A 41,680-nucleotide genomic window follows, 5' to 3' on the forward strand; every position below is an offset into this window, starting at 1 on the left:
GGTCTACGTGCTCGCGCACGAAGCCCGCCATGCGCTCGAGGCCGCGACCGGCACGCTCGGGCTCGACTACGGCTCGACGCAGCGCTACGTGCGCAGCGCGCTGCTCGCCGAGGCGCGCGCGCAGGTCAACGCATTCGCGGTGCGCGACGAGATCCGCGCGAACCTCGGCATCGACATCGGCCGCCACGTCGCGCTGCCCGACGCGATCGCCAACGAATACGGCCGCGCGCGGGCCGGGGACGCCGCCTCGCTCGCGCGTCTCGCCGACGCGTTCGAGCACAGTCCGACGTCGCTCGACGGCGGCGTGACCTACGGCGAGCTGTATCGGCGTCACGCGCAGGCCGCGCGGCACACCGGCGTCACGATGCCGGCGCCGCGCGAGACGGCCGCGACGCTCGCCGAAGAAACGGCATGGTCGCGCGCACGGCCGGTGAAGGCATCGCCGTTCGACGGCAAGCCGGTGGCCGGCGTCGACGCGTTGACGCTGGACCGCTCGGGCCCGCTGTCCTACGACCGCGACGGCCGCATCGTGATCGTGCATGGCGTCACCGACGCACAAGGCCGTCTCGTCGATCCGGAGGGCCGGCCGTACACGCCGGTCGAGGTCACGCTCGCGCACCGCTCGGTGCTCGGCCTGCCCGGCTCGTCGGTGATTCTGTCGGCACGCAACGGCCGCGACGCCGCCGCCTGGCTCGCGAACGTGTGGCAGCGCCCCGTCTACGCGCCGCCGACGATCGCGGTCGGGCTCGGCGCCGAGGCGCGGCTCGGCCATACCAACGCGTGGCTGCGCTACGATCCGGCACCGCACCAGCGCCCGGACCTGGGCGCGCTCGACGTGGACGGCAACGGCGTCCACGTGAGCGGCGATCCGGCCGCGCGTGTGCCGGTCGAGCGCTTCACCGGCGCGGCGACCGGCGCCGGCATCGAGAAGACCGTGTTCGAACTGGGCCGCCGCAATGCGATCGGCCTCTACGAGGGCACGGACAATCGCGCGATTCTCGGTCACATCGAATCGATCCGCCTCGAACAGGAAGGCCTCGCGGCGCTGCGCGCGCACGGACTGCGCACGCTCACGGTCGGCGGCCCGTTCGCGGCATTCGATCGCGTGGCCGTGATGTACGCGCCGTTCGCGTCGCTGAGCAGCCACGACGTGATGGCCGGCATGCTGCCGTCGCGCGTCACCCGCGACGCATTCGCGCAGCTCGACCGCGCGCGCGACATCACCGCGCAGCACCGTCTGTACTACGACTTCGAAGGCGTGTTCGACGCGCACGGCGACTTCTACCTGAGCGATCCGTCGACGGTCATGACCGATGCGCCGAAGCTGAACGTGGAAGGCATCGTCCGCGAGATCGGCACGCTGCGCGTGATGCTCGAGGACGGCATCGCGCGCGGCGCGATCGAGCTCGCGCATCCCGGCATCACCGAGCACTTGCCGCCCGACGCGTTCGTGCAGAAGCCATCGGTCATCACGCGCGTCCGGATGCGGTTCGGCGGCGCGCCGCTGCCCAAGGCCGCCCATGCGCTGGTCGACCGCTCGAGCCTGTTGCGCCAGCAGGTCGCGCTGGCCGGCGAGGCCGGCTGGAAAATCGTGGTGGGCCGGCCCGGGCGCGGCAGCCGGATCGATACCGCGAAGCAGCGGATCGTGCTCGACGGGCAGTTCCACGGCGCCGGCACGCTCGTCTACACGCTCGCGCACGAAGCGCAGCACGCGGTCGAGACGATCACCCGCCGCCTCGCGCTCGACCGTTCGTCGCCGCAGGCGCTTGCCGACAGCGCGCTGATGGCCGAAGCGCGCGCACAGGCGAACGCGTTCGCGGTGCGCCGCGAAATCCTTGACGATGGCGGCATCGACATCGCGAGGGACGCCCGCCTGCCCGATGCGATCGCGCGCGAAGCCGATCACGTGATGCCCGGCGACGAAGCCGGGCTGCGCCGGCTCGCGGCCGCCTTCGGCGACGTCGCGCCGTCCGTGCCGGGCCACGCGACCTATCGCGCGTACTACGCGAGCCAGGCCGATGCGGTGCACGCGCTCGGCGTGCCGCGCGAGATGCCGGCGCCCGCGCCGCAGCCGGCGTCGAACGCGCCGGTGCCCGCGGCGACGGCGGACGCCGCGCGCCGCCAGCATGCGCTCGATCACCTCGCCTCGCACGGCAAACGCGACCTGATCCGCATCGACGGTTCGCAACTCGCGTCGCTCGAGCAAATGAAGGAGGCGTTCGGCACGAATGCGCACGTGCTGATCGCCGAGCATGAACCGCGGCCGGACGCATCGATCGACGCGCGCCACGCGCAGCCGACGTTCGTCGCGAGCATGCGCACCGACGAGCACGGGACGTTCGTCGACAAGGCGTCCGCCGATCCGGCCGTGCCGATCCGCGACGCGGTCTATCGCGCGCTGAAGGACAACGGCAGCGCGGAACGGGCGAACGTCGATTTCTATGTATCGCCCGTGTCGCTCGCGCAATTGCGCGAATACGGCGGCGCCGCGCGGATCACCGCGCGCAGCGATGGCCGCACCTGGGAAGCCGAACAGGCGGCCGCGACGCCCGACGCGGACGTCGTCACGACGCTGCAGTCGCTTGCCGACGCGCCGCGCTTTCGCCGGCCGAAACAAGCGGCGAAAGCGGCCGGCGACGGCGCGACGCTTTACGCGATCGACAAGGAAACCGGCAAGGTGCTCGGCTACGCGACGCGCAACGCCGCGCACGACTGGACCTATCACGAGTCGACCTCGCTCGGCGACGCGACGATCGCGCCGCGCGATCTCGGCGCCGCGTTCCGCCGACGCGCGCGCAACCTGTCCGGCGGCCGGCGCGGCGTGCGATTCGTCGTGACGGACGTCACGCACGACACGGTCGAGCGCTACGGCGGCTTCGCGCCGGCGGAAATGCGCAAGGCGCTCGGCGACGAGAAGCCGCCGATGCAGAAACTCGGCACGCGCGTGCAGCGCGGCCTCGCGAAAGCCGACCCCGGCGTGCGCCGCAAGATCGCCGAGATCGAGGGCGCCGACAGTCCGTTCCTGCCGCCGAAGCTCGTCCCGGACAGCGAGCAGCTCGCGATCGACTTCAGCGGCGCGAACACGCTGCACCTGATGCGCGCGCTGGAGCTGAAGGCACTGCGCGGCGATCACTACGTGTACGTGTACGAGACCGATCATCCGGTTGCCGAATCGCTGCATACGCGCCGCGGCATCATCGCGATCCACGACGGCAACGCGCGCTGGTACGACGACGCCGAGCAATTGCGCGACCACCCGGACGCGGGCCGCCCGCTCGACGAGATGCCGCTCGGGCGCGGCCCGTTCGGCGCGAACCAGCACTTTCTGCTGTCGACGCTCGCGCCCGAGGCGTTCGATCCGCGCGCGACCGCCACGCAGAAAGCCGCGCTCGCGCAACGACTCACGCAGCTGCTCGACGAGAAGTCGTATTTCGATGCGCTGCCGCAGAAGTTCGACCTCGCGACACGCTGGATCCGCACGCAGATCGCCGGCCAGATCGATCGCGTGAAAGCCGCGCAGGCCGACCTCGCCGCGGCCCAGCAAGCCGCGCAGCCGGCGGCCGGCGGCTCCACGGGCCCTGCCGGCCGGGTGCGCAACGCGCTGCGCGGCAAGCGCGGCCGGCGCAACCGCCGCGCCGCGAATGCGGCAAACGCGTCGAACGCGCCGAAGCCGCAGAAGCCACCGAAAACGCCGGCGGCCAAGCCGCTGACGCTGCGGCCATACCAGCCGAGCCTGGGTTCGAGCACGGTCGCGGAATGGGTGATGCGTTACGGCGCCGCGAAGGTGGCCGACTGGTTCCCGACGATCGACCGCGTGAAGGCGGTCGCCGCACGCAGGAACCAGCCCGATGCCGGCGGCCTCGCACTGACCGACGAACCGCAGACGATCCTGGCCGACGCACCGATGCTGAAAGCGCTCGGCATCCCCGTCGGTCTTGCGCGCGAGGTGTCGAGCATGCCGTCGCGCGGGCCGGTCGCCGATCCCGGCGGCGATCACAACCGCTTCGTGAAGTGGATGCAGGCGTATGCCACGCGCCACAGCGCGGCACGCATGATCGACAAGCGCGCGATCCAGGCGTTCGTGCGCGCGCCGGCCGAGATCCAGGACCGCGTCGCGCCGATGGCGCGTGCGTTCAACCTGCGCGACGATCCTGCGCTCGCGGTGCGCTACGTCGAGCAATATGGCGGCGCGATGCCGGTGGTGTCGATTCCGGTCGATCCGCACACGCTCGCGGCCGCGCGCGGCGGCAAGCACGATCCGGCGTTCATCCGGCGCGCCCGCAAGTTCGGGTCCCCGATCGGCGCGCGCTACAACGAGGCCGACGCGACGATCACGCGCGAGGCGTCGGACGGCACCACGCGCACGCTCGAGCTCGACGACATCGCGCATCTGCACAAATGGCTCACCGCGGCGTCGCGCCACGGCTTCCAGCTTCGTCTCGAAGCGGCGTCGGGCCGCCCGCTCGTCTCCGCGGACGACCGCCGTACGATCGCCGGCACCAACGACAGCTATGCCGAATACACGCGGCTGATGACGTCGTTCGAGACGTGGTCGCACGATCACGCGGGCGAACCGGCGCCGAACGTGATGCTGAGCTTTCACGGATGGGACGCCGTGCTCGAGCCGGTGCCGGGCGCCGGCCACGTCGAGCTGCTCGATGCGCTGCTCGACCGCAAGGCGATCGACTGGCTGCACGTCGGGCTGTCGTACGGCACGCACGGGGCCGACTTCATCGCGAACCAGGACCTGACGCGGGCGCTGGCGGAACGGATCGTCGACTATTACCAGACCGACCGTCACGGCAAGTTCGCGCGACTGCACGGCGCCGATGCGCTCACGCGCGTCTTCGAACCGGTAAGTCCCGAGGCGTTCGCGAACCAGCAGCAGGTGCTGTTCGCGGAGATCGCGCGCATCGGCAAATCGAAAGGGCTGTCCGACGACGCACTCGCGACGCTGCGCAGCGAACTGTACGAACGCAACACGACCGCACTCGTCAACCAGGCGCGCAAGGCGACGATCGAGCATGCGATGACGCAGTGGGCGTCAGCCGATCATCCGCCCGCCACGCGCACCGAAAAACTCGCCCGCCGCTTCGGCGAGCGCTGGCTCGCGGAAGCCGGCGGCCGCGCGCCGGCCCGCGGCACCGTCGTGTCGACTGCCGATCCCGCCGGGCCGCTGCCCGACAGTCGCGCGTACTGGCAGTCGGTGGTCGAGCGCGAAGCGCTGAAGAACGATCCGTCGAAGCCGATCAGCGTCGGCCGGCAGATCGCGGCGAACCCGAAACAGGCCAAGATGATCGAGGAACTGCAGGCGCTCGCGCAGATCAACGCGCTGCGCGTGCATCGGCCGTCGTTCCGCAAGGCGGAGCTGTGGAAGTCGATCGGCTTCAGCTCGCTCGTCACCGGTGCCGGCGCGCTCGTGATCGCCGATACGCTCGGCGCGACGCACGTGCTGCGGCAGGACATGCTCGGCAGCGCGACATCGTCGTTCCTGCTGGGCTCGCGCCTGGGCCGCGTGTTCCAGGTCATGCACCAGGGTGCGGTGCGCAGCCTGCAGGCCGGCGATCCGAAGGCCGCGCAGGCGGTGCTCACGCGGCTCGAAGTGACGCTGTCGCGGCAATTGCGCTCGGGTGCGCACGATTACGGCCAGAACCGGCGCGCGCAGCTCGAGCAGATCTCGAACGAAGCGCGGACGCTGGCCGCGCAGTATGTCGAGCTGAACCGCGTCGGGCTGATGAGTTTCGACGACGCGACCACCCACATCAAGGCGCTCGCCGCGGACGTGCTCGCGCAGATGCAGGGCACCGTCGGCGGCACGTCGCTGCAGCAGCTCCATACCGGCAACCCGCGTCACCTGTTCGGGATCGCGGGCCGCGCGGGCGCCGCGATCACGTCGACCGCGACGCTCGCGGTCGGCATCAGCGGCGTCGTGCATGCGCACGGGGCGTTCGATCTCGCCTACGGCTCGGCCGCCATCGCGAGCGGGGCGTTCGGCGCCACGTATGCGGGCCTCGTCTACACGATCGGCGCGCATCGCGTGAATGCCGACAAGCGCAGCCGCATCGTGCGCTTCACCGATTCGGCGAGCGACTTCATGGCCGTCGCGTACGGCGGCCTCGGCACCGGCGTGCAGTGGAGCGGCGGCCATTACGACCTCGCGATCGCGACCGGCGTGTCCACCGCGCTGCTGCTCGGCGGGCGTCTGAACACGCATTTCCCGAACGCGACGCCGCTGATCAAGAAGATCCCCACGGCCGTCGTGCTGATTCCGGTCGGCGCGTTCGCGTACAAGCTGATCGAAAGTCTGTGGACGACGTTCTTCGGCTCGGGCTCAGGTTCGTCGAATCAGTCGAATTCGTCGCAGTCGAATCTCGCGCCCGGCGCTTCGCCGAGCGCTTCGGCAAGCGCGTCGGCCAGTCCTTCGGCAAGCGCCTCGGCGACTGCCTCGCCCAGTGCGTCGAGTGCGTCGCCTGCCGCGCCGGCTTCGCCGTCGGCCAGCGCCACGCCGTCGACCGCGCAACCGTCCGGGTCGCCGCAACCCTACATCGTCGTCGCCGGCGATTCGCTGTGGGTCATCGCCGACCAGCATCGCCAGTCGCTGCTCGACGCCGCGCACGTGTCGCGCGCCGATCAGCAGGCGATGACGCGCGGCGAACAGGATACGCGCGCGTTCAACGAGATCCTGCAGCTCAATCCGTCGGTTTCACGCGATCCGAACCGTCTGTCGGTCGGCACGCCGCTGATCGTGGGCTGACAGCGGCGCGCGGGCCGCGTGGCGCCGCGCGCACCGGTTGCGCGCGGCATGCCGCATCACGCCGCCCGCTGATGTTCCAGCCACGCCTGGAACATCAGCACCGTCCACAGCTGGTGCTGCCAGTTCATCCGGCCCGTCTGGTGCTGGCGCCACAGCCGCTCGACCGCCGCCGCATCGAAGAAGCCCTCTTCGCGCAGGCGCGACGGCCGCAGCAGCGCGTCGGCCCAGTCGCGCAGCGCGCCGCGCAGCCAGTGGTCGACGGGCGCGCAGAAGCCCTGCTTCGGCCGGTCGATCAGCGCGGACGGCACGTACCGGTCGAGCAGCCGGCGCAGCAGCGCCTTCGACTGCCCTTCCGGCAAGCGCACCGACGCCGGCACGCGCCACGCGAATTCGACGACGTGATGATCGAGGAACGGCATGCGCGTCTCGAGGCTCACGGCCATCGCCGCGCGATCGACCTTCGCGAGAATGTCGGTCGGCAGGTACGTGAGCGTGTCGATCGCCATCGCCTGCTCGGCGAAGCTCAGGTGCGCGGGCCACGCGGACACCGTGTCGAGCGGCGTCGGCGGCTCCTGCCCCGACAGCGCGAGGCGCTCCGGATGATGCACCGACGACATCAGCAGCCGGTACAGCCCGATGCGGCTCTCGGCCGTCATCACATGACCGAGCTTGTGCAGGCGATCGCCGATGCGCGACGCGGATTCGCGCGCTTCCACACCGCCGCCGAACGCCCCCTGCGCGACGGCCGCGAGCTGGTCCGCGTGATCGGGCCGCAACGCATGCAGCGCGGCGGCGATCCGCGCGCGCACCGCCGCCGGCACGCGATGCAGCTTGCGCCACAGGCGCGGCGTCAGGAAGTAGCGCGTATAGCCGCCGAACAATTCGTCGCCGCCGTCGCCGGACAGGCTCACCTTCACGTGCCGGCGCGTCAGTTCGGAGACGAGAAAGGTCGGGATCTGCGACGCATCGGAGAACGGCTCGTCATAGATCGACGGCAGCTTCGGCACGACGCCGAGCGCATGGTCGGCCGTCACGTAAAGCTCGGTATGGCGCGTGCCGAGATGGCGCGCGACGGCCTTCGCGTAACCGGCTTCGTCGTAGCCGGCCTCGTGAAAGCCGATCGTAAACGTGTCGACCGGCGTCGCCGATTGCGCCTGCATCAGCGCGACGATCGCCGACGAATCGATGCCGCCCGACAGGAACGCGCCGAGCGGCACGTCGGCCTCCATCTGCCGCGCGACGGCCTGGCGCAGGATCGTGTCGAGCTGGCCGACGGCTTCGTCGGCGCTGCCCTCGAACGGCTGCGCGCGGCCCGCCTCGATCGCCTGTTCGAGCGTCCAGTACGCGCGCAGGCGCGGCGTGTCGCGCGCATGTTCGAACTGGATGTACGTGCCGGGCGGCAGCTTGCGGATGCCGCGATAGATCGTGTAGGGCGCGGGCACGCTCGACTGGCGCAGGTACAGGCACAGCGCGTCGCGATCGACCGTGCCGTCGAAGCCCGGGTAGCCGCGCAACGCCTTCAGCTCGGACGCGAACACGAGCGCGTCGCCGATCCGCCCGTAGTAGAGCGGCTTCTCGCCGATCCGGTCGCGCGCGAGCGTCAGCACTCGCGACGCGCGATTCCACAGCGCGAACGCGAACATGCCGGTCGCGCGGCGCAACGTGGCCTCGACGCCCCACGCGACGATCGCCGCGATCAGCACCTCGCTGTCGGAGTGACCGCGCCACGCCGGTGCACGCCCTGCGCGCTCGAGCTCCGCGCGCAGTTCGCGATGGTTGTAGATTTCGCCGTTGAAGACGAGGACGTAGCGACCGCACGCGGAAGCCATCGGCTGCCGGCCGTGCACCGACAGGTCGACGATCGCGAGCCGCCGGTGGCCGAGCGCGATGCCGGCATCCGGGTCGACCCAGATGCCCTGCCCGTCCGGCCCGCGATGCGCGAGGCTCGCCGTCATTCGCGCGAGCGTGCCGCGCGCTGTCTCCTCATCGAAGGCGACGCTATTCAGAAAGCCGTCGATTCCGCACATTGATTTGTCTGCCCCTGTTGACCTGGTCCGTCACGGGTGGCGCAACCTCGCGGCCCGCCGTCGGGCGTGACGGTCGAGCCATATTACGAAGAAATAAATCAGCAATAATTCACCAGTGAATGTCGGCGACATCCGGAAAAAAATGGACGTCAAGCGCCGTATGCCGATGCTCGAGCGATGGGGTCATATCGAATCCGGCCGGATCGCCGGCAAGCATTGCCGACAAAAAAGGGCTTGATGTAATGCGACGCCCCCCCACGCCGCCGTCAAGCGGTGCCGGTCGCCCATTTCAGCAACTGCGCGACCGCGCGGAAATGCTGCGGCTGGATCGTGCCGTTCTCGGGCGTCGTCTCGTACAGCGCCTGCGCGAGCCCGACGTTGGCGAGCGTCGGGCGCAGCGCGTCGCGGGCCAGCCGCACGATCCGCTCGGCCGCGTCGCCCTCGCCGCGCGCGAGCACCCACGGCAGCGAGCCCATCCCGCCGTAGTAGAGCGCGACCGCGACGCGCGGCGAATAGACGACCACCGACGCATAGCCGATCCGGTCCGGCAGCGACGCGAACTGCGCTTCGCGCGCGAGCTGGCGGCGCTTCGCCTGGATGTGCGGATCGCCTTCGTCCTCCTTGTGCTCGCGCCGCACTTCGTCGATCGACATCTTCATCTTCTGATTGAACTCGTGCCGCTGGTGCACGATGTCGATCAGCGCCATCACGATGTAGATCAGCGCGGCCCAGCCGAACAGCAGCATCAGCAGCTTCACGATCAGCGCGAGGATCGAGGCCGGTCGCGTGAAACCCGACTGCACCGACGGATCGAGCGACTCGACGATCACCCAGCCGAGCGTCGCGACGAGCAGCGCGGTCTTCAGCAGCATCTTCGCGAGATTGACGAGGTTGCGCAGCGACCACAGGTTCTTCATCCCCTCGGCCGGGTTGAGCCGCGACAACTGCGGCACGAGGCGGCTCCACGCCATCACGCCGCCCACCTGCACGAAGCCCGCGAGCAGCCCCGCCAGCAGGCCGGCCGCGACGATCTGCGCGGACAGCGTCGCCCAGTCGCGCGCGGCGCCGTCGATCAGCGCCGCGAGCCGCGCGGCAGGATCGGCCGCGCCGACCGCGTCGAACACGAGCCGGAACAGCGCCTGCACGCGCGCGAACAGCGAGCCGATGCCCACCGCGAGCGCCACGCACACGCCGACGAAGAACGCGGATGACACCGTTTCCGCGCTCTTCGGCACGTCGCCTTTCTCGCGCGCCTCGCGCAGGCGCTTCGCGGTCGGCTTCTGGTCCTTTTCGGCCATCCCGGCTCCGGCGCGCTCAGCCGCCGCCGTGCGCGGCGAACAGCGCGCGCAGCAACGCCATCAGCCCGCTGTCGGGGCTCAGCAGCGAATGCAGCGACGCGTACACCACCGGCAGGAACAGGATCATCATCAGCACCGCGAGCGCGCTCTTCAGCGGCTGCGAGAACACGAAGATGTTGAGCTGCGGCACCGCGCGCCCGACCAGGCCGATGCCCAGCTCGACGAGCACCAGCACGATCGTGACCGGCGCCGCGAGCTTCACCATCCATTCGAAGATCGTATCGGTCTGCCGCACGATGAAGGTCTGCAGCATCGACGAGAAGTCGGGGCCGAGCGAGCCGATCGGCCACCATGCGTACGACTGCGCGAACAGTTGCACGAGCACCTGCAACCCGCCCGCCGTGACGAACAGCGCGATCGCGACGAAATTCAGGAATCCGGAAGTCGGGCCGCCCTCGTGGCCACCCATCGGATCGAAGAACGCGGCGCTGCCGCTGCCGGTCTGGAAGTCGATCAGGTAGCCGACGCCCTGGATCGCGAACAGCACCGCGCTGAACGCGCCCGCGAGCAGCATGCCGACCATCGCCTCCTTCGCGACCAGCAGGCACCACATCAGGAACGGCAGCGCGGCGACCTGCGCGGCATCGATCGTCGGCGCGACGAACGCGGCAATCACGACCGCGATCCCGTTGCGCACGAGGCCCGTGATGATCTGCTCGTTGAATACCGGCACGACGAACATGATCGGCAGCAGGCGCGGCATCACGTAGAGCAGCGGCCGCAGCATGCCGGCGACGTCGTTGAAACCCGCGGCCTGGTCTAGCATCGGCGCTCCGCGGCGGCGGGCGGGGCGGGATCGTCGGGCGCGACGGATGCGGCGGTTTCAGCGTCGGTTTCAGCGGCGATGTCGGCGTCCGTTTCCGCTTCGGTCATCGCCGCATCGAACGCGGCTGCGGCCTCCGGCGGCGTGGACGCATGACCGGCCGCGGCGTCGCCCGCACCGGCCACCCAGGTGCCGCCCGTCGCGAAGCGCCGTACCGCATAGCCGTCCGCGACTTCGTCGGCGTCGCGCTCGACCCGCGCGGCGCGCGCATGCAGCGCCTTCTCGCCGGCCTTCTCCAGCTTGTCCTCGGCGGCCTTCGCCTTGCGCGCGGCGCGCTGCAGGTCGGCGAGCATCGCCTCGTGGCCGCGATGCACGTGCGCGGCCTCGCTCACCGACGCGTTCGCGGTGCCGATATGCCGGTCGAACGTGCGCGTATCGGCCGCCGCGTTCTGCAACGCGCGGGCCTCGCGCACGTCGTCGGCGAGCCGCGTCTGGATCGCGGCCTTCGCGGCGACCTGCTGCGCGAGCTGCGCCTGCGCGGCCGCGAGCGCGCGGCGGCTCTGCGCGGCGATGCCCTGCTGGCGCGCGGCCGCGACTCGGGCGATCTGGCTGCGCATCTCGCGTACGCGCTTCAGGCGGGCGAGGGTCGCGAGCACGAGGCGATCGTCGGCTTCAGACATGATCGTTCGCCAGCTTCGTCAGCTTTGCGAGCAGCGCGTCGAAGCGCACGTCCTCGTCCGACGCCTGCGCGCAGAACGCGCCGATCGCGTCGCGCGCGCGCAGCGCGAGATCGCCGAGCCGGTCGCTGCCTTCGCGATACTCGCCGATCTGCACCAGCAGCTCGATCTCCTGGTACTTCGCGATCAGCTCGCGCACGCGCGCGGCCGCATGCTGGTGCGCGCGGCTCGCGACGAGCGGCATCACGCGCGACAGGCTCGCGAGCACGTCGATCGCCGGATAGCGGTTCGCGAGCGCGATCTTGCGCGACAGCACGATGTGGCCGTCGAGGATCGAACGCACCTCCTCGGCGATCGGGTCCGATTCCTCGTCGCCTTCGACGAGCACCGTGTAGAGCGCGGTGATCGACCCGCGCGCGCCTTGCCCCGCGCGTTCGAGTAGCCGCGGCAGCACCGCGAACGTCGACGGCGGGAAGCTGCGCCGCGTCGGCGGCTCGCCGCTCGCGAGGCCGACTTCGCGCTGCGCGCGGGCAAAGCGCGTCAGCGAATCGACCAGCAGCAGCACGCGCTTGCCCGCATCGCGGAAGTGCTCGGCGATCGCGGTCGCGACCAGCGCGGATTTCACGCGCTCCATCGCGGGGCGATCGGACGTCGACACGACGACGATCGAACGCGCGCGCACCTCGGGCGACAGGCTGTGCTCGATGAATTCGCGCACCTCGCGGCCGCGTTCGCCGACCAGCGCGATCACGTTCACGTCGGCCTGCGCGCCGCGCGCGATCATCCCGAGCAGCGTGCTCTTGCCGACGCCCGACGGCGCGAAGATGCCGACGCGCTGCCCGATGCCGAGCGTCATCAGCCCGTCGATCACCCGCACGCCGGTCGGAAACGGCGTGTCGATCATCTTGCGCGCGAGCGGGTTCGGCGGGTCCTGCTGCGTCGAGACCCACGCGGCGCCGGTCACCGGCCCGAGATCGTCGAGCGGCCGGCCGAGCCCGTCGAGCACGCGGCCGAACAGCGCCTCGCCCACCGGAAAGACGTGCTCGCGTCCGGACGGCACGACGGTGGTTTCCGGCGACAGCCCGGCCACGTCGCCGAGCGGCGTGAGCAGCGTCGTCTGCCGCGAGAAGCCGACCACTTCGGCCAGCAGCGTCGGCTGGTTCGGCGTGCGCAGCTCGCAGATCTCGCCGAGCCGCGCGCGGATGCCCGTCGCGTTCAATATCTGCCCGACCGCGTGGTTGACGCGGCCCTGCACCGACACCGGTGAGAAGAACGCGAGCCCCGCGTCGAGTTCGCCGACCAGGCGGCCGCGATCGAACGGCGCGCCGTCGTCGTCGCCGAACGGTGGCGGATCGTCGAGCGGCGCGTTCATCGCGCGGCGCCCTTCAGCGCGTCGCGGCGAATCGCCTGGCGCAACGCGTCGATCTGCAGATCGAGGCTCGCGTCGATGCGCCCGGACGGCGTCTCGACCGTGCACGCATGGCGTTCGAGCTGCGCGTCCTCGACGATGCGGATCTTCTGCCGGTTCGACTGCCCCGCGAACGCGCCGTCGAGCGCGTCGCGCATCTCGTCCTTGCGGCCGGGCGCGATGCGCACGATCAGGAACGCCTCGTCACGTACGAGCGGCGCGATCCGCGCGAGCGCGGCCTCGTACAGCTTCTGCGTGCTCATCTCGCCGACGATCGCGCGCACGGCCTTCACGACGATATCGGCCATCGCGTCCTTCATCGTCTCCATCGTGCGCGTGGCGGCCAGCGCCTGCGTGTACGCCTGCGCGGCCTGCTCGCGCTGCGCGCGGCGCATGCCTTCGTCGTAGCCGGCCGCCTGACGCTTGTCGAATTCGCGCTGCGCGTCGGCGACGATGCGCGCCGCCTCTTCATGCGCGGTCGCGATCACAGCGGACGCGTCGAGCAGCGCCGCGTATTCGCGCTCCTTGAGCACCTTGCGTTCCGACAGTAGCTGCAGGTTGTCGCTCGTGATCAGAAAAGCCAGTCCCATGACGCAAGCCTCTCGGGAATCAGAAACAGGAACATCAGTTCGCCGAACTGGTCGCGCTGCGCGCGGTTCAGCCAGTACGGCGCCTCATCGTCGATCGCGCGGTTGAATTTCAGGCGCACGCGCCGCGCGACCGCGTCGCCGGCCACGCCGATGAAATCCGCGAGCAGCCGGCCGCCGCGCGCCCGGATCACGACCGGCAGCGCGGCGGGATCGGCGCGCCACGGTTCCAGCGTTTCCGCGAGCGCACCGAATTCCGGCGCGCGTTCGAGCGCGAGTTCGAGCGCATCGCCGCCGAGCCGCGCCGCGACTTCCGCGCGGATGCGCCGCCCGGCCAGCGCGTCGCGCAGCCATGCGCGATGCAGCAGCAGCCCCGCATACGCGGCCAGTTGTTCGAGCGCCGCGCCCGGCAGCAGCGCGAGTCGCGCACACGGGTTCGCGACGTCGAAGTCGTACCGGTCGGCCACGCCGTTCAGGTCTAGCAGGTGCCGCGCGAGCAGCTTGCGGCCGGCCGCGCCGAACGTGTCCGGCGAACGGTAGCGCGCAGGCCAGTCGGCCGGCACGCGTGTCACATGCAGATAGCGGTCGGGCCGCAGGTTGAAGTCGCAGACGAGCGCATGAAACGCGGCAGCGCGCGCGGCAGGCGGCGGCGCAAGCGGGTGCAGCCACGGCAGCGTCGCCGCCTCGGCCGCGACGCTCGCCTCGCCCGGCGGCAGCGCGTGCGGCTCGCTCATGCGCCGTCGCGCGCGCCGTCCGGCGTACGCAGTCCGCCGCTGGCCTGCTGCGCGGCCGCACCACCCGCCCCGCTCGCACCGCGCGGCGCACCGAGCAGGCCCGCAAGCCGCGCGCCGAACATCCCGCGCCGCGCGGCCGACAGCGCGATCACCGCACAGGTCAGCAGGATCAGCGCGAACACGAGCCAGCCGAGCGGCGAGCGCAGCCGCAGGATGTCCGACACCGCGCTGCCGATCCCGTCCACGCGCGTCGCGCGCGCGGCGGCCGGCTGCAGGAACAGCGACACGTTGTCGTACTGCAGCCCCTCGATGCTGTGCGCGACGAGATCCTTGACCATCGGCGCCATCGCGCGCAGGTCGACGCCCGGCCGGTAGCGGATGTACACCGCGGCCGACGACGGCTTGATCTTGTCCGCGAGCGGATCGTTCTCCGGAATCACGACCTGCACGCGCGCGACCACCACGCCCTCGATGTCCTGCAGCGTGCGCGACAGATCCTGCGATACGCCGTACAGGTAGCGCACGCGCTCCTCGGCCGGCGTCGATACGAGGCCCTGCTTCTGGAACAGCTCGCCGAGGCTCGCATAGCTCGGCTTCGGCAGCCCGTTCGCCTGCAGCACCGTGAGCGCCGCCTGCATGTCGCCGTCCGCGACGCTCACGAGCCATGCGTTGCGGTCCGACGTGTCGCGCGCATCGTTGTCCTTCGACGCGCTGATGCCCGCGTCGCCGAGCACCGCGACCATCTGGTTCGCGTCGCGCTCCGACAGGCCCGAGTACAACTCCTTCTGGCACCCGGCCAACAGCACGAGCAGCCCCGCGAGCAGCGCGCGCGCCGCCCGGCTGCGCCACGCATGCATGCGCGGCGTCGAATCGATCGTCGTCATCGTTTGTCCGCTTCAGGGCGCGTGAGGCCGCATCCGCCGGCCAGCACGCGCGCTTTCACTCCTGCGTCTTCAGCACCGTATGCGTGAAGCCGTTCGCCGCCTGTGCAACCGACAGGCTCAACTGGTATTCCGAAATCGTGGTGGTTGCCGTCCACTGGAAATCCATCGCCTTCACCATCGTCATCAGCGGGTCGCTGCGGCTGTCCGCCATCGACGTCAGCATCTCGCTGCGATGCTTGTCGATGTTCGCGTACCGCGAATCGAGATCGTTGCCGTACGTGCGCAACCGCTCGACGAGCGACGACTGGTTCGCCTGCGCGGGCGTCATCTGCACGGCCGGCGCCGCATCCGCCGGCGCGCGCGACATCGCGACACCGGACGAAGACGACGGAGCGGCCGGCGACGCGCCCGGCTGCATCAGCGCATCGAACTGGCGCACCTGCGCCGGGTCGGACGCCGTGCCCGCTTGCTGCGCGGCACTCGCGAGCGCAGCCGCGCCCGGCGGCGCCGCGCCTACGCCTGTTACCGACATGATCGTGTCCTCCTTGACCGGCAGGGCCGGAAACGGGCCGGCCGGCACGCGCACACGCGATGCCGAGCGCCCGTCACGGGCGGCCCCGGCATGCGACGTCGCGCGGCACGGCCGGCGACCGGCGTCACGCGCGGCCGGCGGAACTCAGGTGTTGCGCAACCTGGGCGTTCGCCGTCCCTTCCTGCGCGGTCACTGCGTTGCTGGTTTCGAACGTCGCAGTCGATTGCTGAACCTGGAAGTTGATCTTGGTCAGTTCGAGCTGCGTCTTGGTCAGGTCGTCGGCCTGCTTCTGCACGTCGCCCGTGTTCGTCACACCACCTGCTGCCGAGGTACCCATGCTTCGCTCCTTTACGTGAACAACACACTCCATCTTCCGGCGGCGGCCCCATGCCCCGCCGGCGACGTGACGCGCCGCATGCGCGCGGCGTGTCGCGTAATGCGCGCATCGCACGACGCGATGCGCTGATCCTGTCGCGACCCTAGTGCGTCGCGCCCTTCGACGCGCCGGCCGCCGCGACGGCCGGCGTCGTCGGCTCGCCCGGCAACAGCGTCGGCCCCGGCACCGGCTGCGCGACGCCCGCCGCCGCGCCGCTCGCGAGCGGCGCCACGGGCGCCGTCGGCGCCTGCTCGGGCGCACGCGCCGACGGGCCGCCGAGCGGCATCGTGATGCGCTGGCCGTTGCGCTCGAACACCACTTCGTCCGGGCCGATCGACACGACGCTCGCGCCCTCCTTCAGCCGCGCGCCTTCGAAATAGCGGCTACCATCGACCGTCTCGATGTAGCGTTGATCGCCGTCGCCGGCGAACACGGTCGTGATCTCCGGAATGCCCGCCGTGCCGCCGAGCGTCGTCGCCGTGCGCGGCGCCGCCGCATCGGCATCGCGCACGTGGTCGACCACCTCGAGCGCCGGGCGCGCGTCCTTCATGTAGTTGCGGATGCGCGGCTCGATCTGCGCGCGCGCGGCCGTGCCCGTCAACTCGATCCGGCCGCGGCCGAGATACGTGACCGTCAGTGCCGTGTCGCTGAAATAGGTCTGCGCGGTCGCGACCAGATCGCTGACCACGTAGATATTGCCGAGCGCCGCGTTGTCGACGCCCGCGACGATCTGCGCGACCCGCTCGCGCGCGGCCGGGTCGCTCACGTAGCCCGACACGATCACGCCGTCGTCGCGCGGCGCGACCGCCAGCTCCGGATACGCGTGCAGCAGTTGCTGCAGCCGGTGCGTGCGCGCGAGCACCGATTCGTGCTGCCACGGCAGCCGCCCCGACCAGGCGACGAAGCCGTAGCCGAGCGCGCCGAGCAGCACGCCGATCCACAGCGCGACCAGCGCGATCACGAGCCGCCGGCTGCCCAGCCGCCGCAGCCCGCCGGAGAGCCAGCCGGGCCACGCCGCTTCACGCGCGGCGTCCGGCGCATCGGTTTCGTCGGGCACCGCGACGCTCGCCTGCGCATGCCGCGCGATGCCGAGCCGGATCGAGCCGACCGTCACGACGTCGTTCGGCGTCAGCGAGCGGCGGCCGCTGCCGAGCGGCTCGTCGTTGAACAGCACCGGCGCGCCGGTGTCGCCGCCGTGGTTCTGCACCGTCACCGCAAGCGCGCCGACCTGCAGGCACACCTGTTTCGCGCCGATCTCTCGATCGGGCAGGATCACTTCGCAGTCGGCCGCCGTGCCGACCCAGTTCGCGCCGCGCGCGAGCGACATCGTGCGGCCGTACATCGGCCCGCTCAGGAAGCACAGGTTCCATGGCGACGCGAGCGCGGCCGCACCGGCCCCCGCGCTTCCCGCGCCGCCGGGCAATGCGCCGTCGCCGTGCGGATCAATGATGCTCGTCGACATGGGCGGGTGCTCCTGCGGTCGTCGCCACCGGCTGCGACGCCGCATCCTTGGGTGGCGCCGGCAACGCGGGCGGACCGAACTTCGTGCCGGGCAGCGGCTTCGGCGTCAGCGGCACCGTGACGTCGTTGTCGGGCGGGCGATACATCGACATCCCTTCCTGGTTCGCCGGCCCATCGACGCCCGGGTTCACGGGCGAGCCGTCCGGCGCGTACATCGACGCGTTCGTCACGACCCGGGGCGTCAGCAGGTAGAACCGCTCCATGTGGTTGCCCGACTTGTCGGTGTACTTGAACAGGTTGCCGATCAGCGGGATGTCGGACAGCCAGGGCACGCCGCTCTTGTTCAGCTTCACCTCGTCGTCGTTGAAACCGGCGATCAGCAGGCTCTTGCCTTCGTCGATCATCGTCTTGGTGACGATGTTGCGCTGCTGGATCACCGGTACGTTCGACACGGCCTGTCCCGGCACGATGTTGCCGTCCTGGATGTCGATCGACATCATCACGCTCTGCGGGTTGCCCGACACCGCCGCCGCGTTGCGGATCGCCTCGTCGACGATCATCGGCGTCACCTTGATGCTCGTGCCGGTCGTCACGCTGTACAGCGACGAATCCTGATAGCCGGGCACCTGCACGTAGAACTGCGTGAGGTTCTCGAGGATCGCCTCGGTGTTGTCGAGCGCGAGCACCTTCGGCTTCGATCGCAGTTGCGCCTGGCCTTTCTGCGCGAGCGCGTTCACGCGCGTGAGCAGGTAGTTGCGCAGCGACCCGCCGATCGATGCGGTCAGCGCGATGCCGGTCGGCATGAAGGTGCCCGTCTGCCCGGTTTCCGACGTGCCGATGCCGAACGTCAGCGGCGGGTTGCCGACGCCGTTGTATTGGGTGTTGCCGTTCAGCGCGTTCTGGCCGTTGCCGATCTGCACGTCGCCGTGCGTCGTGTGCAGGCGCCAGTCGATCCCGAGGCTGTCGAGCGAATCCTCGTTGATGTCGATGATCGTCACGTTGATCTCGACGATGCGCGGCCGCTCGTCGAGCTGGTTGATCAGCGACTGGTAGCGGTACATGTTCTCCGGCAGGTCGCGCACGATCACCGCGTTGATCGCCGGATCGGCGACGATCTGCGGCAGCGTGTCGCCGCCGCCGTTGTTCGAGAACGGCGAGAAGCCGCCGCCCATGCCGCTGTCCGCCCCGCCATAACCGCCCTGCCGCGGGCCGCCGGAAATGTCGGGAAAGTCGAGCCGCGGCACCGCGATCGTCAGCCCCGAGCCGAGCTTCACCTGGCGCGCGGCCTGCCCGAGCGGCGTGCTCGACGGCGCCGCGGTCGTGCCGCCGCCCTTGCCGAACAGCCGGCGCAGGATCGTCGCGACGCCCGGCACCGTCACTTCCTTGCCCGAGCGGTTGATCGTGAAGTCCGACGCCCAGCCGTATTTCAGCCGGAACGCGCGGATGTCCGCGTGCGCGCCGTTCGCCGACGGATCGCCGACCGAGCCGACCGCCTGCCGCACGAGCTCGACATAGCGGCGCGGGCCGGCCACGTACACGCTGTTCGCGCGGTCGTTGATCACCAGCGTGTAGCGCTTGTCCGGAATCTGCATCGCCTGCAGCGCGCGGCCGATTTCGCCGGACGCATTCGGCGGGATCGGAATCATCTGCGTCTGCGACTGGTCGGCCGGATCGACGTACAGGAACGAGCCGTCGTAGTACCACGTGAGCCCGTAGGTGGAACAGATCGTGTCGAGCGTCTGCTGCGGCGTGCCGGAGAAGCGGCCGCTGATCACGCCGTCGACCTTCGGGTCGACCACCGCCGTCACGCCCTGCGACGACGCGAGCTCGCGGATGAAGTCGCCGATCTTCTTGCCGTTCGCGACGATCGTGAACGGCTTGTTGCGCCAGCGCAGGTCCGCGGCGCGCGCATGCTGCGCGGGCGCCATGCACAGCGACGCCGTGAGCAGCGCGGTCGCGCACACGGCAAGCGCGACCCGTTGCAGGCTGCGCGGTTGAAACCGGATCGAGGCGACGCGTCGACGCATCAAAGAACTCCTGTGGAAGAAACGAACATGCGTTCCAGCGCCTGCTGCGCGAAGCGCAGCACTTCGCCGCCGAGCCAGCCGGACAGCAGCACGAGCGCGACCATCACGGCGATCAGCCGCACCGCGATGCCGATGTTGGCGTCCTGCACCTGCGTGACGGCCTGCAGGATCGCGACGACGAGGCCCGTGACGGTGGCGATCAGCACGATCGGCAGCGACAGCAGCAGCACGAGCATCAGCGCCTGGCGCGTCAGGTCGAGGATCGTCGAGCTCGTCATTGCACGGCTCCCGGCGCGCGCACATCGGCGCCCGCGCCGACCGTGCCGTCGTCCGGCGGGTTCTTCACCCAGCCGACCGTATGCAACTGCACGTCCTCCTCGACTTCCTGGTACGACAGCACCGCGAGTTCGGGCAGCACCGGCTGCAGGATCGTCTTCACGTAGCGGCGCGCGCCGAGCGCGACCATCACCGCGAGCCGCGCGCCACCGTGCGCGCCACCCTGCGCGTTGCCGTGGCCGCCGGGGCCGGCCGCCTGCGCGGCCTGCACGATCGCGCGCACCTGTTCGCCGATGTCCTGCTTGACCGCGCTCGACAGCGCGAGGAAATTGCCCTGCTTCGTGCGCATCACCGCGCTCTCGATCCGCTCCTGCAGGTTCTGCTCGAACAGCACGACCCGCAGCTGGCGCGCCGTGCCCGCATGGCGATCGGTGATCATCCGGCGCAGGTCGACGCGCACGAGCTCGACCAGCGCGATCACGTCGTCGGGTTCGTTCGGCGCCCACGTGATCAGGCTTTCGAAGATCACGCGCAGGTTGCGGATCGGCACCTGTTCGGCGAGCAGCCGGCGCAGCACTTCGGTCACGCGCTGCAGCGGCACGAGCCGCGTCAGTTCGCCCACCAGCTCCGGATGATCGCGGCGCACCAGATGCACGAGCGCCTGCGTCTCCTGGATGCCGAGCAGCTCGTCCGCATGCTGGCGCACGATCTGCTCGACGTGCGCGGCCAGCGCGCTCTCGCTCGACAGCCACTTGCCGTCCGGCGCCGCGCCGTCGGGCTTGATCCACAGCGCGGTCGCGAACGGACCGAACGCCTCGGCCGGCTGGCGCTCGGCGCGCTCCGGCAGCGGCGCGACGCCGTCCCACAGCAGCCAGCCCGGCTTCAGCGCGCCGTGCGCGACGAGCACGTCCTGCAGATAGATCCGGTACGTACCGGCCGGCGCGCCCTCGTCGTCGTTCAGCGTGATGCGCGGGAATACCGTGCCGATGTCCGCGTCGACACGCGCCTTCGCGCTCGACAGCGCCGCCTGCAGTTGCGCGAGGTTCAGGCCCGTGCGCAGGTCGTCGGACAGCGACACCGCGATCAGCGACGTGACGCCCGCCGCATGCGATACCTTCGCGGGTTGGCCGTCGTCGGCCGCGCCGACACGCCCCGCGACATGAATCAGGTTGAAGCTCGGCGCGGACGTCTTGCGCTTCAGTTGCGAGAACGCGAAGGCGCCGAGGCCGAGCGCGATCAGCGCGAACGACCATTTCGGAAAACCGGGCACGACGAGAAAACCGCTCAGCACGAACGCCGCGATCAGCAGCGCGCGCGGGTGTGCGCCCAGTTGCTCGCCGAGCTGTTCGCCGAGCTGACGCTGCCGCGCATCGCGCGTCGCGACGCGCGTGGTCACGATGCCGGCCGCGATCGATACCAGCAGCGACGGAATCTGCGACGCCATCCCGTCGCCGACCGTCAGGATCGCGTAACGCTGCAGCGCCTCGCCGATGTCCATCCCGTGCATCAGCGTGCCGACCGCGATCCCCGCGACGATGTTGATGAACGCGATCACGAGGCCCGCGATCGCGTCGCCCTTCACGAACTTCATCGCGCCGTCCATCGCGCCGTGCATCTGCGATTCCTGCTCGAGCTTCTCGCGCCGCTCGCGCGCCTCGTCGGCGCTGATGATGCCGGCGCGCAAGTCGGCGTCGATGCTCATCTGCTTGCCCGGCATCGCGTCGAGCGAGAAGCGCGCGCCGACTTCGGCCACCCGCTCCGACCCTTTCGCGATCACGATGAACTGCACGACCGCGATCACGAGGAACACCACGCCGCCCACCACCACGTTGTTGCCGACCACCAGCCGCCCGAACGCGTCGATCACGTGGCCGGCGTTCGCATGCAGCAGGATCAGCTTGCACGACGCGATGTTCAGCGCGAGCCGGAACAGCGTCGTGAACAGCAGCAGCGCGGGAAACGACGAGAAGCTGACCGCCGACGGCACGTAGGTCGACACCGTCAGCAGCACGACGCTCGCCGCGAGATTCAGCGAGATCATCCCGTCGAGCGCGGCCTGCGGCAGCGGCAGGATGAACAGCGCGACGACCGCGACGATGAAGGCCGCGAGAAACAGGTCGGCGCGCGGCGACGCGCCCCCGAGGCGCCGTCCGGACACGCCGCGGCCGGCGGAAAACAACCGCTGCCAGTCGCGGGGGAGCGCCTTCGGTTCAGCCATCGTGCCGTCGTCCTGTCGTTATCGCCGGCTGGCACGGGCAAGCCTGCCCCATGCCGCGCGGACCGTTGAATGGGACGAGTGTAGCGACGGGAAACCGCGGAAAAAGAGGCGCGCCTCGTAGCGTGAAAGCGCGTTTTCCTCAGACGATCGAATCGGACTACGAAACCCGGCGGCACGTTCGGGCACGCGCCGCCGGAACCGCTTCCATCGCGCGCCGGCGCGCCGGCGCGCGCCTGCGGCAGACGTCAGCTCAGGACGGCAGCCGCCGCGCGGCGAGGTACGCGAGCTGCGCGCGGTTCTGTACGTTGAAGAGTTTTTCGAGCGAGCGGATGTGGTGCCCGACCTTGTGCAGCGACGTGCGCAGCGCGCTCGCGATCTCCTGGTCGGACAGCCCGTGCACGAGCCGGTCGAGCACTTCCTGCTGCTCGTCGCCGAGCGCGAAGCCGCGCATGCGCGCGACCCGCGCCTCGAGGAACGGCAGCGCGACGCGATGCACGGCAAGACTGACCGACAGCGCCCCGCCGATCACGCGATCGTCGATCCATTCGGTGCCGTGCGTTTCCGACGTCAGGTTCACCGCGACGCGCAGGTCGAGCCGCGGCGCCGACAGGCTGAAGATCACGCCGCTGTTCATTGCGTGCGAACGCAAGTGGCCGGCCAGCGCCAGCACCTTGCGGTCGCCGCTGCCCTGCGCGGCCGCCTCGATCTCGTCGAGCCGCCATGCGACCGGAAAGCCGCTCTGCCGCACCTGCGCGAAACGCGGGTCGCTGTCGTACAGCATTCCTTCGATGAACGGCTGCATGAACGTCGCCGGCGCGAGGTCGCGCAGCAGATGCGCACGCAGAATGCGCCGCCCGATCATTTCGTAGGCGCCGTAACCGAGCGTACTGAATCCGATTTGCCGCAATCGCGCATGACATTGCGAGAAATCGAATGGCGCAAGGTCGGTTTTACCGGGCGCTATTTGAATACCGGTAAAAAAGTCACGCTCGATTGCGTGATATTCGTTCGAATAAGCGGCGGCGGCCGCTATATCGGCTTGTGAGAACCACTCGACGCGTGGTGCGCCGTCAGCATATGTCATGAGGAGCCCGCCCTTTCCCAATATGTGAAACTGCGCCCCGTCACGATCTGGTCTTTTCTTTATGATTTTCTGGTCGTCGTTATATGCGCACGAACATGAACCTTTCGCCGCGATTAGTATTACGGCATATTACCCACACACCGACATTTTTGTACAATGCCCCCGCGTTTCGTCAGGGATGACGATCGGCGCATATCACAACGATGCTCGGTCGCACCGCCGCGAATGCCGCACACGATACGGCCGCCGCCAGGCGATGCGCGTCGATTCCGAGGGATGGCTCATGTCCGATATTGCATTGCATGAAGAAGCGGTCGCCCCAACCACCTTGCCGCGCGCGTCGCGCGGATTGAACGCATGCGCGGATGCGCTGCGCGAGCGCCCCGTGCAGGTCGTCTGGTGCGACGACGTGAAGCGCGGCGACGACGCGCAGCCGCACGCACCGAAGCTCGGCGTCGCCGATACGCTTGCGCACGCGCAGAGCACGGCCGAGCGCAACCGGATCGTCACGAGCCTGCTGCATCTGACAGGCTTCTCGACCTTCGCGTACTTCGCACTCGAATTCGCGCGCGAGCGCGTCGAAAGCCTCTACCTGCACGAAGCGTTCACGCCGGCCACCTATCGCGGCGACTACGTGCGGCACAACCATCACGACGTCGATCCGCGCACGCTCGGCGCGCGCGTGTGCAACATGCCGATCGTATGGGACCTGCAGCAATTGCGCCGCGAACACCGCGAGCGCGACGACGCGCCGTCCGTGAGCCCGGCCGCGCTCGACGGCTTCCTGCAGACGATGCAGGACGACGGGATGTGCAGCGGCATCATGTATTCGATGGCCGTGCCCGGCACGCGGCTGCACGCGTTCATGAGCTTCACCGCGCCGCGCCGCACGCGCGAATGGATCACGCCGGCGACGATCGAGCAGGCGCTGTCGATCGGGCTGTCGGTCCACAAGTTCGCGTCACCGCAACTGATCTCGACGTCGCGCGAACGCGCGGTGAACGGGCTCACGCCGTTCGAGCAGGAACTGCTGCTCGGCATCGCCGAAGGCGCGTCCGACAAGGAAATCGGCCGGCGCCTCGACACCAGCGCGCACAACGTCGACTACCACCTGCGCAAGCTGCGCAAGCGCTTCGGCGTCGCGAACCGGATTCAGCTCACGTACCTGACGTCGAAGCTCGAGCTCATCTGACGCGCGGGCGGCGGCGCGGCGCAGTTTCGTTTCGCCGATCGCGTAAACGCACATGCCGGCCTCGCGGGCCGGCATGTTTCGGTTGCGGCGCGGCGCCGGGCCGGCGCCGCTTCCTCGCGGACGATCGCCGTTACTTCAGCAGCGTCATCTGCACCACCTTCACGATCACGAGCCCGACCGCGATCACCAGATAGCCGCGCAACACGGCCATCCAGATCCGCGTCGCGAGCGTCATGTTCTGCGGCTCGAGCGTATCGAGCGGCGGCATGCGCCACGTGTCGCGCAGCGAGCGATCGATGCCCGGCTCGACGACGCGCTTGTTGCGGCGAATCAACACCGTCGCCAGATAGCCGGCGATCGCGAGCACGGTGCCGCCCACCAGCACGTCGACGATCGCCTCCCCGCTGATGTCGGGATACATCACCGACGCGGTCAGGATGATCGACAGCAGCACCAGCACCCAGATCACCGCACCCGTAAACACGTTGAGCTTCGTCGAGTTGACCCAGGGCCCGAGCACCTGGCGGTCGTTGCACAGCACGAGCAGGAACACCGTCGCGCTCGGCAGCAGCACGCCGGCCAGCGTCTGCACGGCTTCGGTCAGCAGGCCGAGCGGGCTGCCCGGAATCAGCACGAGCGTGGCCGCGGCCGCGACGATGCCGAAATAGACGAGATAGAAGCCCTTCGCGTCGGTCACGCCGCGATGCAGCGAGTGGCGGATCTTGAACACGTCGCCGATCGCGTACGCGGTCGACAGCGACACGGCCGCCGCGCCGATGATGCACGCGTCGAGCAGCGCGATCGCGAACAGCGTCGCGCTCGTGCGGCCCGCATACTTCTCGAGGCCGGCGATGATGCCGCCCGCGTCGGTGAAGTTGCCGGCTTCCGGATGGCCGCTGAACAACGCCGAGCTGAAGCCGATCATCGCGACCGCGCCCACCAGCACGAACGCGATGCCGATCCACAGGTCGGCCTTTTCATATTTCATGAAGCGCGGCGTGATGCGCTTGTCGATCACGTAGCTCTGCTGGAAGAACAATTGCCATGGCGCGACCGTCGTGCCGACGATCCCGATCACGAGCAGCATCACGTCCGACAGCTTCGCGTGCGCGGGCCAGTTCGGCACGAAGAAGTCGCGCGTCATCTGCGCGGCGGACGGGTGGATCGACACGAGCACCGGCACGAGCAGCAGGCTCAGCACGCACAGGCCGATCGCGAACCGCTCGAAGCGCCGGAAATCGCCGGTACTGACCGCGGCCATCGTCAGCGCGGCGGCCACGCACACGCCGGCCACCTTCGGCAATCCGAAGAAATCCAGCACGAACGTGATGCCGATGAACTCGGTGACGATGGTCAGCGCGTTGAGCAGGAACAGGTCGATCACGCTGAACGCGCCCCAGAACTTGCCGAAGCGTTCGAAGATCAGCCGCGCATGACCGACGCCCGTGACCGCGCCGAGACGCAGCACCATTTCCTGGTTCACGTACAGCACGGGCACCAGCAGCAGCAGCGTCCACAGCAGCGTCGTGCCGTAGTTCTGGCCGGCTTGCGTATAGGTGCCGAACGCGCCGGCATCGTTGTCGCCGACCATCACGATCAGGCCCGGGCCGATGATCGCGAGCAGCGTGCGCAGGCGCGCCCACCACGTGCCGCGTGCGCCGGTATCGTGGTGCGCGATCGTGCCGAGCGCACCGCGGATGTCGCCCAGGTGGGCTTCGTCGAGCACGGCGCCGCGGTCGGCGGCGATCGGTGGAGAAACGTTGGATGGCGTGGACATGATGTATTCCGTACGGCTAAGGGTTATGCGATTCGGTGAGCGTGTGACCTTGGAATGCGCGCGGGGCGGCCGCCCGAAGGCGGGGGCGCGTGCGCATGCCGAGGCGCGCTCGGCGCTTCTTTTCAGTGGATCAGCGCTTTCAGTTGGCTCAACAGGCGGGCGAACACCCGCGGACGGGCGTCGAACGTCAGCATCGCGTCGTAGTGGTGGCGCGATTCCGTGACGTGCGGAAGGTTCGATAGCAGAAGGCCGAAGTTCATGGTCTGGCTCCGTGCGGCGACGGCAGCGTGCCGGCCGCGTGGTGGGCGCGGGGCCAGCCAGGGGCCTGAACGACGTGTCAGGCTAGTCGGCCGGATTGTCCCCGCGACCCGGGTTCGAAAGGGTCTGCGTATGCAACGGGCATAAGGGACAACTGTCACTGTCGTTCATGGCGGCTCCTGTGCGGTGTTCCGGGGAACACGGTTGACCGCCGGCCGGCGTGCGGGCCGGCATTCGCGCGCCGGGGGAACGGATGCGCGAAAGCGGCCGCCTGCCAGGCGGCGGTGAAACCGGGCAACGCATGCGAAAACGCATCACGCTAACCGGCGCGAATCAGGGTGCACGTAGGGAGTTGCTGCGGAAATACTGCTGCGCGCACCGTTTGCCCGGGAGACAAACGGCGGCTTCGATGAGGCGCGGACGTCGGTCGCTCAGGCGGAAATTTCGTTCGAAGATCGACTACTGCAGGCGTCCAAGGCGGCGGCCCCAAGAGTGAAGATGGCGGATTCTATGGACCGCGCGAAAGTGAAGTCAACCCCTCCAAACCCCATTTTTCGAAATAAATTTCCCGCCTGACGCGACTGAAAGATTTGCCCTTGAAATAACGTTCTGAAACCTTTCAGCACCGTCGTCACGCCACCCTGCGCCGACGCGTGCGAGCAACGGTCCGCCACGCTGCCGCACCTGCCTTTTCACGCTCGCCGGGCAGACGTGCGGCGGCTCCGCTCCGCTGCGACGCGCCCACCACACAGCGCATTTTTCGTGCGTTTTTTACTTGCGCCGCAGCAAAAGTCGCGACTACAATCCGCCCCAATTCATCACGGGAGTCCCTCCGTGGACACATGCTCTAGTTGCAGTTCGATGCCGGTCCAGGCCGGCCACGCCATCGCGAGATAGCAGCCAGACGCATGTCTTTCGCCGCTAACTCGCATTCGTCGGGTTAGCGCGCCTCATCCGGGCCGGCCATCGCCGGTTCGTCAGTCGCACGCTCCGTTATGTTCCATCCTCCGATCGCAGGCCGCGTCACGCACCCGCGCTCGATCACGTCGCCCGGCGTTCGCCGGACGGAAGGGAGGCAGCGTCATGTTCTTTCCATCGTTCGCGGTCAGACTCAAGCGCGTCGTGCACGTCGCGTGCGACTGCTCATTTTCCGGCCGCTCGCCGCTCGCCCGGGCATTCGGCCACTGGCGCGGCGTGGCTCTCGCCCACGTGCCGGCCGCACCCCGCCCGCTCGATTGCGTGCTGATCGCCGCGACGGCGGCCGCGGTCGCGCTTGCCGCGCTGCTGTGCTCGGTCGCGCCCCACGTCGGCTTCGCGCAGGTATGGCGCGTCGGCGGCTGGCTGCCGTAAGCCCTTCTCCGTGCAGGCCGTCTCGCCATGCGGCCCGCATCACGTTCCCGTTTCTTCAGCCTAACTAATCAAACTGCCAACGGAACCCGAATGAAGCAACTCTCTTCCGTCCCGCGCAAGCTTCGCGTCGATGCGCTCGCCGCGCTGCTGCTGTCGCTCGCCGCCGCTTCCGCATTCGCGCAAGCGTCGGCTCCCGCCACCGAACCGGCGGCCGGCACGAACGATGCCGCCGCCCCCGCCCAACCGGCCGCCGATGCTGCCGCGCCCGCTCCCACCGGCTTGTGGGAACGGTCGAACCTGCTCGGCAACATGGGCGGCCTGCGCGACGTGCTCGACGAACACGGCGTCACGCTGAGCCTGCAGGAAACCAGCGAGTACCTGTACAACACGTCCGGCGGCACAGGGCGCGGCGGTGCGTACCAGGGGCTCACGCAATTCGGTTTCGACGTCGACACCGGCAAGGCGATCGGCCTGCCGGGCGGCACGTTCAACGTGTCGGGGCTGCAGATCCACGGCACCAATCTCACGCAGCGCTACCTGCAGACGCTGCAGACCGCGACCGGCATCGAGGCCAATTCGACCACGCGCCTGTGGGAGCTCTGGTACCAGCAGTCGCTGCTCGACGGCAAGGTCGACGTGAAAGTCGGCCAGCAGAGCGTCGACCAGGAATTCATGGTGAGCCAGAACGCGGCAACGTTCATGAACGCGACGTTCGGCTGGCCCGTGCTGCCGTCCGCCGACCTGCCGTCCTGCGGCCCCGCGTATCCGCTGTCGTCGCTCGGCGTGCGGCTGCGCGTGAAGCCGGCCGACGCGTGGACCGCGATGGTCGGCGTGTTCGACGGCAACCCGGCCGGCCGCAGCGACGGCGACGCGCAGGTGCTGAACGCGCACGGCACCAATTTCAACCTGCGCAGCGGGGCATTCGTGATCGGCGAAGTGCAGTACGCGCTGAACGCGCCGCCGGCCGACCCGAAGGCCCCGCAGCCGGCCGGCCTGCCCGGCACCTACAAGCTCGGCTTCTGGTATCACTCGCAGCACGCGAACGATCCGCGCTACGGCACCGACGGGTTGTCGCTCGCCGATCCGGCCAGCAACGGCACGCCGGCCACGCATCGCGGCAACTACGGGTTCTATGCAGTCGCGGACCAGATGGTGTGGCGGCCGTCCGCCGACAGCCCGCGCTCGGTCGGCGTGTTCGCGCGCGTGATGGGCTCGCCGGGCGACCGCAATCTCGTCGATTTCGCGGCCAACGCGGGCGTGACGCTGAAGGCCCCGTTTGTCGGGCGCGACAACGACGTCGCCGGCATCGCGGTCGGCTACGCGAAGATCGGTTCGCATGCGCGCGGCCTCGACGGCGACACCGGCGCGTACACGACGCCCGGCTATCCGGTGCGCCGCGCGGAGACGGTCATCGAGGCGACCTACCAGTACCAGATCGCGCCGTGGTGGCAGGTGCAGGCCGACCTGCAGCACTTCTTCCGTCCGGGCGGCGGCATCCCGAACCCGAACGCAGCCGGCGCGCGCATCGGCGACGAAACGGTGGTCGGCGTGCGCACGACGATCACGTTCTGATGCCAGCCGCGTAAAGACGCGGGCCGGACGGTCGCTTGCGCGACGGTCCGGCCCATGCGGTGGCTTGCCGTGCGGGCACGCGGCCCGTGGCGCGCCTTACGCGCCGTGCATTATTCGCCGCGCATTACTCGCCGTACAGCCCGAGCAATTTCAGCGTGACGCCGTTGGTCCAGCCGAAACCGTCCTGCAACGGATATTCCCCGCCTCCACCGCCGCCCGTGCCGGTGCCCTCGACCACGTACTTCTCGACGAGCTTGCCTTCGGTCGCATACACATGCTTCACATCGGACAGGAAACGCGTGCCGATGTCCTTCGCGAGCGCCGGTTCGCCGTAACGGCGCAGCCCGTCGATCGCGATCCATTGCAGCGGCGCCCAGCCGTTCGGCGCATCCCATTGCTGGCCCGTGTTCTCGGTCGTCGTCGCGAGGCCGCCCGGCTGCAGCAGCGTCTTGCGCACTTCGCGCGCGGTCGCCTTCGCACGCTCCGGCCACGCGACGCCCGCGAACAGCGGATACAGCGCGGCCGCCGTCACGCCATCGCGCGGCTTGCGCAACTGCCAGTCGTAGTCGCCGTAATAGCCGCGACGGTTCCACAGGTAATGATTGATCGCGGCCGCACGCTTGCCCGCGCGCGCTGAAAAATCGGCCACGCACGCGATGTCGCGCGTCACCGCACAGCCCTTCACGATCGTCGTCTCGAGATGGAACATCAGGCTGTTCAGGTCGACCGGCACGATCGACGTCGTACGGATCGTCGCGAGCGTCTTGCCGTCGCCGAACCAGCGCGAGCTGTAGTCCCAGCCGCTTTCGGCGCCCGCGCGCAGGTCGCGGTACACCTCGTTCGCCGGACGGGACGGCACCGACTTCGCGGTCGTCACGTCCTCGAGATACGACTCGTCGCGCGGCGTGTCGCGCGCATCCCAGTAGCGGTTCAGCACGGCGCCGTCGGGCATCGCGACCACGTTGCGCGCCGCCTGCCCGCGCGGCGTCGTGGTTTCGCCCTGCATCCAGTACGCATGCTCCTTGCGCAGCGCCGGCAGGTATTTCTGGTAGACCTTGTCGCCTTCGACTTGCGCGGCGAGCGTGACCATGTACGCGAAGAACGGCGGCTGCGAGCGGCTCGCGTAGTACGTGCGGTTGCCATTGGGAATGTGCCCGACCGTATCGATCAGGTAGGCGAAGTTGTCGAGCATGTCGTCGACGAGATCCTCGCGCCCCGACACCTGCAGCCCGAGCATCGTGAAATAGGTATCCCAGTAGTAGCCTTCGCGGAAGCGACCGCCCGGCACGACGTACGGCTTCGGCAGCGGAATCAGCGAACTGTACGGCGGCGCCGTGGTGCTTGTGCGCGTGAGCTGCGGCCACAGCCAGTCGATGTGCTCGCGCAGCGTCTGGTTCGGCGGCGGCGTCACGCCGCCTGCCGGAGGCGGCGTGAAATGCTGGTCGACGAACGCCTTCAGCGAGAAGCCCGGCTGCGATTTCTGTTGCTGATACAACTGCACGATCGTCGCGGGATCGGTATCGGGCGTGGCGTCGACGAAGGTCTTCTGGTCGGGATAGAGCTGCGCGGTCTGCACCGCGACGAACAGGTCGCCGTAGAGCTGGCTCGGTGGTGGCAACAGCGTGCCCGACGCGGGAGCCGGCGCGGCTGCGGTGGTGGCCGGCAGCGCGGACTGGCTGGCCGCTTGCGCGGCGGCCTGGTTCGCATTGTCGGCCTGCGCGGCGCAGCCGGCGACGGCGAGATAGGCGATGGCCAGTGCGGCGGCCCAGCGCAGACGCGGCGCGGGCGGTGACTGACGCGACGGGAAGCGAGATGCAAGCGGTGCGGCACGACGTGACGTCATGGCGTGTCCCCTCCTTTCGTTGGTGAGTGGATCGGCACGAGGTCTCGTTCGCGCGCGCGTTCGTCTCGATGGCCTTCGATCGATACGCGTCATGTTGTGGTGCGAGTGGGTCCGACTGTCGCACGAAACATGCATGTCAAGCAAGTTTCGATTCGCGCGACTCCCGGAGATAACCGCGCACCGCCCGCCACGCACGCGCTTCGAGCGCGTTCGCATCGGTTTCGCCGCGCGCGCCCGCCGCATCGACGATGCCTTTCACGATCGCGAGCAGATCGTGCGCGACCACGTCGGGCGCGGCGACGCGCGGCGCATCGCGCAACCGGAGCGCATGCAGCAAGGTTGCGTGGATGCGATCCGCGACCCGCTCGGTGCGCGCACCGAGCGGCAACCGAGCCTCTTCGAAATCGATCAGCCGCGCGAGCACCGGCCGGCGCATCTGGTGCGCGACGGCCCCGCGCACCAGCGCGCGCAGCACGTCGTCGCAGGACGACAGCGCGGCCGCCCGGTCGACGTCGTCGAGCAGATGCGCACTCTCGCGCTCGACGAGCGCGGCCGTCAGCGCATCGCGGTTCGGGAAGTATTGATAGAGCGAGCCGATGCTCACGCCGGCCAGCGCCGCGACCGCATTCGTCGTGTAACCGGCGAAGCCGTCGCGCTCCAGAATGCGGGCGGCCGCCTCGACGATCGCATCGACGGTGGCCACCGAGCGGCGCTGGCGCGGCGCCTTGCGCGGCGAAAGCGGCATGCGCGAAGACGAGTCGGACATGGTGGAAAGGTGCATTCCCTCGAATATGAGCAGGCGCTCACATTTTAGGAACACACCGCCACGCCGTCAAAAGGTATCGACATGACCGCACCGGCTTCAATGCCGCTCGCCGTGTTCGCGCACGCTCACCACCGAGACCGACGAGTGGCCGGCGCGCCGCGCAACGCGTCGATCCACGGTCGCCGCGCCGACATCCTGGCGCCGCCCCGGAAAGCGCGCACACGTTCCGCCACGGCAACGGCGTGCGATTCGTCGGCCACGTGGAGGCAACACGCACGAGCAGCCCGTCGACCGCATGGGCGCAGTCGTACTTTCCGCACCGCCCGCCGGAAAGGACGACTGTTGCAACATGTGGAACAACTGTTGTCGTACGTGACGCAGCGGTCACATTGTGGGCATAATGGCGTCTTTACCGCGCGCCCAGCCCATGTCGCCCGTCTTTCTAGCACCGCTCATCGTTGCCTGTGCGTTGTTCATGGAAAGCGTCGACGCGAACATCATCGTCACCGCCCTGCCTGCGATGGCGAGGGACTTCGGGCACAACCCCGTCACCCTGAACATTGCGATCACGGCCTACGTGGTCGGCCTCGGCGTGTTCATCCCGATCTGCGGCTGGCTCGCCGACCGCTTCAGCGCGCGCGCCGTGTTCCGCACCGCGATCGGCATCTTCGTCGTCGGTTCGCTGATGTGCGCGGCGTCCAACTCCCTCGGCGTGCTCACGTTCGCGCGCTTCATTCAGGGCGTCGGCGGCGCGATGATGGTGCCGGTCGGCCGCATCATCATCTTCCGCGCGGTGCCGCGCGCCGATCTCGTGCGCGCGATGAACTACCTCGCGATTCCCGCGCTGTTCGGGCCCACGGTCGGGCCGCTCGTCGGCGGCTTCATCACGACCTACCTGCACTGGCGGATGATCTTCTTCATCAACGTGCCGATCGGCATCTACGGGATCTACCTCGCGAGCAAGCACATCGCGAACACGCACGAACCCGATCCGGGCCCGCTCGACTGGTTCGGCTTCCTGCTGTCGGCCAGCGGCGCCGCGCTGCTGCTGATGGGCCTCACGCTGATCGACGGTTCGCTCACGTCGCGCTCGAATGCCATCATCATGTGCGCGGCCGGCGCCGCGATGCTCGCGCTGTATGTGCCGTACGCGCGCCGCAAGGAGCGCCCGGTGCTCGACCTCAGTTTCCTGAAGATCCCGACGTACCACGCGAGCGTCGTCGGCGGGTCGCTGTTTCGCATCGGCCTCGGCGCGGTACCGTTCCTGCTGCCGCTCGCGTTGCAGGAAGGGCTCGGCATGAGCGCGTTCCATTCCGGCCTCATCACGTGCGCGTCCGCGCTCGGCGGCGCGGTCAGCCGCTCGACGGCCACGCATACGCTGCGCCGCTTCGGCTTTCGCACGGTGCTGATCTACAACGCGGCATTCGCGGGCCTCGCGATCGCCGCATACGGCGTGTTCCATCCCGGCATGGTGACCTGGGCGATCTGGCTGATCGTGCTCGTCGGCGGCATCTTCCCCGCGCTGCAGTTCACGAGTTTGAATTCGATGATCTATGCGGACATTTCGTCGCGCGACGCAGGCCGCGCGACGAGCCTCGGCAGCGTCGTGCAGCAGATGTCGCTTGGCCTCGGCGTGACGGTGGCCGGCCTCGTGCTGCACGTGTCGCACTGGCTCCAGGGCCATCAGGCGATGGTGTGGTCGGATTTCTGGCCCGCGTTCCTGGTGGTCGGGCTGTGCTCGTTCGCGTCGATTCCGATCACGCGGCGGCTGCCGCCGGGCGCCGGCGACGAAGTCGCGCGCGGCAAGCGGGCATAAGCGGCGCCGCCGCGACATGACCTGTCGCTCGGCGACGGACGAAAACCGGAAAAACAAAAAAATTAGCGAACATCCACACGGGGCCGGTGCACAGCCGCGTGGATGTTCGCTCAGGGCTCCGGGTCTCCCGATGGGGGTTGAGAATCCCGGATTCGCTTCCTGCGTGCCATGGACATATGTGCGTCGGAAGCGGAATCGTTGCGCGCACTTGTCGTCGCGCCATGAACTGCACTATAGGGAAACTTGCGCAACGCATCTGTCAACCATTGTCAGACGCGTGGCAGCCGCGCGTCGCACGCGCGCGCCGCTTTCGCGCTAAAGTGGTTCCCGATCGCCACCCTCGACCGTCCTGCCGATGCTCACGCTCTCGCCCGCCTCTGCCCGCGCCCTGCATCTCGCCGCACAGGGCCTGCTCACGCCGCCCCGCCGCAAGGCGACCAAGGCCGACGTGCTCGACACGATCCGCCGGATGGCGCAGTTGCAGATCGACACCATCCACGTCGTCGCGCGCAGCCCGTATCTCGTGCTGTTCAGCCGCCTCGGCGATTTCTCGCCGCACTGGCTCGACGAACATCTCGCCGAGGCGCGCCTGTTCGAATACTGGTCGCATGAAGCGTGTTTCCTGCCGATCGAGCAGTTCGGGCTGATGCGCTACAAGATGCTCGATCCGTCGGGGATGGGCTGGAAATATGCGGCCGAATGGCACGAGCAGAATCGTCCGGAGATCGAACGGCTGCTTGCGCGGATTCGCGAGGAAGGCCCGGTGCGGTCGGCCGATTTCGCGCGCGAGGACGGCGTGAAGGGCAACGGATGGTGGGATCGCAAGCCCGAGAAGCGTCACCTGGAAGTGCTGTTCACGACGGGCGACCTGATGGTGTCGGAGCGTCGCAATTTCCAGCGCGTGTACGACGTGCGCGAACGCGTGCTACCCGACTGGGACGATACGCGCGACCTGCCGCCGCGCGAAGCCGTGCTGCCTGCGTTGCTTGACTATACGTGCCGGGCGCTCGGCGTCGTGCGTGCGGACTGGGTGGCCGACTACTATCGGCTGCCGCGCCGTTCGTACCGCGCGGAGCTGGAGCGGCTCGCGGATGCGGGCGACCTGATTCCGGTGCAGATCGACGACTGGAAGGAGCCGGCCTACGTGCACCGCTCGCTCGATGCGCTGCTGCCGGCCGCCGCGGCCGACACGCTGCGCTCGACGGTCACGACGCTGCTGTCGCCGTTCGATCCGGTCGTCTGGGACCGGCGGCGCGCGTCGACGCTGTTCGGTTTCGATTACACGATCGAGTGCTATACGCCCGAGCACAAGCGGCGCTACGGCTATTTCTGCCTGCCCGTGCTGCATCGCGGCCGGCTGGTCGGCCGCGTCGATGCGAAAGCGCATCGCGCGCTCGGCACGTTCGAATTGAAGGCCGTGCACGTCGAGCCGGGCGTGCGCTTCGGCGCCGGGATCGCGGCCGACGTCGCGAAGGCCGTGAAGAAACTCGCGGCGTGGCACGGCACGCCGGAGGTGACGGTCGCACACGTGCCGCCGGCCCTCGTGGAAGCATTCACGCGCACCTGAACGCCGCATTCCGCCGGTGCGTCAGGGCTCGTTCACGCTCATGACGGGCTTGCGCTGGCCCTGGCCGAGCACATGCATGCCAGCGTCGATATAGTGCGTGCCGCCCGTGATCGCCCGCGCGCCGTCGCCGGCAAGAAACGCGCAGAACGCCCCGACGTCGTCGATGTCCAGCGCGTGATGCAGCGGCGCCCGGCGTGCGGTGTCGTCGAGCAGCCGGCCGAAGTCCGGCAGGCCCGACGCCGCGCGCGTCGGCAGCACGCCCGGCGAAACCGCATTGACGCGAATGCCCGCGCCGCCGAGTTCGGCCGCCAGGTACCGTACGCTCGCTTCGAGCGCGGCCTTGACAGGCCCCATCACTCCGTAGTTCGCGACGACCTGCTCCGCGCCGAGATAGCTCATCGCCATCAGGCTCCCACCGCGCGTCATCAGCGGCTCGGCGAGTCGCGCCATCCGGATGAACGAATGGCACGACGTATCCATCGCCAACGAGAAGCCTTCCGGCGAACTGTCGACCACGCGGCCTTGCAGATCGGCCTTCGGTGCATACGCCACCGAATGCAGCACGAAGTCGAGCGCGCCCCATTGCACCGCGATCGCGTCGAACACCGCCGCCATCTGGTCGGGGCGCCCGACGTCGAGCGGCATCCGGATCGGCGCGTCGAGTTGCGCGAACAGCGGCTCGACGTACGGCAAGGTCTTGTCCGACTGCCAGGTCACCGCGAGCGTGGCGCCCGCCCGGCAGAACGCGCGTGCACATCCCCACGCGATGCTCTGTTCGTTCGCGATGCCGACGACGAGCCCCCGCTTGTGTCGCAACGTCATGTCGCCTCCCTTGTCGATCCGCGTGGGCCTAGCGCTGCGCCGCGATCCATCGCGCGATGTCGGGCCACACCGTCGCCAGCGTGCGCGTCCCCATGAACAGGCCGATATGGCCGCCCGGCACGAGCCGGCTCTCGATCCGCGACGCGGGCGTCCCGAGAAGATCGCGCGCGCCGAACACCTGCTCCGGCGTCGTGATGTCGTCGGCCTCGCCGGCGAGCAGATAGACCGGGCACGCGACGTCCTTCAGGTCGAGCGTGCGTCCGAGCGCGACGAACGTACCTTTCGCGAGCCGGTTCTCCTTGAAGATCTGCACGATCGCCTGCAGGTACCAGCGTCCCGGCAGGTCGATCGGGCTTTCGTACCAGTTCGCGAACACCTCGCGCTTGCGCAGGTATTCCGGATCGTCGAGATGCTCGTACAGGTCGACGTGCTCGGCGAGATAGTGCTGGTCGGGATGCATGTTCTTCCAGCCGCGCAGCATGAAGCGCCCGCGCATCAGCCCGCCGCCCATCGCGACGAGTTCCTCGTAGAACGAAGTCGGATACGTGTGCACCATCTGCTTGATCGGGCCGTCGCCCGCGTCGGTGTCGATCGGCGAGCCCGCCAGCACGAGGCTCGCGACCTTGTGCGGGAAACGCGCCGCATACATCGCCGACATCCAGCCGCCCTGGCACAGCCCGACGAGATTCACGCGGCCGCCGAGTTCGTCGACGCACACGTTCAGCTCGGCCAGATACTGGTCGATCTCGAGGTCCTTCATGTCCTCGGTGGCCGAGCGCCAGTCGGTCAGGTACAGACGCGTCACGCCGTGCTCGCGCAGCGTCTGCATCAGGCTCTGCCCCGGCTGGTAGTCGGCGATCATCGCGCTGTGTCCCGCGTACGGCGCATCGACGATCGTCGGCAGCCCGTGCGCGGGCGCGGCCGAATAATCGCGAAACGTCATCGTCCGCAGTTCCAGCAACGGCCGGTTCGGCGATGCCAGCGCCGGATGTGCTTCGAAATGGAGCTTCTCCTCTTCCGCGAGAAAGCGCAGATTGCGCGCCGCGATCTCGGCGCCGGCCGCGAACATCGCCGTGGCGGCGGCCATCGGCCAGAAAATCGGCAGCGCGGGGGCGCTGACGGCAGGAGAAGGCGTGTCGCGTGCTGTCATCGAAGGTCTCACCGGGTCGGATACGGCGTGGAGGGAATCGCGTCGTCCAGCACGCGGCGCGTGTGGCGCGCGATCATCAGGTTCTCGTCGGTCGGGATCACGCGCACCGTCACGCGCGACGCGTCGCTCGAAATCACCGGCAGGCCGGCCGCGTTCGCCGCGTCGTCGAGCACGATGCCGAGCCACGCCGCGCGGCGGCAGATCCGTTCACGCACGCGCGGCGCGTGCTCGCCGATACCCGCCGTGAACACGAGCGTGTCGAGACCGCCGAGCACGCCGGCCAGCGCGGCGAGTTCGCGGGCCGCGCGATAGGCGAACAGCTCGACCGCATGCGCGGCCGACGGTGCGTCGCTCGCGAGCAGCGTGCGCATGTCGCTCGACACGCCCGACACGCCCAGCAAGCCCGATTCGGCATAGATCAGATGCTCGACCTCGTCGAGCGAGCGGCCCGTGTGACGCTGCAGGTACAGGATCACGCCGGGGTCCAGCGCGCCCGTGCGCGTGCCCATCGGCAGCCCGTCGACGGCCGTGAACCCCATCGTCGTCGCGACGCTGCGGCCGTTCGCGAGCGCACACAGGCTTGCGCCGTTACCGAGGTGCGCGACCACCGTCCGGTGCTGCATCCACGACGGATCGAGGGCCGCGAGCGCCATCGCGATGTACTCGTACGACAGCCCGTGAAACCCGTAGCGCACGATGCCCTGCTCGGTCAGCGCGCGCGGCAACGCGAACTCCCGTTCGAGCGCCGGCACCGTCGCATGGAACGCGGTGTCGAAACACGCGACCTGCGGCAGGTTCGGCGCTACCGCTGCCACCGCACGAATCGCGTCGACGTGATGCGGCTGGTGCAGCGGCGCGAGCGGCGCAAGCGACGCGATCGCATCGAGCACGTGCGCATCGATCCGCACCGGCGCGGTGAAATACGGGCCGCCATGCACGACGCGGTGCCCGACGCCGTCGAACGCGGCCTCCCGCCCGACGTGCGCGGCGAACCACGCGTGCAGCGCCTCGATCGCGCCTTGATGCCCCGGTCGCGCGACGGCGCTGTCGACGAGCGTCGCGCCGTGTGCATCGGTCACGAACAGATGCGGGGTGTCATGCAGGTTCTCGACCTGCCCGTGCAGGCCCGCATCGAGCGAACGATCCTCTCGCGTGTCGTAGACCGAAAACTTGAGGCTCGACGAGCCGGCGTTGAGCACCAGGACAGGATGTCGCATCGCGGCCCCGTCAGTGTGCGTCGGCCGCAATCGCCGCGGCGGTCAGGGGCGTCGCCGTGGCACGCGCCGCCGCCGCGACGAGCGCCGCGACCGCGCAGCTCGCCAGGCGCGTGCGTTCGCTGTCCGCGCGACTCGTCAGGATCACCGGCACGCGTGCGCCGAGCACGATGCCGGCCGCATCGGCATTCGCGAGGAACGTCAGCTCTTTCGCGAGCATGTTGCCGGCCTCGAGGTCGGGCACGAGCAGGATGTCCGCATCGCCCGCGACCGCGGAATCGAGATGCTTGAGCCGCGCCGCTTCCGGGCTGATCGCGTTGTCGAGCGCGAGCGGCCCGTCGAGCAACGCGCCGGTGATCTGGCCGCGCTCGGCCATCTTGCACAGCGCGGCCGCGTCGAGCGTCGACGGCAGCTTCGAGCTGACCGTCTCGACCGCCGACAGGATCGCCACCTTCGGCCGGGCGATGCCGAGCGCATGCGCGAGATCGATCGCGTTCTGCGCGATGTCGGCCTTCTGTTCGAGCGTCGGACGGATATTGACGGCCGCGTCGGTGATGAACAGCGGCTTGGGGTAAGTCGGCACGTCCATGACGAACACGTGGCTCAGGCGCCGCCCGGTGCGCAATCCCGTATCGGCGCGCACCACCTCGGCCAGCAACTCGTCGGTGTGCAGGCTGCCCTTCATCAGCGCCTGCGCGTCGCCCGCGCGCACCAGCTCGACCGCGCGTGCCGCCGATGCATGACTGTGCGGCGCATCCACGAGCCGATAGCCGGACAGGTCGACACCGAGCGTCGCGGCGAGCATCGTGATGCGCGCCACCGGGCCGACCAGCACGGGCACGACGATACCGGCCCGCGCGGCGGCAGCCGCCGCGTGCAGCGAGACCTCGTCGCAGGGATGCGCGACCGCGACCGTCACCGGGCGCAATGCGCGGCAACGCGCAATCAGCGCTTCGTATTTCTGATGCGTGCGCAACTCGGTCATCGACTGCCCCTTCGCAAGAATCACGTGAACGGATTCTGGTGCGGGACCGGGCGACGTCGTTTGATTTCCGTCAATCGTTTCAGGTGAAGTCCCGATAGCATGAAGCCGCACGATGACATCCGGATGGCCGCGACGCCCACCCCTGACATGCACATACGCGAAATCCGCTCGAAGATCGCCAGTACCTCGTCCACGCGCAAGATCACCAAGGCGATGGAAATGATGGCGCGCACCAAGATGGCGAGCGCGCAGCGACGTGCGCGGGAGTTCCGTCCGTACGCGGCACGTATCGGCGCGATGGCGGAGCGCGTGCTGCGCGACCGTCCCGACCACGTGTCGGCACTGATGGCGCGGCGCGATACCGTGCGCCGCGTCGGCCTGATCGTCGTCACCACCGATCGCGGGCTGTGCGGCCCGCTCAATGCGCGGCTGCTCGTCGAATGCGTGGATGCGCTCGAACGCTGGGACCGGGCCGGCGTCGCGTGCGAACTGAGCGTGATCGGCGCGCGCGGCCTCGCGCCGCTCGTGCGCCATGGCGCGACCATCGCGGCCCGTGCGAGCGGCCTGGCCGCCGAGCCGCACTTCGAGCAGTTGCTCGGGGCGCTGCTCGTGCCGCTGACCGCGTTCGTCAACGGCGAGCTCGACGAAGTGCACGTCGCATACAACCGGCTGACGAGCCCGCTCGCGTACGAGCCGCGCATCGATGCGATGCTGCCGATCATCGGGCTCGACACCGGGGCCGACGCGCCGACCGATGGCGCGCCCGCGTCCGACTATCTGTACGAGCCCGCGCCCAAACCGGCGGTCGACACGTTGCTGCTGCGCTACGTCGAGGCGACGCTCTATCAGGCCGTCGTCGAGAACTACGCGTGCGAGCAATGCGCGCGGATGTTCAGCATGCAGACCGCGACGGACAACGCCGACCGCGTGTTGCGCGAACTGCGGCACCTGTACCAGAAGACGCGACAGGCGCAGATCACCACCGAGCTGTGCGAAATCGTCGCCGGCGCGGCGGCAGTCTGAAGGAGTCCGCATGAAGACGTCGATGAAGCTCGACATCGTGAGCGTGGAAGCGGTGCTGTATGCCGGCGACGCGCATTTCGTCGTCGTGCCGGGGGAAAGCGGAGAGTTGGGGATCTACCCGCACCACGCGCCGCTACTCACGCGAATCAGGCCCGGCGTCGTGACGCTCGTCGATGCGCCGACCGGCGAGCATCGCCGCCTCCTCGTCGCGGGCGGCGTGCTGGAGGTCAGCCGTGACGGCGTGACGCTGATCGCCGATCACGCACTGCGCACGCCGGAACTCGACGAGCTGCGCGCACGCGAAGCGCGGCATGCGGCCGACGACTGGCGCCAGCGCTACGCGCACGAAAACCGGCGCGCGTTCGATTTCGCGTCGGCCCGCGCGGAATTGATGGAGGAAATCCGGCGCTTCTTTGCGATGGCGCTGCGGCAACAAACGCCGCACGACAAGCCGGGCAGCGTCGGCTAGCCGCGGCTCCGGTGCCGCCCGCTCAGTCGCGCAGCTTGCGAAAACGCGGCGTGCCGTCTTCGAGATTGCCGTTGAACATCGCTTCCGGCCGCACCCACAGCCCGCGCGCATGCGGCCACAGATGCTCGTAGACGACCACCGATTCCTCGGTTTCGGAATGGCGGGCAACGCCGATGTAGCGGTACAGGCCGCCCTTGTAGTGGCGGTGCGTCGCGAGCTGTTCGGCTTCCTGTTCGGTCATGATGTGCTTCTCTTCGGCAAAAACGGAAAGCGCGTATTGTATGCGCTGCGCCGCGCGTCAGCGTTTCGTGTAGATGTCGGGGCGGCGGATCTCCATCAACCGCTCGGGGTTCGCGGGCGGACCGAAACCGACCGGCCGGTACAGCGCGTGCGCGTCGGTCGTCGCGAGCATGATGCGGCGCAGGCCCTGCACCATTTCCTGCGCGAATATGTGGTCGATCAGCGCGCGGCCGTAGCCGTTGCCGCGTTCGGCCGGCAACACGAACACGTCGCACAGGTACGCGAACGTCGCGTGATCGGTGACGAGCCGCGCAAACCCGACAAGCCGGTCGCCGACATACGCGCCGAAGCACAGCGAACCCTCGATCGCCCGCTCGACCACGTCGCGCGGGATGCCCTGCGACCAGTACGCGTCGCGATGCAGGAAGTCGAAGATCGCGTCGATGTCGAGTTCGCGCTTGTCGGTGGAA

The 41,680-nt window shown here is 69.1% G+C and carries 33 protein-coding genes; 8 read left to right on the forward strand and 25 right to left on the reverse strand.

Features of this window, described 5'->3' with window-relative positions; all coding sequences use genetic code 11:
- On the forward strand, window positions 1-6,754 hold a 6,754-nt coding region (locus H3O04_RS11955; RefSeq protein ID WP_202587749.1), incomplete at its 5' end, for an LWXIA domain-containing protein.
- Window positions 6,755-6,810: 56 nt separating this feature from the next.
- On the opposite strand, the gene asnB is transcribed toward H3O04_RS11955, so the two are convergent.
- The 15 genes from asnB to H3O04_RS12030 form a co-directional block, all read right to left on the reverse strand.
- Window positions 6,811-8,781 carry an asparagine synthase (glutamine-hydrolyzing) gene (gene asnB, locus H3O04_RS11960; protein WP_006480863.1) on the reverse strand — a complete coding sequence of 657 codons (1,971 nt, stop codon included), beginning with the start codon at window positions 8,779-8,781 and terminating at the stop codon, window positions 6,811-6,813.
- 266 nt (window positions 8,782-9,047) lie between these two features.
- Entirely contained in the window at window positions 9,048-10,079 is a 1,032-nt protein-coding gene (locus H3O04_RS11965; RefSeq protein WP_006480862.1) for an EscU/YscU/HrcU family type III secretion system export apparatus switch protein, read from the reverse strand.
- Window positions 10,080-10,095: 16 nt separating this feature from the next.
- The gene (sctT, locus tag H3O04_RS11970; RefSeq protein WP_006480861.1) at window positions 10,096-10,905 is read right to left on the reverse strand and encodes a type III secretion system export apparatus subunit SctT; all 810 of its coding nucleotides are present in this window, start codon (window positions 10,903-10,905) and stop codon (window positions 10,096-10,098) included.
- A complete protein-coding gene (locus tag H3O04_RS11975) occupies window positions 10,899-11,582 on the reverse strand; it encodes a hypothetical protein (protein ID WP_202587750.1) in 684 nt (227 codons plus the stop codon). Before H3O04_RS11975 ends, sctT begins: the two co-directional genes overlap by 7 nt.
- Window positions 11,575-12,951, reverse strand: coding sequence for a type III secretion system ATPase SctN (gene sctN, locus H3O04_RS11980; protein ID WP_105797868.1), 1,377 nt, complete (start codon window positions 12,949-12,951; stop codon window positions 11,575-11,577). The genes H3O04_RS11975 and sctN overlap by 8 nt, the downstream gene beginning before the upstream one ends.
- Window positions 12,948-13,577 carry a type III secretion system stator protein SctL gene (sctL, locus tag H3O04_RS11985; protein ID WP_011547299.1) on the reverse strand — a complete coding sequence of 210 codons (630 nt, stop codon included), beginning with the start codon at window positions 13,575-13,577 and terminating at the stop codon, window positions 12,948-12,950. Before sctL ends, sctN begins: the two co-directional genes overlap by 4 nt.
- On the reverse strand, window positions 13,559-14,308 hold the full coding sequence (locus H3O04_RS11990; RefSeq protein WP_124477580.1) for a SctK family type III secretion system sorting platform protein: 750 nt from the start codon (window positions 14,306-14,308) through the stop codon (window positions 13,559-13,561). Before H3O04_RS11990 ends, sctL begins: the two co-directional genes overlap by 19 nt.
- Window positions 14,305-15,192, reverse strand: coding sequence for a type III secretion system inner membrane ring lipoprotein SctJ (sctJ, locus tag H3O04_RS11995; RefSeq protein ID WP_105797871.1), 888 nt, complete (start codon window positions 15,190-15,192; stop codon window positions 14,305-14,307). Before sctJ ends, H3O04_RS11990 begins: the two co-directional genes overlap by 4 nt.
- A gap of 55 nt (window positions 15,193-15,247) precedes the next feature.
- Window positions 15,248-15,724 carry a hypothetical protein gene (locus H3O04_RS12000; protein WP_012339691.1) on the reverse strand — a complete coding sequence of 159 codons (477 nt, stop codon included), beginning with the start codon at window positions 15,722-15,724 and terminating at the stop codon, window positions 15,248-15,250.
- A gap of 124 nt (window positions 15,725-15,848) precedes the next feature.
- A complete protein-coding gene (locus H3O04_RS12005; protein WP_006480857.1) occupies window positions 15,849-16,061 on the reverse strand; it encodes a hypothetical protein in 213 nt (70 codons plus the stop codon).
- A gap of 142 nt (window positions 16,062-16,203) precedes the next feature.
- Complete coding sequence (gene sctD / locus H3O04_RS12010; RefSeq protein WP_202587751.1) at window positions 16,204-17,562, reverse strand: type III secretion system inner membrane ring subunit SctD; 1,359 nt, start codon at window positions 17,560-17,562, stop codon at window positions 16,204-16,206.
- A complete protein-coding gene (gene sctC, locus H3O04_RS12015) occupies window positions 17,543-19,588 on the reverse strand; it encodes a type III secretion system outer membrane ring subunit SctC (RefSeq protein WP_202587752.1) in 2,046 nt (681 codons plus the stop codon). Before sctC ends, sctD begins: the two co-directional genes overlap by 20 nt.
- Complete coding sequence (gene sctS / locus H3O04_RS12020; protein ID WP_006480854.1) at window positions 19,588-19,866, reverse strand: type III secretion system export apparatus subunit SctS; 279 nt, start codon at window positions 19,864-19,866, stop codon at window positions 19,588-19,590. Before sctS ends, sctC begins: the two co-directional genes overlap by 1 nt.
- Window positions 19,863-22,082, reverse strand: a complete 2,220-nt coding sequence (gene sctV, locus H3O04_RS12025; protein WP_006480853.1) for a type III secretion system export apparatus subunit SctV — start codon at window positions 22,080-22,082, stop codon at window positions 19,863-19,865. Before sctV ends, sctS begins: the two co-directional genes overlap by 4 nt.
- A 250-nt stretch (window positions 22,083-22,332) precedes the next feature.
- The gene (locus tag H3O04_RS12030; protein ID WP_202587753.1) at window positions 22,333-23,166 is read right to left on the reverse strand and encodes a helix-turn-helix transcriptional regulator; all 834 of its coding nucleotides are present in this window, start codon (window positions 23,164-23,166) and stop codon (window positions 22,333-22,335) included.
- 283 nt (window positions 23,167-23,449) lie between these two features.
- Here H3O04_RS12030 and H3O04_RS12035 point away from each other — a divergent pair, with 283 nt between their 5' ends.
- Window positions 23,450-24,358 (forward strand): helix-turn-helix transcriptional regulator, encoded by a 909-nt coding sequence (locus H3O04_RS12035; RefSeq protein WP_011547292.1) that lies wholly within the window; start codon window positions 23,450-23,452, stop codon window positions 24,356-24,358.
- 130 nt (window positions 24,359-24,488) lie between these two features.
- Here H3O04_RS12035 and H3O04_RS12040 read toward each other — a convergent pair whose 3' ends face one another.
- Together H3O04_RS12040 and H3O04_RS12045 are read right to left on the reverse strand one after the other, a co-directional pair.
- On the reverse strand, window positions 24,489-26,135 hold the full coding sequence (locus H3O04_RS12040) for an NRAMP family divalent metal transporter (protein WP_023476068.1): 1,647 nt from the start codon (window positions 26,133-26,135) through the stop codon (window positions 24,489-24,491).
- 122 nt (window positions 26,136-26,257) lie between these two features.
- On the reverse strand, window positions 26,258-26,395 hold the full coding sequence (locus H3O04_RS12045) for a hypothetical protein (RefSeq protein ID WP_202587754.1): 138 nt from the start codon (window positions 26,393-26,395) through the stop codon (window positions 26,258-26,260).
- Between the two features lie 1,081 nt (window positions 26,396-27,476).
- On the opposite strand from H3O04_RS12045, the gene H3O04_RS12050 reads away from it, so the two are divergent.
- Both H3O04_RS12050 and H3O04_RS12055 read left to right on the forward strand, forming a co-directional pair.
- On the forward strand, window positions 27,477-27,743 hold the full coding sequence (locus H3O04_RS12050) for a hypothetical protein (RefSeq protein ID WP_074806106.1): 267 nt from the start codon (window positions 27,477-27,479) through the stop codon (window positions 27,741-27,743).
- A 90-nt stretch (window positions 27,744-27,833) separates the two neighbouring features.
- Complete coding sequence (locus H3O04_RS12055) at window positions 27,834-29,315, forward strand: carbohydrate porin (RefSeq protein WP_202587755.1); 1,482 nt, start codon at window positions 27,834-27,836, stop codon at window positions 29,313-29,315.
- Between the two features lie 124 nt (window positions 29,316-29,439).
- On the opposite strand, the gene treA is transcribed toward H3O04_RS12055, so the two are convergent.
- Both treA and H3O04_RS12065 read right to left on the reverse strand, forming a co-directional pair.
- Window positions 29,440-31,158: an alpha,alpha-trehalase TreA gene (gene treA, locus H3O04_RS12060; RefSeq protein ID WP_105797874.1), complete on the reverse strand. Its 1,719-nt coding sequence runs from the start codon at window positions 31,156-31,158 to the stop codon at window positions 29,440-29,442.
- A gap of 136 nt (window positions 31,159-31,294) precedes the next feature.
- Window positions 31,295-31,924 (reverse strand): TetR/AcrR family transcriptional regulator, encoded by a 630-nt coding sequence (locus H3O04_RS12065; RefSeq protein WP_023476063.1) that lies wholly within the window; start codon window positions 31,922-31,924, stop codon window positions 31,295-31,297.
- Between the two features lie 427 nt (window positions 31,925-32,351).
- On the opposite strand from H3O04_RS12065, the gene H3O04_RS12070 reads away from it, so the two are divergent.
- Complete coding sequence (locus H3O04_RS12070; protein WP_202587756.1) at window positions 32,352-33,740, forward strand: MFS transporter; 1,389 nt, start codon at window positions 32,352-32,354, stop codon at window positions 33,738-33,740.
- 355 nt (window positions 33,741-34,095) lie between these two features.
- Window positions 34,096-35,307 carry a winged helix-turn-helix domain-containing protein gene (locus H3O04_RS12075; protein ID WP_202587757.1) on the forward strand — a complete coding sequence of 404 codons (1,212 nt, stop codon included), beginning with the start codon at window positions 34,096-34,098 and terminating at the stop codon, window positions 35,305-35,307.
- Window positions 35,308-35,328: 21 nt separating this feature from the next.
- On the opposite strand, the gene fabI is transcribed toward H3O04_RS12075, so the two are convergent.
- The 4 genes from fabI to H3O04_RS12095 are packed head-to-tail and all read right to left on the reverse strand — an operon-like array spanning window position 35,329 to window position 39,631.
- A complete protein-coding gene (gene fabI, locus H3O04_RS12080) occupies window positions 35,329-36,129 on the reverse strand; it encodes an enoyl-ACP reductase FabI (RefSeq protein WP_202587758.1) in 801 nt (266 codons plus the stop codon).
- Between the two features lie 28 nt (window positions 36,130-36,157).
- Window positions 36,158-37,279, reverse strand: coding sequence for an alpha/beta fold hydrolase (locus tag H3O04_RS12085; RefSeq protein WP_202587759.1), 1,122 nt, complete (start codon window positions 37,277-37,279; stop codon window positions 36,158-36,160).
- Between the two features lie 8 nt (window positions 37,280-37,287).
- Window positions 37,288-38,496, reverse strand: coding sequence for an acetate/propionate family kinase (locus H3O04_RS12090; protein ID WP_202587760.1), 1,209 nt, complete (start codon window positions 38,494-38,496; stop codon window positions 37,288-37,290).
- A gap of 10 nt (window positions 38,497-38,506) precedes the next feature.
- Window positions 38,507-39,631, reverse strand: coding sequence for a phosphate acetyltransferase (locus H3O04_RS12095; protein WP_337249631.1), 1,125 nt, complete (start codon window positions 39,629-39,631; stop codon window positions 38,507-38,509).
- Here H3O04_RS12095 and atpG point away from each other — a divergent pair.
- Together atpG and atpC are read left to right on the forward strand one after the other, a co-directional pair.
- Window positions 39,626-40,501, forward strand: coding sequence for an ATP synthase F1 subunit gamma (atpG, locus tag H3O04_RS12100; RefSeq protein WP_012339677.1), 876 nt, complete (start codon window positions 39,626-39,628; stop codon window positions 40,499-40,501). The two genes, H3O04_RS12095 and atpG, sit on opposite strands and share 6 nt — an antisense overlap.
- A gap of 10 nt (window positions 40,502-40,511) precedes the next feature.
- Entirely contained in the window at window positions 40,512-40,970 is a 459-nt protein-coding gene (gene atpC / locus H3O04_RS12105) for an ATP synthase F1 subunit epsilon (RefSeq protein WP_202587761.1), read from the forward strand.
- A gap of 22 nt (window positions 40,971-40,992) precedes the next feature.
- Here the strand turns inward: atpC and H3O04_RS12110 are convergent, their stop codons facing one another.
- Together H3O04_RS12110 and H3O04_RS12115 are read right to left on the reverse strand one after the other, a co-directional pair.
- A complete protein-coding gene (locus H3O04_RS12110; RefSeq protein WP_006480837.1) occupies window positions 40,993-41,211 on the reverse strand; it encodes a DUF1653 domain-containing protein in 219 nt (72 codons plus the stop codon).
- Window positions 41,212-41,268: 57 nt separating this feature from the next.
- The coding region (locus tag H3O04_RS12115; RefSeq protein WP_202587762.1) for a GNAT family N-acetyltransferase at window positions 41,269-41,680 on the reverse strand (412 nt) is incomplete at its 5' end.

Source organism: Burkholderia sp. KCJ3K979 (genome assembly GCF_016759955.1).
Taxonomy (GTDB): Bacteria; Pseudomonadota; Gammaproteobacteria; order Burkholderiales; family Burkholderiaceae; genus Burkholderia; species Burkholderia orbicola.

Coding starts and splice junctions, on each gene's coding strand:
- asnB (WP_006480863.1), bottom strand. CDS start 8,781: ATGTGCGGAATCGACGGCTTTCTGAATAGCGTCGCCTTCGATGAGGAG.
- H3O04_RS11965 (WP_006480862.1), bottom strand. CDS start 10,079: ATGGCCGAAAAGGACCAGAAGCCGACCGCGAAGCGCCTGCGCGAGGCG.
- sctT (WP_006480861.1), bottom strand. CDS start 10,905: ATGCTAGACCAGGCCGCGGGTTTCAACGACGTCGCCGGCATGCTGCGG.
- H3O04_RS11975 (WP_202587750.1), bottom strand. CDS start 11,582: ATGTCTGAAGCCGACGATCGCCTCGTGCTCGCGACCCTCGCCCGCCTG.
- sctN (WP_105797868.1), bottom strand. CDS start 12,951: ATGAACGCGCCGCTCGACGATCCGCCACCGTTCGGCGACGACGACGGC.
- sctL (WP_011547299.1), bottom strand. CDS start 13,577: ATGGGACTGGCTTTTCTGATCACGAGCGACAACCTGCAGCTACTGTCG.
- H3O04_RS11990 (WP_124477580.1), bottom strand. CDS start 14,308: ATGAGCGAGCCGCACGCGCTGCCGCCGGGCGAGGCGAGCGTCGCGGCC.
- sctJ (WP_105797871.1), bottom strand. CDS start 15,192: ATGACGACGATCGATTCGACGCCGCGCATGCATGCGTGGCGCAGCCGG.
- H3O04_RS12000 (WP_012339691.1), bottom strand. CDS start 15,724: ATGTCGGTAACAGGCGTAGGCGCGGCGCCGCCGGGCGCGGCTGCGCTC.
- H3O04_RS12005 (WP_006480857.1), bottom strand. CDS start 16,061: ATGGGTACCTCGGCAGCAGGTGGTGTGACGAACACGGGCGACGTGCAG.
- sctD (WP_202587751.1), bottom strand. CDS start 17,562: ATGTCGACGAGCATCATTGATCCGCACGGCGACGGCGCATTGCCCGGC.
- sctC (WP_202587752.1), bottom strand. CDS start 19,588: ATGCGTCGACGCGTCGCCTCGATCCGGTTTCAACCGCGCAGCCTGCAA.
- sctS (WP_006480854.1), bottom strand. CDS start 19,866: ATGACGAGCTCGACGATCCTCGACCTGACGCGCCAGGCGCTGATGCTC.
- sctV (WP_006480853.1), bottom strand. CDS start 22,082: ATGGCTGAACCGAAGGCGCTCCCCCGCGACTGGCAGCGGTTGTTTTCC.
- H3O04_RS12030 (WP_202587753.1), bottom strand. CDS start 23,166: ATGACATATGCTGACGGCGCACCACGCGTCGAGTGGTTCTCACAAGCC.
- H3O04_RS12035 (WP_011547292.1), top strand. CDS start 23,450: ATGTCCGATATTGCATTGCATGAAGAAGCGGTCGCCCCAACCACCTTG.
- H3O04_RS12040 (WP_023476068.1), bottom strand. CDS start 26,135: ATGTCCACGCCATCCAACGTTTCTCCACCGATCGCCGCCGACCGCGGC.
- H3O04_RS12045 (WP_202587754.1), bottom strand. CDS start 26,395: ATGAACTTCGGCCTTCTGCTATCGAACCTTCCGCACGTCACGGAATCG.
- H3O04_RS12050 (WP_074806106.1), top strand. CDS start 27,477: ATGTTCTTTCCATCGTTCGCGGTCAGACTCAAGCGCGTCGTGCACGTC.
- H3O04_RS12055 (WP_202587755.1), top strand. CDS start 27,834: ATGAAGCAACTCTCTTCCGTCCCGCGCAAGCTTCGCGTCGATGCGCTC.
- treA (WP_105797874.1), bottom strand. CDS start 31,158: ATGACGTCACGTCGTGCCGCACCGCTTGCATCTCGCTTCCCGTCGCGT.
- H3O04_RS12065 (WP_023476063.1), bottom strand. CDS start 31,924: ATGTCCGACTCGTCTTCGCGCATGCCGCTTTCGCCGCGCAAGGCGCCG.
- H3O04_RS12070 (WP_202587756.1), top strand. CDS start 32,352: ATGTCGCCCGTCTTTCTAGCACCGCTCATCGTTGCCTGTGCGTTGTTC.
- H3O04_RS12075 (WP_202587757.1), top strand. CDS start 34,096: ATGCTCACGCTCTCGCCCGCCTCTGCCCGCGCCCTGCATCTCGCCGCA.
- fabI (WP_202587758.1), bottom strand. CDS start 36,129: ATGACGTTGCGACACAAGCGGGGGCTCGTCGTCGGCATCGCGAACGAA.
- H3O04_RS12085 (WP_202587759.1), bottom strand. CDS start 37,279: ATGACAGCACGCGACACGCCTTCTCCTGCCGTCAGCGCCCCCGCGCTG.
- H3O04_RS12090 (WP_202587760.1), bottom strand. CDS start 38,496: ATGCGACATCCTGTCCTGGTGCTCAACGCCGGCTCGTCGAGCCTCAAG.
- atpG (WP_012339677.1), top strand. CDS start 39,626: ATGCACATACGCGAAATCCGCTCGAAGATCGCCAGTACCTCGTCCACG.
- atpC (WP_202587761.1), top strand. CDS start 40,512: ATGAAGACGTCGATGAAGCTCGACATCGTGAGCGTGGAAGCGGTGCTG.
- H3O04_RS12110 (WP_006480837.1), bottom strand. CDS start 41,211: ATGACCGAACAGGAAGCCGAACAGCTCGCGACGCACCGCCACTACAAG.